Consider the following 45,578-nt stretch of genomic DNA (forward strand, 5'->3'; position numbering starts at 1 on the left):
GGGCGTTGTTTGCGAGAAGACAAATGCGGCCACATTGAAGACGCATATTTACCGCTTTTAGAGCGAGTCAACATCTGCCCTGAAAACTGGTTAAAACTCACCACGCACTTTACCCGCGTATTTCATGGCGCAGTCGGCAGACCCTCATCACACGCAAGTTACTGCGAAAATTTAAACAGAAAACGACGTAGCAACCTAAGTAACTGCGAAAAACTACTGGCATAGTTTTAACACTCCACTTCAACCTCAAATATTGCCTAAGGCAAGCTCCCCCATGCGTGTAATTCAGGATGGAGGAGCCCTCAAGTGAATAAAGTGGCTATTTTAAGATGCTTTGAAAACTTGCAGCACTCCCACAAAATGCGTTAATTGTTTTGTTTTAAAAAATACTAATGATGGGTGTCAATATATTTATATATTATGATGGGTGTCAATATATTTATTATGATGGGTGTCAATATATTTATATATTATGATGGGTGTCAATATATTTATTATGATGGGTGTCAATATATTTATATAGTTCATTGATAACTATTTTATCTGATTTGACTAAATCTCTATCTTGCAGGCCTTCCTAATACGCTTTTAAGTACCTAGACAAATTCTACATTTAAACCTTTTCGTCTTTTGTCTCGTCTAAATAATGGTTTAATTATTTATAAAGGAAAAAAATGAAACTCTTATCCATTATTTTACTAACAGGCGCCTTGCTAGCCACAAATGCAATAGCAGAGCCTAAAAAGAAGGTGCTGATCGTGGCATCTAATATGATAAATATGGGTGATCCTGAACAGCATGACGCAAGAAATAATTTATGGGAATTTGCACCTCCGTATCACATTTTTTTTAGTCACGGCTTTGAAGTTGATTTTGTATCACCTAATGGTGGAGAGGTTAAGTTTATGTTGGAGCCTTTAGGCATAAGTAGTTACACCATCAAATATGAAGGCTTCTTAGAAAAAGCAAACAGTTCATTCAAACCTGCTCAAATTGACCCAAATAACTATTGGGGTGTATTCATAGGTGGTGGCTATGGAGTCATGTTTGACGTTGCAGATAACAAAAAAATCCAATCCATTATCAGTAGTATATATGAGTCAGGTGGTATTGTAGGTGTTGGTGGTCATGGCTCAGCGGGCATTGCAAACGTGAAGTTATCTAATGGGGAGTTTTTGGTGAAAGGGAAAAAAATAGCCGGTTTTCCTAACTCTACTGAAACATCGAAGCCATGGGCAAAACAAGGAACACTTTTACCTTTTCTTATTGAAAATCAACTTAATAAGAATGGTGCTATCGCTCAAAATAAAAAAATATTAAAAGATAAACACGCTGTGATTGCAGATCAACGTATTATCTCAACAATGTTTTTGCCTTCAGCTGCACTTGTAGCAAAAGAAATGATAACTTTAAGACAGTAATAACGGCGCTTAATAAGCTAATTAAGGCGGGACTGCTAAAGTTTTGCTCGGTTTCTTTCGCTCCGCTACGCATTTTACTTTTTAGGGCGTTACCACCGTCCGCTAAATGCACTTTTGGTAGTTCGGCTTTGATCATAAAGGAAATATTCGAGGGTTTTCGCGCCTATTGCAGCATTGTTGAGATAACGGACGCTTCAAAACGTTAATAATTAATCATCAATTATACCAAAGGGTTAAATTTCATCCGCTCTGACCCCGCAGCTCAAGTTATGTAAAAACGGTTGATTAATAGACGAAAAATAGGCGGTTTCACTCCATCATGAATATAAAAGAGAAGTGAAAATGGAAAATATGAGGCATTATATATTTTGATCTATGAAAAATGACGTTTTATTTTACCTACACTCAACACATCACTAATGGCTTAACTACTATGAACTCAGCGTCAAAGAATACAATGCGAACATTTATACATTCGGTCTCAGCTATGTGCGCTGCGCTGTTACTGACAAGTTGTGTTAGTTGGATTGCACCAACTGTTAAATCTGAGTTGATAGCGCTTCAAGCGGGCGAATATCAGCTAGACAGTCAACATGCTGCATTAATATTTAAAATCCAACATTTAGGGTTATCAACCTATGTAGGGCGTTTTAATAAATTTGATGCACAACTCAACTTTGATCCTAATAATATGACTGCCGCGTCATTAAACGCAGTGGTGGATATTAGCTCTATTGATATTAACAATGCTGAGTTAGCAGAAACCTTACAAAATGACACTTGGTTTAACAGTGAGCGCTTTGCGCAAGCATCATTTACTAGCCACACAGTTACAGTTATATCTGATACCAGTTTTAATTTCTCAGGCGATTTAACGCTCAGAGGCGTTACCAAACCTGTGACGTTTAAAGCCACATTTCACGGTGGCGCAGACAACTGGATGACAGGAAAATACACTCTTGGTTTTAGCGCGGTAGGTCAAATCAAACGTTCTGACTTTGGCATGGACAGTTATATACCGATTGTTGGTGATCAAATTGACTTAGAAGTTTATGCGGAATTTCTGAATGTTGGTAAGCAATAAGAAGAAAGTAGCTAGCTACTAAATCGTCAATCAGTGAAATTTGCAGATAGAATATAGTCCCTGAATGACCGTTAGGGCACATATCAGCCTTTTAAATCTTAACCGGGTTGCGGTGATCATCTAAAACTATATGCAATGAAGCAAACAAAAATAATTCTCAATTTTATGCGATTATTAATTGCGAACCGTTTACGTTTAGATTAATATACAAGCTCGAATGTAATTGAGAGTGGTTTGTATTCATGTATATCTGTTTATGTCACGGTGTGACAGATAAAAAAATTGAACAAACAATCGACGACGGCGCGACAACAATGCGCGAGCTTACCAAAGAGCTTAAAGTCGGTAGTCAGTGCGGTAAATGCTGCGGCTGTACTAAAAAGATCCTCAATCGCAAACTTATTCAAATAGCAGATATTACCGATCAAGTTGCGTAAATATTTAGCTTCTCAAGTTTTTTAAATTCAGTATCGATAAAACTAAAAAAGCAGCCTAAGCTGCTTTTTTTGATCTAAATAAAGAATTACATTTGCGATTGTAGGTAGTTTTCAATACCTGTGCTTTTGATCAACAGTTGTTGGGTTTCCAGCCAATCGATTTGCTCTTCTTGCTCGTTTAAGATGTTATCCAGCGCTTCACGGCTAATATAATCTTTTTTGCTTTCAGCAAGTTTGATTGCATCTTTAAGGTCAACGAGTGAATCAAGCTCAAAGGCCATATTGCAGGCAATCATTTCTTCGCTGTTTTCGCCAATCCGTAAACGGCCAAGATCTTGAAGGTTAGGTAAACCTTCTAAAAATAAAATACGCTCAATTAATCGGTCAGCGTTTTTCATTTTTTGAATTGAGGTTTTGTAATCGGCTTTGTCTAATGCGCTAAAACCAAAATCTTTAAACATACGGGCATGTAAAAAATATTGGTTAATAGCGACTAATTCATTGGCCAATATTTTATTTAATGCAGCAAGAACGTCTTTATCGCCTTTCATAATTTAGCTCCTATTCGCCCATTTGTGATTGGTGATAGTTTTGACTACCAATTTTATCAATCAAACCGAGTTGTTGCTCTAACCAATAAACATGATCTTCTTCGGTGTCGAATAACAGTTTCTCTAAGATTTCGCGCGATTGATAATCTTTTTCTTGCTCACATACAGCAATAACTTCTTTAACACATTCAACAACTTCAAGCTCTAGTGTGAGGTCGTTTTGCATCATGCTTTTTACGTCATGACCAATAATTAGGTCACGGCGTTTGGTCATATTTGGTATGCCTTCGAGGAATAAAATACGCTTAATCAACCAATCAGCGTGATCTTTCTCTTCTTCCATTTCATGGTTAAGGCGAACATAAAGTTTATCTAAACCCCAATCGTCATACATGCGAGAGTGGATAAAATACTGGTCAATGGCAGCAAGTTCATTGGCTAACAACGTGTTAAAGCTGTCGATAACTTTTTGATTACCTTTCATAATGGTGGCCTCTTAGAATACTTAATGGTGCTAGTGTAGTATAAAAATCAGTTATTGCAAGTATTTTCCTTGTAAATCAGTTGGTTACTATTGAGTCTAATTCTCGTTTAAGTTTGCATTGTTGGTTGCTTAATGAACAGATTGCTATTTATATTTATGGTTAGAGGTACTAGGTTATAGGTTATAGGTTATAGGTTATAGGTACTCGGTTATAGGTTTAAGATTCAAAGTACTAGGTTCAAGAAAAAGTCTCGTTCATTGCGCTGCGCAATGAACGAGATGCGTGGTATTTAAAATTGATATTTAACGCCTACTGTGGCTGTAGTGCCAAGGCCTTTGATGTTATAGCCGCCGTATGTATAAGACTGAGCGCGGGCAGGGAAGTAGTCTTCGTTAAATAAGTTTTCAATGCCTACAAAGCCTTGCCAGTTATCGGCAAATTGGTATTGACCACTTAGGTTAAAAATATTGTAGCTATCGACAGGGCCTTGATCGCCTACATACTTGCCATCATCGTTTGCCGCAAAGCGCTTTCTATCGCCGACGTACAGGTAACTTAATGTCAGTGACATTGCATCACTTGGTTGCCAGTTTAAGTTTGCGGTTGCCTTTGGTGGGCTGATCTGTTTTGAGCCCAAGTACACATCCGCTTCAGTGTTTTTACCTTCAACATAGCTATACGTTGCCAGCAATTTTAGGTTAGCGGCAATTGTATAATCTATTAGCGTTTCGTAGCCCCAAATTTCCTGTGGCGCTCGCACTGGTTCGTACACGCCGGTCACTTCGTTAAATTTATTAGTTGTGCCAAGTTCAGAAGTACTGCGATAAGCAGCGACTTCAATTCGCAGATTGTCAAATTGAGAGTTAAAGCCAATTTCGTAGTTGTCGATAATTGAGGCTTGAGTTTGTATCAGACCAATATCGTTCACTGTCGCTGCGCGAAGTAGTATGCCTACATCGGATATATCCGAGCCTTGTGAGTAACTTATAAATGGGCTGAATCTTTCATTAAGATTATATTTAATGCCAAAATTATAGGTAGTGGCGTCGTAATCAATGGTGTCACCTTTTACGTTAATTGGCACAGAGCATTGAGTTGGTGTTTTACATAGTTTAAGTGTGCGGTAATCGTCTACGCTTAAATCAATTGATTCTTGGCGAACACCGGCTTTGACTATCAGATCATCAGCAATCACCCATTTAGTTTGTAAAAAGCCAGCAATACTTTTCATATCCATTTCAGGTACCCATACTCGCCCATCGACCAGCGGTTGCGCAGTCACATCATTTAAAGCATCGATACCATAAATGAATGTGGCTGCAATAGAGTTAAAGTCTACTTGAGTATTAAACGTTGCACGCGCACCTTTTTTATCGGAACTGATAACAGACTGGCCACCGTCATAGTTCTCGTCAGGGTTAGCAAGGCTTGGAGAGTAGAAGAACACGTTTTCAATATCTTGCATGTACAAGTCTAGGGTCATTTGGGTGTTTTCAAATAACGCATAATCGGTGTATTTTAAGGTGATATTTTCGTTGCCTTCTGGGCCTTGGGGTTTACCTTGTTTTTGTAATTCTGCTGGTACATGAATTGCGTAGGTTTTTTCACCTAAACTCATATCTCCAGTGATATCACCAAGATCGGTTTTTTGTTGTGAACTGTAGTAGTTATAGCTAAATTGTAATTGCTTTTCATCATCAAAATCATAGCCTAACTTAGTAAAGTAGTTTTGTGTGACTGCGTCAGATAAACCGTATTGTAACCCTAAAATATCACCCTGTGCGTCACGTTGTACGCCATTTTCTTCATAACTGGCTGTAACCAAATAACTGAATTTATCTGCTCGGCCATTAATCGCTGCCGATACTCTTGCGCCAGCACTTTCTTCAAGTTTTACTGCGCTAAAACGACTCGACAAGCTTATTTCGCCCGTTGTTTTATCATCGCTTTTAGCCTGTTTTGTGATGTAGTTAATAATACCGCCCGATGCACCGTTACCATAAATCGAGGTTGCTCCTTTGATCACTTCAATACGAGCAATGGCACTTGGATCGAGGGTTTTAATGCCTAACGAGCCATTACGCAGCGGTGTTGATTGCGGTACTCCGTCAATCATCACCAACGGGGCGCGACCGCGCAGTGTTTGTCCGGTATTACTTGAACTGCCGGTATCTGGTGCGAGGCCCGGCACCATTTGCGCAAGTAAGCTTTGTAGCTCAGGATTTACCTTTAAATGCTCTTCAATTTGCTTTTGATTGATAACGGTAATTGATGCAGGGACCTCATCAATGCTTTCAAAAACGCGGCTCCCAGAAACAATGATACGCTCCATTTGCTCGTCAGTGAGTTGTTTTTTATTGATAGCGTCATCAGCGAAAGTAGCTGTACTTATAGCGAGGGATAATAAGGTTAACGAAGTTTTAAACATAAAGATCCTTTACGACAATGTAATTATGAAAGAGCTGTTTTAATTGGCGCAATAATAAATGTAAAGAAGTGTAAAGGCAAGGGGAGTGATAGTTATTATCAATTGCATTTGGTTTGTTGCGATCGATACGTTTGAGATATCTTATAAACATTTACTTTGTATGGAGTATTCATTGTGCTGAAATATTTACCGCATTGTGTAAGTTCTACTTGGTGGTGATCCCAATTTTATATAATACAAAACTTGAAAACTTGTTGTCTGTTCCAGTCTCGAACTGTGACTATATTTATTTTAACTATTTTTAATCAATAGCTTAATTGTTTTTTATATTAATCTTATTTAGGAAACATGCAATCGCATTAGGTGTGAAGTGAACGGTACTTATTTTGCAGCAGACACTACATTGATTTTATAGGCGTAATCTTCTACTAAATATTCGCTTTAAATCCTCTTGGAGGTGCAACATGACAACCACGATAAGTAATGAAAATCATGCGACTAAGGTCGCCGCTGTTTTTGATAGTGAAGAGCAAGCAAATAACGCATTTGAAACTTTGAGCCAACATACTCAGTTTGCGCAAAGTAACATAAATTTCATTTCTCCTTATGACCAAAACTTTGATGAAAAAGTAGAGCCTGAAGATAAAAACATTGGAAAAACGTTACTAAAAACGCACTTATTATTTGCAGTGATAGGGCTTGTTGTAGGCATACTTATAAGCAGTGTTTTTCTTTTTGTTGACGTAGAATTCATGCAAAATTTTGTATTTGAAACGTACGCTGGGATTTGCACTATCAGTGTGTTTATTGCCTTGTTAGTCGCAGGCTTTATTTCAATCCGCCCCGATCATGATCCACTGATAAATGATGTAAGAAAAGCAACAAGTACTGGAAAGTGGGTGCTAATTGTTCATACAGATACAAGCAACAAAGCCGACCAAGCGCAGCAGTTGATGGAGCCATTTGCTACATCAACTACAGCTACGCTTTAACTATTATTGGCATTACCCGTTTTAGCAATAATATTAACGATAATGGCGTTTATACCAAAAGTAACCACCGCTTACTGTAAAAAGTACAGGGATGAGGGCGATAAATAACCAGATTATTTGCACCAATGATCCTGCAAAATCACCAATATGAAATTTATATTTAAAATTCCATGCTTGGGTGGTGAGGTTGGCGCGTGATGCATCGTAAGATTGCAACACTGTGCCAGTATATTGATTGGCCCATACCCAGCTGTAAGCGTGACTCTCGCCTGGATTTTTTACTCTCAATGCGAGCGGTTCGCTGGCTTTTTTAGGCATGTAGATACGAAACAGTTCTGCATTAGGATAAATAAGCAACGCCTTATGTAAAGCGATGGCCAAGTTATCATGGTTAATCGTATCGGGCACATTAAGGGTTGGGGCGTTAGGACGTGGCTCCACCGTGTTTTGTGTAACAAACTCCAGTACCGCTTGGGTTTGTGTTTTCCAATTAAATGCCATGCCTGTGAAAGCAATTAATATCAATGGGATAAATAAGTACATGCCAATTACAGTATGTAGTTGGTAAAGCAAAATACGTAGTTTGGCTTTTGGTTTGATCACCAAGCGTTTTAAGCGGTTTTTGGGTTTAAGCCAAATGTAGACGCCAACGAGCATATTAATAATAAAAATAAGTGCACAAACAGATACCCAATTACGCAAGGGCCGATTGCCGTCACCATCTTCATAAATTAACCAGCGATGCAGTGCCATGGTGAAACCATAAATTGTGCGGTAATAATCATACTGATGAATAATTGTACCAGTATAAGGGTTAACACTTACGTATTGTTTATTTGCCAGTTGCGCTTGCCAGGCATAATCTGGGTTTTGCTCTGGCATTAATAATGTAACAGGTTGCTGGGTGTGTAATGTAATAGTGCTTAATAAAACAGGGTAGGCAATAACATTGTTATTACTGGGGTTTTCTACCGTCCACAGTTGTGGCTGTACAAGGCGTTGAATATCTTTGGCATACACAAGTAGTGCACCAGTGATACTTAAACAGATCAAAAACAGTCCGCTCACTAAAGTTAGTATTAAATGAGTACGACGCAGCCACAATTTTAGCAACTCACACACCTTATGCCATATTATAAAGTGCGATGATAAATGAGAACGCGAGCTGTTTTCAATAAAATTCGATTAAGCGCAATGATTTTAGTCAAGCCTTTGCTATTCTCGGCGCTCAATAATACAGTGTTCAATAGCAAACTCATCATGCAAATAGTTTTTAACGTCAGCAAGTACCAGTTCAGCAGATGAGGTTAGCACTAGTTCACAGCAAATTTGGTTATCATCGAGTTGCCAAGCTTTAAGGCTGTGTATTTGCTTAATCGCAAACTGTTTACACAGCGCAGCGCTTACCTCGTTGCGGTCAAAGTCGTCTGGGGCGGCTTGCATTAAAATTTTACAGCTTTCAATGAGTAGCAACACACCGTGATAAATTACATAAGCCGAAATTAAAATTGTCGCTATTAAATCAACAATGTACCACTGATAAAGAATGATCAATGATCCCGCTACAATCACCACAATAGACGCCATTGCATCTGATATGTTATGAATGAATGCGGCGCGAATATTCATGCTGTTTTTAGCGCCAGCGTGAAAGGTGAGTATCGCCGTACCAATATCAATAACAAGTGCCAATGCGGCCACCCAAACAACAATCCAACCATCAATTGGGGTTGGGTTAAAGTAACTTTCGATCGCTTCGATAATTAAAAAGCCACCGATGATTATAAGCGTAGTGCTATTTAAAAGTGTGGCTAAAATTTCTGCACGTTTATAGCCAAAGTGATAACGTTCATCTGCGGGTTTACCGCCAATCTTACGAGCGATGAGGGCAATAAAAATAGCCGCTGCATCACTTAAATTATGCAGCGCATCGGCAATTAACGACAAGCTACCAGAGACCATACCGCCGACAACTTGGGCTATTGTTAGCAGCACGTTGATAAATACAGCTAAGCCTAACTGGCGGTTACTTTGGTTGTCAGTGTCATGACTGTGAGAATGTGGATGACCCATATTTAGTACTTCTGTGTATTTTTATTATGCTGATTTCACAATACTAAATGACGGTTGCTAAATTAGCCAGCGCTAGTAATTAACAAAAATTGCTAAATTCTTTGCAGGGCGATTAATATCTGTTAAGGTTATTGGCAATGTCGTTTTAATGGGTTTATTGCTTGAAGCAATCAGTGTTGTTAATTTTAGCCTTATTACTACTTCAGCCTGTGCTGGACGGTTTTGACGTGGCTGATCATAACACCGCTATTAATACCACTTCGCAATTATTACATCAGCAAAGCGAACTTGATGAACATTGCATGATTAACAATGATCATGATTCTCACCAATTACAGCATCAACAACTAAGCAAAGCACTTGCGGATAATGCTGATGATGCTCATTGCCACGTCTGTCATATTTCTATTTTATTTACCGAGCCATGGCAGCAGCACGCTAATCTACCAAGTTACGATATTATTAGTTTAAACGATCCTGCGTTTAACTCTCGCTTACTCATCCCTGATCTACGCCCTCCTATTGCTACCTTACTAAGTTAATTTTTTAGCTGGCCACTATTGGCCACCGATTTATTTAGTAAGAGTATACGTTATGAATTTAAACAAGCCGTTTCGGTTTGCTTGCCTGTGTATGGCTTTATTAGCTGCCACAAATACATTGGCTGCGCCAACGCCTAATACTGGCGATTTAAATTGGTTGTTGACGCAATTAAAACAACACCCAAATTTACAAGCAGATTATCAGCAGTTACAAAGTGCGGAGGCTTCTGTTCGAGCCGCTGGGCAATCGTTATACAACCCAAACTTTGAATCGAGCCTTGAAAAAGAGGGTGATGCGAATAACTTTAGCCTCGGCTTGAGTCAAACATTTGATATTAATGATCAACAAGGTGCGCAATTAACTGCGGCGCAGCTAATGCTAATGGCGCAGCAGCAGGAGTTGCAGCTTAGCTATCTACAACTTGTTGAACAAACCCTGATTGCGTTGATCAATTGGCGTAGCAGCAAAGCGGCTTTTCAACTCGCACAAGATCAAGAGCAACAGCTAGAGCGTTTAGTAAGCGTAATTAAACGCCGTAGAGCGGCTGGGGAAGTAGGGCTGCTTGATGAGCAACTGGCCTTGTACTCATTGTCTGAAATTTTGAATCAAACAGCACAACAAGCCAGTGCTTATGCCGATGCTAAATTAGCAGTACAAGTGTTGTTACCAACATGGCAAGAAGGCACTAGGCTCACTCCAGAGCGCTTACTTACTGGTATTAACGCCAATACCAACACTGACAATGTGTTGCAACATCCGCAGATATTATTGGTGAAGTCACAATGGCAATATCAACGCCAACAAGCACAAGTGATCAAAGCTGAACGCGCTGTTAAACCCACTGTGGGGATTGCGGCGGGGAAAAATGGCGATGATAGTATTGTCTCGTTAAACTTCTCTATGCCTCTGAATATCCTCAATGACTTTAGTGATGAATATCAAGCGTCTGAATTGCAGGCAATGTCGAAGGAAGCCGAATATCAAGCATTACAGCGCACCATGACATTTCAAGCACAAGCCAGCAAAGAGGTAATGCAAGCTTATGCTCAGCGGGTAAAACGTTGGCAGTCAATAAATCAAGCCAATGCAGACAGCAGCCTCAAATTGATTGAGCAACAATGGCAAAGCGGCGATATCAGCACTGCTGAATACCTTACCATGCGTCAACAACGTATATCAGGACTACTTGCCGGGGTTGAGATTGTTCAGCAAAGCCAATTGGCAAGCGTTAATTGGTTAACTAAAAGTGGCCAACTGAGCAATTATATTACTACCTTTACACGTCCCCTAATTGATGGAGCTGCCTTATGAAGCGCTTAAATATTACTTTTTCTGCCCTTGTATTAATGTTTGCCAACTTTACACCGGCAGCCACATCTACACCGCAAGATGCTGATCATGCTAAAGCAGGGCATGAACACAGCGAAGCACAAGTACAAGCTATGCACGTGCACGAAGCTGATGAAGCTCCTCACGAGAATGAACAAGCTGTTTCACAGCCGCAGCCAGAGCACGACGAGCAAGCTGGTGGAGTACGCTTAACTGACACCCAAATGCGCTTGGCAAATGTGCAGATCAGCAGGTTAGAAAAACGTGTTTATCAGTCACAGCTTTACGCACCAGGTGAGATTAAAGCAAATGGCTATAGCAGCTATGTGCTATCGCCACGGGTTGATTCAATCGTGGTAAAACGTCATGCCACATTAGGGCAGCATATTAAAGCGGGCGCGCCATTAGTTAGCTTATTTAGTGCTGAAGTTGCCAGTGCGCAAACCACTTATCGATTAGCGAAAGCTGAGTGGCAACGAGTACAAAAAATGGGTAAAGGCACCGTGAGTGAAAAACGTTTACTGACAGCTAAGGCTGAATACGAAGTAGCGCAGAGTCAGCTGGTAGCATTTGGGTTATCTAGCAAAGCGATTGAGCAAAGTGCAGATATTGCGGCTGAAAAACTCGGTGAATACACACTTTTCGCAGGCACTTCTGGTGCAGTGTTAAGTGATAATTTCGCTCAAGGTCAGCGAGTTGATGCAGGCGTTGAACTTATGTTAATTGCCGATGAGAGCTTACTATGGGTTGAGGCAAAATTATCGGCAAATCAAACAATCGAAATTGCCAAAGGGGCTACGGCGCAAGTGAAAGTAAACCAAGTATTGTATCCAGCTACGGTGATCCAAGAAGCGCACACGATAGATCAAGTGACCCGTTCTAGGGTGGTACGTTTAGCTGTTAAAAACAGTCAACATACTTTGCACCCGGGTATGTTCAGTGATGTGTATTTTGAATTTGCCACTGCGCAAAAAGTACTTGCAGTGCCTGAGCAAGCATTACTGAGAAACCCTGACGGTGATTGGGCGGTGTTTGTCCAAGATGAAGATGGTGAGCTTATCTCGACAGAAGTTGAACTAGGCCAACGCTTTGCTGGTTTTCGTGAAATAAAAGGATTGCCAGAGGGCACGAAAGTGGTAACTGAAGGCGCCTTTTTTGTTGCATCAGAGCAAGCGAAAGGCGGCTTTGATCCGCATAACCACTAGGAGCGACGAATATGTTTAATAAAATAGTTAATGCTGCTATTAGCAATCGATTACTGGTCTTTTTAGCGCTGTGTGTATTAGTTGCTATGAGCGCTGTGGTGATCCCTAAATTAAATTTAGATGCGTTTCCAGATGTGACTAATGTGCAAGTGGCCATTAATACCGAAGCACCGGGTTTAGCTGCCGTTGAAGTTGAGCAGCTGATCACCTATCCCATTGAAGCGGTCATGTATGCGTTGCCCGATGTCGATCAAGTTAGGTCTATTTCAAAAACCGGCTTATCTGGCGTAACTGTGGTGTTTAAAGAAGGCGTGGATATTTATTTTGCGCGCCAACTCGTGTTTGAACGTCTGCAAGCTGCTAAAGAGCTGATCCCAGAAGGAATTGGCTTGCCAGAAATGGGACCAAACACGTCAGGGCTTGGCCAAGTGTATCAATACTTATTGGCTGCATCACCGGAGTCCGGTTTGGATAGTATGGCGCTGCGTAGCTTAAACGATTGGATTGTTAAACTGCTTATTTTACCTGTTGACGGTGTTACAGAAGTTCTGTCGTTTGGTGGTGATGTGCGCCAATATCAAGTCAACCTGAACCCAAATAAGTTACTTGCTTATCAATTAGATCAGCAGCAAGTAGTGATCGCACTTGAAGAAAACAACACCAATGTAGGTGGCTGGTATATGAATCGCGGCCAAGAGCAATTAGTGATCCGTGGTACTGGCTGGTTTAATGCAGGTAAACAAGGGTTACAAGAAATAGCGCAAACGCCGCTAAAAACCATTAATGGAACGGTTGTTACTATTGCCGATGTAGCTGATGTGTCATTAGGCAGCGAAATCCGCCAAGGTGCGGCGACCATGAGTACAAAAGATGCCGAGGGTAATATTACATCGCTGGGTGAAGTGGTAACAGGCGTGGTGTTAAAACGCATTGGCGCGAATACCAAGCAAACCATTGATGGCATAACCTCTCGCATTGAGCTAATCAATCAAGCGTTACCTGATGGGGTTACGTTTGAGCCGCTGTATGACCAAGCAAATTTGATCACCAAAGCGGTTGATACTGTGGTTGATGCGCTGCTATTGGCGTTTGTGTTTATTGTGGTGGTGCTGGCGTTATTTTTAATGAATTTACGGGCCACGCTATTGGTTTTATTGTCGATCCCAATTTCAATTGGCTTAGCACTTTGTGTGATGGCGTGGTTTGGGCTCTCGGCTAATTTAATGTCGCTCGGTGGGATTGCCGTTGCGATTGGTATGTTAGTCGATGGCTCGGTGGTTATGGTAGAAAATATCTTCCGTCATTTAACCCAGCCAAGCACTCAATCACACAGTTATGTTGAGCGTATTAAGCTAGCTGCTCAAGAAGTTGCGCGCCCGGTGTTCTTCGCGGCGTTGATCATCTTAGTGGTATTTATGCCATTGTTTAGTTTTGAAGGCGTTGAAGCTAAGCTATTTCAGCCTATGGCAATCAGTATAATGTTGGCAATTGTTGCGGCTGTTATTGTGGCGTTGGTGATTGTGCCAGCGCTGGCGGTGTACTTATTTGCCAATGGTGTGACGCTAAGGCGCAGTGTGCTGTTAGAGCCATTAGATAAAGCCTATAAACTGTGCTTAGGCTGGGCGATGACTGCCCGTAAAACAGTGATTGCTATTGCAGGTGTACTCGTGGTGGTAGCGGGTGTGTTATTGCCGCAGCTAGGCACAGAGTTTGTGCCTGAACTTGAAGAGGGCACCATCAATTTACGGGTGACACTGGCACCTTCGGCCAGTTTAGACACAGCCTTGACGGTGGCGCCAAAACTTGAAGCAATATTGCTTGAGTTTCCTGAGGTCGAATATGCATTGAGCCGTGTTGGCCGCCCTGAAGTAGGCGGCGATCCAGAGCCAGTCAATAATATAGAGATTTACTTAGGGCTAACGCCAGTTAGCGAATGGCAATCTGCAGATAACCGAGCGCAACTGCAAGTGTTAATGGAGAAAAAACTAGAGCAGTTCCCGGGTTTATTGTTTAATTTTTCACAGCCGATAGCCACACGCGTAGATGAGTTACTGTCTGGGGTAAAAGCGCAACTGGCGATTAAACTGTTTGGTGCCGATTTAGATGTGTTAGTCGCTAAAGGCCAAGCTATTGAGCAAGCTGTAAAAGGAGTCGCTGGCGCAAAAGATGTGGCAATGGAGCAAATTGCTGGTGAAGCACAGTTAGTGATCAAACCGAACCGGTTAGCGCTTTCTCGCTATGGTTTATCGGTGGGTGATTTAATGACCATTGTACAACATGGTATTGGCGGCACTGCGGCAGGGCAAATTATTAATGCCAATGAACGTTATGATATTTATGTGCGCATTGGGGCAGAATTTCGTAACAGCCCTGAGGCCATTGCAGACTTACGTTTATCATCACCGACAGGTGCGTTGGTACGGGTTGGTGATGTAGCAACAGTTAATATTGAATCTGGCCCGCCCCAAGTGCGCCGTGACGATGTGCAGCGCCGTGTGGTGATCCAAGCCAATGTGCAAGGACGCGATATGGGCTCTGTGGTTGCTGATATTCGCGCCGCCATTAGTGAGCAAGTTAAGCTACCGTCAGGTTATGGCATGAGTATTGGCGGTCAGTTTGAAAACCAACAACGGGCACAGCAACGCTTATCCATCGTGGTGCCTATCTCGTTGGCGTTAATTGCACTGCTGCTCTATTTTGCGTTTGGCTCGATTGGCCAAGCATTGCTGATCTTAGTGAATGTGCCATTAGCAGTGATTGGTGGTGTGGTTGCGCTGTATGTTTCAGGGCAATATTTATCAGTGCCAAGCTCAGTAGGCTTTATTACCTTGTTTGGCGTGGCAGTGCTCAACGGTGTGGTGATGGTTGAGAGTATTAATAACCGTGTTAAAAATGGTGATAGCTTAGATAGCGCGGCATTTAATGGCGCATTATCGCGATTACGGCCAGTACTCATGACGGCGTTAACCTCGGCACTTGGTTTGATCCCGATGTTAATTTCTACCGGTATTGGGGCTGAAATCCAAAAGCCATTAGCAACCGTGATTGTTGGTGGTTTGTTTACTGCCACATTTTTGACTTTATTTGTATTGCCTGTGCTTTACGCAAAATTTAGTAAACAGTTTTATCAGATAAACAGACCCTAGAAAGAGTGCTGTAAAATAACCTAACACAAGGCGCATAAACTTGCGTCTTGTGCTATTTAGTGGATTAATATAAATGAGCGTTAAATATAGTAACGCCTTGGTTTAGCCTGCAACATGTAAGCAATTTGCGAATATTTGGTTTGCTGATCATATTAAGATCAGTGAGTTGCCAATTTATTATTACCTTGCTAAACCGATACAATGACAAACGCTTAAAGATAAACTCGAGCAGTATTCACCGTACGTAGTAACAAAGAGAATTTATGACAGACATTATTTTAAGAGACGCAGTCCCGGCAGATGCCGCCACTATTTTGCATTTTATTACCGAGCTTGCGGTGTATGAAAAAGAGCCCGACGCGGTTAAAACTGATGAACAGGCTATTTTAAACACCTTGTTTAGTGAAGGCGCCACAGCACACAGCGTGATTTGTTTAGAGGGTGATACGCCAATTGGCTTTGCCGTTTATTTTTATAATTACTCGACTTGGCTTGGTAAAAATGGCCTGTATTTAGAAGACCTTTATGTCAGCCCAGATAGCCGTGGTAAAGGCGCGGGCAAGTTAATAATGCAACATTTGGCGCGCCGAGCACTGGCAAAAGACTGTGGACGTTTTGAATGGGTGGTACTCGATTGGAATCAACCTGCAATCGACTTTTATAACAGCATGGGGGCTGAGCCACAAAACGAATGGATTATTTATCGATTAACAGGGCAAGCATTAATTGATTTTGCAGAGAAATAAAATGCAAAAGAAATATAAATAAAAATCATTTGCATTAGGTTGTTTCGATGTGTAAATTAAACACATCAATTAATATGTGCAGGTGATTTTTATGACACAGCTTCAGCGCCTTACTTTCGCAGAGCTTCCTTGTGTTGCTCAGGCTTTGAGTCCTTGGCAAGCTAATATTATGGCTGGTAATTATGCCTTTGAAAGGGGCGCCTTACTCGAGGCCAGAGATAAATACACGACCGCGCATACCTTGGCCGCACATTTATTAAGTCAGTTTAGCCAAGCAAAAATTTGCCAATCGGTGATCACTGCAATTGAACATTGCTGCCCAGCACTGGTTGTTGCGGCGCACAACTTAGCCGACACCTACCGAGCAATGAAGCAAACAGAGCAAGCCTGTCAGTGGTTGTGCGATGTTCACATTACCTTGAGCCACTTAATTCAGCATCCATGCAATACGGTACGCACTGTGGTGGTTCACCATCACCATAAAACCTACCTTGAGTTAGTGCAATTTGCCAAAGTGCATAATCATCAACCTTATTTGATTGACAAAATAAACCAGACTTTAAGTTATACACCCGATCAATATATTACCTTGCATTAAGCAATCAACCCTATGCCCTTAAGGAGCAATCATGGCATTTACATTACCCGCTTTACCTTATGATTATGCAGCATTAGAGCCTCATCTTGACGCTAAAACCATGGAAATACACCATACGTTGCATCATCAAACGTATATTAATAAAGCCAATGCGGCACTTGAGAGCAGCAACTATGCAAACACCGATGTTAATGAGTTGCTGAGCAATATTGACGCGCTGCCGAGTGAGCTGCAAAAAGTAGTGCAAGAACATGGTGGCGGACATGCAAACCATTCATTATTTTGGACAGTAATGAGCCCTGATGGCGGTGGTCAACCAACTGGCGAGTTATTAACAGCGATAACGGAGCAACTTGGCGGCTTTGACAGTTTTAAAGACGCATTTACCGCGGCTGCGGTGAGTCGCTTTGGCAGTGGCTGGGCGTGGTTAAGTGTTAATAAAGATCACCAGCTTGTGGTGGAAAGCAGTTTAAATCAAGACAGTCCATTAATGCACGGCAACACACCGATTTTAGGTTTAGATGTGTGGGAGCACGCCTATTACCTGAAATACCAAAACCGCCGTCCTGAATATATTGCCGCTTTTTATAATGTTATTAATTGGGCTGAAGTTGAGCGTCGTTATTTAGCTGCAATTAGCAAATAAAGGTTGAGTGCCGAAAATGGCTAGTAAACTGTGTTTTTTCACGTACTCTATTAGCAGATGTATAGTTAAGAGCACCTTATGGATACTAGCCATTGGCAACTTGCCAGACAAAGCCGCGACCATCGTTTTGATGGACTGTTTTTTATTGCTGTTAAAAGTACCGGTATTTATTGTCGACCAATTTGTCCTGCCCCTATCGCAAAAGAGCAAAACGTAGAATACTTTCAATATGCCCACAATGCTGCGCAGGCTGGCTTTCGCCCATGTATTCGTTGTCGTCCTGATAGTGCCCCTGGCAGTAGCGCATGGCAAGGCAGTAAAACCACAGCGCTGCGAGCCAAACAGTTGATAGATAGTGACTTAACTCAGCAGCAAAGCTGTGAACGGCTAGCTGAGCGATTAGGGGTCAGTAGCCGGTATTTAAGGCAACTGTTTCAACAACATTTTGGTATCTCAGTGACCCAGTACCGGTTATTTAATCAGTGTCATTTTGCGAAAAAATTATTGCAAGAGACCAATTTGCCGGTATCGCAAGTGGCGTTTGCGGCGGGCTTTAACAGTATTCGCCGTTTTAATGATGCCTTTTTACAGCAATTGCATATTTGCCCCTCAAAACTACGTGGTGAGCGCAGCACAACAAGTGCAGTGCTGACCCTTAAATTACCGTTTCGGCCCCCTTATAATTGGGCTGCGTTGCAGCAATTTTTAGCCAAAAGATTAATTTCACCGCTGGAATGGCTTGACGATACACACTATGGTCGCAGCTTTAAAAATCAGTATTGCCAAGGCCAGTTTACGGCTGAGTTTGTACAGCATAAACACCATTTTTTAGTCAGTATTGATATTGATCAGCCACGCTTTTTACAGCCTATTTTAAGTGAAATTCGCAGGGTGCTTGATTTAGATGCCGATACTGCGCAAATCGAACAACACCTAGCAACTCAGCTTCAAGGTGCAATTGTGTTGACTCAAGGGCTGCGATTACCGGGCATTTGGTCGGTATTTGAGGCTGGTATTCGCGCAGTGCTTGGCCAACAAGTCAGTGTTACCGCCGCGCATAACTTAGTTACTCAGCTGGTGGCTGAACTGGGCGAACGAGATGGCGAGCGAGTGTATTTTCCAACGCCAGAAGTGGTGGCAAACAGTGAACTGGCATTTTTTAAAATGCCACAAGCGCGAAAAAATGCGTTGCGTAATCTAGCGCAATTTTGCGCCGATAATCCTGATTGTCAGCAGTTAGACGAATGGCTGCCGCTCAAAGGGATTGGACCTTGGACAGTCAACTATGCAAAATTACGCGGCCAAAGTCAGCCCGATATTTTATTAGCGGGGGATTTAGGCGTAAAGAAAGCGCAGGCGGGGGCAAAACCATTTAACGATGAGATGTGTGCACCATTTCGCTCTTATTTAACTTTTCAACTATGGCAGCAGCTAACATGACTATTATCCAAACACGTATTCCCAGCCCCATTGATGACATTATTATTCAAGGTAACCATCACGGAGTAAGTTATGTGGGCTTTTACCCTGTAATAGAGTACCCAGAAACCCCGTTTGTAAAGGTGGAGCAGCCGCATATTTTAAATTGCGCAGCGCAGCTTAACGACTATTTTGCAGGCAAGCGAACAACCTTTGCTGTGACTTTAGCGACCCAAGGGACCGCTTTTCAACAGGCAGTTTGGCAGGCGCTTAGCACAGTGCCATTTGGACAAACGCAAAGTTATGCTGACATCGCTAATGCACTGAGTAACCCAAATGCCGTACGGGCGGTCGGGGCCGCCAATGGTAAAAACCCGATCAGCATTATTGTGCCGTGTCATCGGATTATTGGCGCCAATGGTAAGTTAACAGGCTATGCCGGTGGGCTAGAGCGAAAACAATGGTTACTTGAACACGAAGGGATTCTTTAAACTTTTTTGCAAAGCAGCTAAACAATTTATTTTTTCGGTCTACACTTTAGCTATTGATGTCTAAGGGTTACAGATAAAATGAATGGAAATAAGCGTGTTAGGGAAAACCGATGGGGTGTGGTGTTATTCTGTAGTTGCTGTGTTATGTGCTTAACCGCCTTGCAGGTACAGGCAACCGAGCTTATTTTTTGTTATGAAGATAAAACGGCCGCAACGTTATTTTTAAGTGAAGGCAGCGATGTGCCAATCGATGATCCTGACGCTTTGTTAGAGGTGATCCAGCGCCTTGATAATAAACTTGCTGAGGTATCTATTCGCTATGTGCGAAAACCGTGGCAAGCGTGTTTAAGTGATTTACGCAGTAATAAAGTCAATGCAGTGATAGCAGCGTATCGCCCAGAGCGCACTGCGTTTGGCCAATACCCACTGACTAAATCGCAGCAACCAGACTCTACACGTGCACTGAGTAAATTTAGCAGTTGTTTGATTGGCAGCAATAAGTTTCATAAGCAGTGGCAAAGCCGCGAAGTGTTTCAGACCAAAGCATTTACTTTAGCTATCCCTCGTGGCTATAAATTGAATAAAACCCTTGCCCAAGAACCCTTTTTTATCCAGCACACGGCCTCTGTTGCAAAAGCCCTTGAGTTAATTGAGCGCGGAGTGGCTGATGCCAGCATCGGGCTGTGTCAAATTGGTAGTCACAAAGTCGCCAGCCACTACGATAGCACAACGCTGAAAACGATTTATCCACCGGTTGCAGCAGAGCAAGGCTACTTGTTGTTTTCAAAAGAATTCTATCAACAACATCAATCACTTAGTCAACGCATTTGGCGAGTTTTAGCAGATCAAGATAATGCCAAATTGTATGTTGATCATCTAAATAAAGCTAACCAAGTGGCCAGTACTGATCGGTATTGAGCTGTTTTTCTGGGATTAACTAAGCATAACAAAGACACGACTCAAATAGGAATGCTAAAAAGGTGATGTTCAATCAAGATTAAGGTAGCATTAGCGCACTTTTTTCAGGGCAGGCACTTTCATGGCACAGCTGTACTTTTATTATTCTGCAATGAATGCAGGTAAATCTACCACGTTATTACAATCGGCATTTAATTATCGTGAACGCGGCATGGAGCCGGTTATTTTAACCGCCGCTTTGGATGACCGTGCAGGTGTTGGCAAAGTGTCATCGCGAATTGGCTTACAAGCTGATGCACATATTTTTGATGCAGAAAAAGACGTTTTTGCACTGATCAAACAGCTCAACAGTGAACAAAAGCGCCACTGTGTGCTGGTGGACGAATGCCAGTTTTTATCTCGCGAGCAAGTATTGCAATTAACCGATGTGGTTGATGAATTAGGGATCCCAGTATTGTGCTACGGATTACGTAATGATTTTAGGGGCGAGTTATTCAGTGGCTCGCAATACTTACTCGCGTGGGCAGACAAATTAGTAGAGCTAAAAACCGTTTGTCATTGCGGCCGTAAAGCCAATCACGTATTACGTACCGATGAAAATGGCGATGCGATCGCCGATGGCAACCAAGTAGAAATTGGCGGCAATGATCGCTATGTATCAGTATGCCGCAAACATTATAAAGCCGCGTTAAACATGCAGCGCAGCAGTTAATTCAGCTATAAATAGTTCAATATCAGCGCGAGTAACACCCAAATGGATCACTAGACGTAAGGTTTTATTCGGGCTGAATAAAATGCCCTTGGCTTTTAGCTGCTGTGCCAGTGAGTGAATATCGACATTATCGGCAACCTGGGCATACACCATGTTGGTGGTATCTTTTGATAAATCGACGTGAAACCCTGCAATCTCATTGAGCAGCTGCGCTAAATAGCGGGCATTGGCGTGATCATCTGCGAGGCGGCTAACATTGTGCTCAAGCGCATAATGCCCAGCGGCTGCAAGCATACCAGCTTGGCGCATACCGCCGCCAAGTACTTTACGCCATCGTCTTGCTTTATTGATAAGCTCAGCAGAGCCAAGTAATAATGAGCCTACCGGTGCGCCTAACCCTTTTGATAAACAAATCGACACTGAATCAAAATGACCGGTGATTTCAGTGATATCCACTTCTAGCGCAACCGCAGCGTTATAAACCCGCGCGCCATCTAAGTGCAGCGCTAATTGATGAACCTGAGTGAACTCGCGGGCTTTAGCTAAGTAGCTAATTGGCAGCACTTTACCAGCTATGGTGTTTTCTAAACTGAGCAGGCGGGTATTCGCAAAATGAAAGTCATCGGGTTTGATAGCAGCGCGCAGTTTGTCAAAACACAGGCTGCCATCGGCTTCATTTTCAATTGGCTGTGGTTGAATAGAGCCAAGTACTGCAGCACCACCGCCTTCAAACTTATAATTATGCGCGGCTTGCCCACACAGGTACTCGTCACCTCGTTCACAATGGGCCATTAATGCCAATAAATTAGCTTGGGTGCCAGAGCTGCAAAATAGGGCGCTGGCAAAACCATGGCGCTGTGCAGCAAACGCCTCAAGCGCATTAACACTGGGATCATCCCCATACACATCATCGCCTAACGGGGCGCTGGCCATAACGTCGCGCATAGTCGCGCAAGGTTTAGTGACAGTATCTGAACGAAAATCAATCATGGTGCCTCCTAGGCTGTAAATTGTTGGCAAATCTCTGCTCGAGTGGCTTGATCAAAATAGCTCCAGGCAATAAAGCGGCTCACTTTTTGCCCTTGTGCCATCTCTATTATTTTTACTTCGGCAACAGGCTGTTTTTGTAATTGTGCTTGTAGTGCGGGTAACGTGTCTTTTTTAGATACCAGCGAGGTAAACCACATACATTGCTGTGCGAATTGTTCACTTTCAATAATCATATTAATAATAAATTGCTGCTCGCCACCATCACACCATAACTCATTATGTTGGCCGCCAAAATTAAGTGCGTTATTTGGACTTTTACCTAAATTTTTCCATTTACGCTCACTGCCTTTGCTGGCTTGTTCTGCACTTGCGTGAAATGGTGGGTTACACAGTGTCAGGTGAAATAGATCTTTGCTATTTATAACACCGTTAAAAATCTGCTGCGGATTTTTTTGCTGTTTAATGGTGATTTTACGTTGATTAAATTGCGCGATTTGTTTGGCTATATTAATCGCCACAGGGTCAATGTCACTTCCTGTAAAATGCCAGTTGTATTCATGGCTGCCAGTAAGCGGGTAAACAAGGTTTGCACCGGTGCCAATATCCAATACCTTTACTTGTTTGCCAGTTGGAATTTGCGCGTTATTGTCAGCGGCTAATAAATCCGCAAGGTAGTGAATGTAATCAACGCGACCAGGAATGGGCGGGCACAGGTAACCTGCGGGAAGATCCCAAAATTCAACATTGTAATAGGCTTTTAACAGCGCTTGATTGAGTGCTTTAACTGCTTGCTCATCACTAAAATCAATACTTTCAGTGCCATTTGGGGTGAGCACTATATAGGATTTTAACGCGGCCACTTGGCAGGTTAGATAGGCTAAGTCATAACCTGCGTTATGGCGATTACGAGGGTGTAATTTTGATTTTAATGGCGTTGATTTCATAACAGATAATTAGCTTAGCAAACAAAAAAGTTATTTTAACAGAGAAACACAATAGCGTGTGATCTTGTTTAAAATACTGGTAGGATGAGTTGCGGTTCAAAACAATGACAATAAGGAACTGAAATGGCGATTGTACAAGAGTCGGTGTTTATTAAACTTACCGAGCAGCAAACATTACATTTGCGCAGAATTGCAGATAACACTAACGAGGCAGGCCCTGCGGTATTTTTTATGCATGGTGCTGTGGAAAATGGCAAAATATTTTATACCCATTCGAATAAAGGCTTAGCGCCTTTTTTGGCTGAGCAAGGCTATGTGTGCTACGTGGCTGATCTACGAGGTCGTGGTGACAGCAAACCGGCTATCTCCAAGCATGCTCACTACGGTCAAACCGAAGCCATAATTGAAGATATTCCCGCTTTTATTGCGAAAATTACCGAGCGAGAAGGTAAGCCGCCAGCTTACTGGGTTGCTCATTCGTGGGGCGGCGTGTTGATGAACAGTGTGTTTGCGCGTTATCCACAGTTTATTAATGATGTAAAAGCTTGTGCTTACTTTGGCACTAAACGTTCGTTGTATAATCATCATCCGCAAAAATACCTGCAAGGTAATCTGATCTGGTATTTTTTAGCGCCAATACTGGCTAAAAAACATGGTTATTTGCCGGCTAAAAAACTTAAATGGGGCAGTGATGATGAAACTAAAAAGTCGCATTATCAAAGTATGCAATGGGCTAAACGCAAAGCGTGGGTAGATTCTGACGATGGCTTTGATTATGCACAGGCTGTGGCTAACTTAACCTTACCTGCGACCTTACATATTGGCGGTGTGAAAGATAAGGCGCTTGCGCAACAAATTGATATTGAAAAGTTTATTGAAGAGTCGGGGCTCGGCGTGCAAAAACTGCAAATGTATGGCAAACAGCACGGCCATCAATACGATTATGATCATATTAATATGTTGACCCATCCTAGTGCCAAACTAGACCAATTTAAGGATGTGTTGGCGTGGTTTGAACATCATTCAACAACGCCTTAAGCGGCGTTTCAAAGCGTTTCCAGCGCTCTAGTGCATTGCTATTAAGTGGTTGGCGTACTGACGCTTTACTAAGCGTTGTTACCGCACTTTTTGATTTATAAAAATCTAAACATTGCGGTTCAAACTCAGCCCCTAAAAATGTAAATATGCGCGTTAAATGGCTGATAGGATCAGCAACGAGTTGCTCATAGTGAACATCTAACATGGCATCAGGGATTGCTTGTTGCCAATGCGTCATTAAACCTTGGTATAAATCAAAGTAACGTTTAAATTCAGGTAATGAGCAAAAATAAGGTTCATTTTCTGCAAAGTAATTACTATACACAGACCAAGCCGTGGCATTAAAGTCGCGTTGTAAGTTGATGAACTTAGCGTTTGGAAATAAACAATAAATAAGCCCTAACGATTGATAATTAGCAGGCAGTTTATTGATCATAAACGCGCGAATAGGTTTAGCTTGTTTTAACCGTGCGGTATAAATAGCACGGGCTTGCTCAATTAATTGCGACGTTAGTGCATCCATACATTCAGGGTAAGGACGTTTGGTGTGTTGTTCAATAAATGACACAACCTGTGAGCTAATACAACGGTCTTCGCCAAGGCTTGCAAATTCACTATGTGAAGCTAATATTTGCTCTAATAATGTTGAGCCGCTGCGCGGCATGCCAATAATAAACACGGGTGTAACAGTGCCGCTAAACCCAGCCTTGATAGTAGCAAATAAACTTTTTGGATTATAACGGATAATATCTTGATAAAATGGCGTTAATTGCTCAGTGCTGAAATGACTCAATTGCAGCTGTAGTTTATTCGCCAATTTATAATAATTAACGGCTTGCTCTATATCGTCGAGCTGATCATAACTTTTCGCTAGGGCGTAATAACACACCATTTTTAACCGCAAATTATTGGTTAGTGTGAGTAAATGATGCAAGTTACTGATGTAGTTATGCTGCTGGTCAAAGCGACCAAGTTGTACCAGTTCAAATAAAATATACGCGGTGACAGGGTACAAGCCGATGCTTAACGCTTGGGCAAAGGTGGTATGTGCTTTGTCTAATTCGCCATGAGTTAGATAGTGTTGTGCCAGATAATAGTGTGGCTCTGGGTTATGGCTGGCAATGCTTTTTGCATATTTCAGTACCGTTAATGCATCGTTTGGCGAATTTACCCCGTTAAATGCATCGGCTAAGGCATGTAATGGCTCCAACATATTAGGCAGGCGTTCACAGCTTTTTTGTAATAAATAAACCGCAGCATCAAAGCGCTCCAAGCGCAGGGCAATACGGCCCAAGCCGAACAGTGCCTCACCATTTTGGGGATCACTTTCAAGCAAGGTTTTATAGTGAAACTCCGCTTCTTGGAGTTTATTTTCGGCTAGTAGTTGGTTGGCTTTTTTTAGCAGCATGCGTCACTGTTGTTATTTTTTAGTTACTATATTTATTATCTTGGGGTATAGCACGAAAAAGGCGAAATGTCTTGAGCATTTCGCCTATCTTTTTATTGCTTAGCTACGCTTAAAAAGTATACGTTGCTTTGGCATAATAGAAACCACCATTAATACCGTATGGTGATGTTTCATAGTATTTACCACCCCAGTTATTGTTAGGAGCAACGGTAAAATCAAGTTTTTCTGCTTCTTGGTCGAGCAAGTTTTGTGCGCCGACTGAGAAACTAATCGAATCATTCAAAAAGTAAGTTATTTCAGCGTCAAGCGTAATTGCTGCATCTGCTGTTTTTGCTGTTTCGTCATAATCTACATGCACACCTTGGTATTCACCAAAATAATTTGCACGAGTAAACATTGAGAAATTTTCCCATTGTTGTGACCAGCTAAGCGTACCACGATGATTTGGTAAGTCGTTCTCTAAACGGCTTACTTTAAACGCCCCAGTAATATCAGTTGAACGGGTAACCTCCGTTTCATTCCAGTTGTACGCTAAACTAAATGTTGAGCTACCGCCGAGTAAATCTGTGGCATAGTTTGCGACAAAGTCTACACCTTGAGTGGTGGTATCAAAGTCATTAGTAAAGAAGCTTACTTGCGCTAAGCTTTGCACGTTTGGTACACCTGCGGCTTCAAGCGTATCTTTATCAGCTTGGCTCAGCTCGATTTTTTCAGATTGGCTAATACGATCATCAACTTGAATATTATAGTAATCAATGGTTAGGAATACTTCACCTATGGTGTATACCGCGCCAAAGGTATAGCTTTGCGACTCTTCAGGCTCAAGCTCTGTACCGCCTAACTGTACCGCAATTGGATTGGTTGGTGGTAACAAGGCTGAATCAACTAATACACCACTGCTTAGGTTTGTTTGTACGTTACTGACGTTGGCTTGGCCAACAGTAGGTGCGCGGAAACCGGAACTGATTGAACCACGAATGTTTAAATCATCGGTTAAATGGTATTGAGCCATCAATTTATAATTAACAGTAGAGCCAAAGGTATCGTAGTCTTCGTAGCGTAGTGCTAAGCCCATTAAAAATTCTTCAGTGAACGGAGCTTCAATATCCACATACGCAGCGTAGTTGCGACGCGTGTATTCACCAGCGTCCGAGGGTTTAAAGCCTGGGAAACCATTTGAACCAATACCAAAGCCTTGCTCAGTAAGCGGGCCTGCAATGAAGGATGCTTCATCACCAGAAGTAACTGTAAAGGTTTCTTCATGCCATTCAAGGCCACCGGCTATGTTTACATCGTATGCAAGTCCAAAATCAAAACCTTTTGATAAATCAAAGTTAAAGTTTTTCTCTAACTGTGAGTATTTACCAGGGCTAAAGTCACGCGGGCTATCTGGGCCTAGTGAGGCATTGATGGTGTCATAAATAAAGTAACGAGATTCATTGAAGCCTACGGTACCACTTAAATCGTAGTAGGCGCCTTCTAACATACCGCCAGTAAATTCACCTTTTGTACCCATAGTCAATGAAGTATCGGTAATGTTACCACCAAAGTTAGGGGTGAAGCCGCCTGGCAGAATTTCGTTGAAAGCAAAACAATCTGGGTTATTAGCAACTTGGCTAATGTAGTCAGGATTATCGAGTACGTTGTCATCAATCATGATGTTGGTAGGGCAGTTGCCGCTCATATCGCCGGTTAAATCACCAACTAATAATGTTTCACCGCCATCATTTGAGTATGCACCTGGGCGAGTATGTGGATTACGATAGTAAAAACCACCGCGTACATCACGCTCTGAATAGTTACCAAACATATAAAAATCGGAGTTGTTAGTCAGCTCAAGGCCGACATTAGCAAAAATAGAGATATCGTCATCAACTTCTGGTGCGCCCCATACTTGTGTAATCGGGGCAATGTCTGGGACACCGGCTGCGATAAGGGCCGTAGCATCGGCACGTTGCACAGAGCGGCTAGTGGCATCAGCAGTTTTGTATTGGAAACTTAAGTTAGCAAAGCCGCTGTCAGTAAAAGGCAGGCCAACATTACCGGAAATTTGTGTAGTATCACCGTCGCCTTCATAATATTGGCCGTGGCGTACTTCAAATGTCCCGCCTTCGGAGGCATCTTTTAATACAAAGTTCATTACACCTGCAATCGCATCTGAGCCGTATTGTGCGGCTGCGCCATCACGTAATACTTCAACTTGCTTTAGGGCAATGCTTGGGATCACAGAAATATCTGCACCCTGTGCGCCATCGTTTATGCCGCCACCTAAAAAGGCAATAACAGAGGCTCGATGACGACGTTTACCATTGAGTAATATCAATGTACTGTCAGAAGGTAAGCCACGTAAGTTAGCTGGACGAACCAAAGATGCCGCATCACTAATAGGCATTGAATGCACGTTTAATGATGGAATTGCGCCTTTTAATAACTCCAGCATATCAGTATTACCTGATTTACCAAGTTCTTCACCACCGATGATATCGATAGGTACCGGTGAATCACCAATAGAGCGTGGTGCAGAGCGTGTACCCACTACGGCAATTTTTTCTACATTTTTATTTACTTTAGTGACTTCAGCTTGCTCATCTGCAGCTAAGGCAGTTCCTGAAATAAATAAGCCTGCGGTGGTTGTCGTTAATGCAAGTTTAACTGCATGATTTAATAAGTTATTTTTAAATTTCATTCTAATTTCCCCAGTTAGAATTATTGTAATTTCGTAACTATATGATTTTTATCAAGCCACATAGTCTATTAAACTTATACAGTTTGTTAAATAATTGTGCAAGGTGTTAAATAGTTTGGTTTTTTTTGCATTTTCTATAGAGGAAACTCGGGGTTTGCTTACCTATATGAAAAATAATGATATTTTTAAGGGGAGGATTAGAAATAAAGTAATAAATGTAATTTTTATTACAAAAAAAATAATAATTTTGTAAATGTAAATTTTTAGACTGGATACTGTTCAGTAAAGTTCAATGGTAATTATAGATGATCGCTTTGTTCAGGGTTTTGTTGTCGCCACGCTTTCAACGCTTCTCGGTATTCATCCCAAACACATGGGCAACAACTGCCACCACCGCAGCACTGATCAGCAGCCGGTCTGGGTGGTTTTGTGTCGTAAGCTCGGTTTGGTCTATCGGCTGTGTTTTGCGGTATTTTATTCATTATTTACAGATTTAATAGCATGGGCTGTTTATTGGCCCGTGATTATACTTAATCATGGTTTTTTTACTAGCTGAAGAATAGTGCGGATCTGTTAATCGGTGATTGTATTAAATTATGCTTTGTGAAGTGTTAAGGCTATGTGAGAATAGCGTTATGCGACTATATAAAGTTATTCATCGTGCCCCAATTCGAGTGGCAAAAATTAGTACCAAACGCCAACAATTGCGTTTCAAGCGCGCTATGGTGGCACTTAAAATAGCATTGGCGCAAGAAAAGCAAGAAACCAAAGAAATGCTCACTATTTATCGTCGCTACAGCCAAGGTGAGGTTAGTAAAGAGGACCTGCAAAAAGCCAATGCGCAGTTTATTGATATCCTCAAAGGGCTAGGGTTAGGTGTATTTGCCGTTTTACCGTTTGCGCCGCTGACAATTCCCTTAGTCGTGAAGCTTGGTCAATGGGTGGGCGTGGATGTATTACCAAGTTCATTCAACATCAATAAACCACTTAAAGAAATTGATCAGTTAATTGATGAAGAGCAACAACAAAAACCCGCCCATGAAAAAGCCGCAAAGCAAAGTGTAAAACCAAGCGTAAAAAAATAGTGTCATATACTAAAAAGGATAGCCTCTGCGCTATACCTTTTACGCTGGGTTATTGATATGCTTGATCATCCTATTATTTTAAACGAGTCATTTAATGAGTGCATTAATTCGTCATAGTTCTGCTGGTATTCCGCTGTCTTTTGTTGTTAAAAATGACTTAGCTGTGTGGCAACAGCAGCAAACTACTTTTTTACAAAACTGGTTAAATAGCTGTGATTTTGCCACGCAAGGTATGGCACTGGTGGTTGATCCACAAACAGGTGTGCTAAGTCAGGTGTATTGTTTAGTTAATAGCCTTGACGATTTTTGGTTAGCTGGGGACTTAGCGAGCAAGTTGCCTGCTGGTCTGTACCAAGTGCAAGAGTGCGAACAACAATTAGAACAGATTGCACTAGGCTTTATGTTAGGCGGTTATGAGTTTAGTGAATATAAAGCCAAAGGCGCTGCTAAAGCGCAATTGGCGATAGCCGATGCGGCACTTTTTGCACGCCTTGATCAGCAAGCAAGCGCTATCAACCTTGTCCGAGATTTAGTTAATACTCCTGCGGCAGACATGATGCCACAGCATTTATCACAAGTGATGGCTGATCTTGCACATACCTACGATGGTCGTTTCAGTGAGTGGGTGGGTGATGAGCTACTTGAGCAAAACTACCCGACGATTCATATGGTGGGTCGTGCCAGTGAAAACAAACCACGTTTATTAGACTTACGCTGGGGCGCAGAGGATGCACCGCTTATTACCTTAGTGGGTAAAGGGGTGTGCTTTGACTCTGGTGGCTTAGATCTAAAACCAAGCTCTGGCATGCGCAACATGAAAAAAGACATGGGCGGCGCCGCCCATGTAATTGGTTTAGCACAGCTGATCATGGCTGCAAAGTTACCTATTCGTTTACGTGTGTTGGTACCTGCGGTTGAAAATGCGGTATCACGCAATGCATTTCGCCCAGGCGATGTGATTAAAACACGTAAAGGTATTATGGTTGAAATTGATAACACCGATGCTGAAGGGCGCCTAGTATTATGTGATGCACTGACTGAGGCGCAAAATGATGATCCGCAATTACTGATTGATTTTGCTACTTTAACCGGTGCCTGTCGTATTGCGTTAGGGACTGAATTACCAGGGTTTTTCTCAACTAATCGTGATGTTGCGAATGGCATTATTGACGCGGGTATGGCTGTAACCGATCCTGTCTGGCAGTTACCACTCTTTGAACAATACAAAAGCTTGTTAAAAAGTGATGTGGCAGATATGGCTAACTGTGCCAGCACCCCGTTTGGTGGTGCGATCACCGCGGCTTTATATTTAAAAGAGTTTGTAGAGCCAACCACACCATGGGTACACTTTGATGTAATGGCATGGAATTTACGTCCATTACCTGGTCGCCCTGTGGGCGGTGAAGCACTGGGTATTCGTGCGGTGTTTAATTACTTAGAAAACCGTTTTTAATGTTTGAATGCAACTATGACCGCTTGAGCTTTATGGGGCTATGCCTCATAAAGCTCAAGCGGTAAGCCATCAGGATCGGCAAAAAAGGTGAACACTTTACCTGTGTATTGATCAACTCGGATCGCTTCCACCGCCACACCTTGGCTTTGCAAATAAATTTTGCTTTGCTCAACACTCGCCACTTTAAATGCTAAATGCCGTAATCCCTGTGCTTCTGGGTAACTTGGTCGCGGTGGCGCATTCTCAAATGAAAACAACTCTATTTGGCTGCCATCAGGCAAGGCTAAATCTAACTTGTAAGAGTGACGATCTGCACGAAAGTGCTCGGCAATAATCGGTAACTTTAATATCTGATGATAAAAGTGTTTTGAGCGAGAGTAATCGCTGCAAATAATTGCAGCGTGATGAATTGCGAGTAATTGCATAGATCAGTACCGTTGAGCAGAGGCATATTTCGATACGCCGCTGCTTAATTAATAAAATTATGATTACAGATCGGTGCCTTTACAGGCAGCTATCGCTGGGGCTACTAATTCTAAACCAGTTTTATTACACGGTGGCAGCGTTGCATCACTGATATTGATTGGTGTGACACGCTCGCCCCATTTTATGTAACTGGCAGCCCAGGTTAATCCGGCACCAAAAGCTGCAGACATAATATTGGCATGCGGTTTAATTAATCCTTGCTCAACGGCCTCACATAATGCAATCGCAATGGTTGCTGCCGATGTATTACCGTATTCGCCAATGTTAACCATTACTTTTTCATCCGGCACTTTTAAGCGCTGTTGGATGGCTTGAATGATACGTAAATTTGCTTGGTGCGGCACAAGTACATCGATATCATCGAGGCTTAAATTGGCGTGTGTAAGCACATCATCACAGGCTTCGCTCATGCCTTTTACTGCGCGTTTAAAGATTTCGCGTCCTTCAAACAATAAATCAGATGGCCCAATAGGCACATATTTATCTAAGTCACTGCCAAAGTTGGTGATGTGTAAAATATCACGGTCTTCGCTATCACAGCCTGTTTTTGTAGCCAGTAAACCCGCTGGCGTGTCGGCTGCTTGAAGTACCACGGCACCGGCGCCATCACCAAATAATACTGCACTGTCGCGGCGATCCCAGTTTACATACCAGGTCATACGTTCAGCAGCAATTACCACGGCTTTTTTGATCATACCGGCTTGAATTTGTGCTGTCGCTGCTTGCAAAGCATATAAAAATCCAGAGCAGGCCGCATTGGTATCCATGGCGGCTGCACCGACCGCACCAATATTTTTTTGTACCAACGAAGCCGTGTTTGCCACCATAGTAGAGGGTGTACATGTTGCCAATAATACTAAATCTAGGTCTTTAGCATCAATGCCAGCACAGGCGATTGCATGTTTAGCTGCCACAGTTGCCAGCTCTGCAGTACCTACATGGCTTACTCTGCGGGCTTTGATGCCAGTGCGGGATGTGATCCATTCATCATTGGTATCAACTAATTGGCTGATTTCGTCATTGCTAATACGCGCAGGTGGGATACATTTACCCCAACCCGTAATGTGTGCGTAAGTCATAGTGTGCTCTCTTTAAGTGGTCAGACATGTGTCATCTATGTTTGATTTATACCAAAAATCCACTTCTAAGACTAGTTTATCGCTGAGTTTATGTCGTAAATAGTGGTAATCAAACGTAATTTAGGCTAATGGTAGTAGAAAAAAGAGGTAAACATGAAACAAAAATTAATCACTATCTTAGCTTGTCTTGGCGCTGTGGTTTGCTCCGCGTCGAGCTTTGCCACACAAACGCAGGTTATTTACGCCGGTTCAATGTTAGCTGGAGCTGAACAAACGCTGGAAGAACAACAAACTATAGTTATAGAAGATGCTATAATCACCCGTATTGAAAAAGGCTATATCAGCATCGGCGAACTTAAATTGCCTGATGCCACAATCATTGACTTAAAAGATCAGTTTGTTATGCCTGGCCTAATTGATATGCACGTGCATGTTACTTTTGAACGCGATGCAAACACTAACCCTCATCAATGGCTTACAGAATATGAAGCTGATTATGCACTGCGATCGATTAAATACCTGCAACGTACATTAGATGCCGGTTTCACTTCAGTGCGTGATTTAGGCAGCAGCTATAAAGTGATCTTCCCGCTGCAAAGGGCTGTTGAACGCGGTGACATTAACGGACCACGGATATTTGCTGCCGGGGATACCATTACGCCAACGGGCGGACACGCTGATCTGCACGGTTACCGTAAAGATATTAGTGATGTGATAAGTGGCGGGTTAGGGGTGTGTGATGGCGCCGATGATTGCCGCCGCGCGGTACGTGAAGTTATAAAATCAGGTGCGGATGTAATTAAAATCACCGCAACGGGTGGGGTGTTAAGTAATACTGCCGCAGGTGTTAGTCAGCAGTTTACAGATCAAGAGCTGGAGGCAATTGTTGCTACGGCACATAATTTGGGGCGCAGTGTCACAGCGCATGCACATGGCAGCGCAGGTGTTAAAGCAGCCTTGCGAGCAGGTGTTGACTCAATCGAGCATGGCTCTTACTTAGACCAACAGACCATCAAGCTGTTTAAAAAGCATAACGCATACTTAGTACCGACATTACTTGCTGGGCAAACGGTGAGCCAAGAAGTGTTAAGTAACCCGAATATGCCAACAGCAATTGCCGATAAGGTACGCACTGTTGTACCACAAGTAGCAGCGTCATTTAAGTTGGCATTAAAAAACAACATTAACATTGCTTTTGGCACTGACTCAGGCGTGTCGCGTCACGGCAATAACGCCGATGAATTTTTATGGTTAGTAAAATATGGCATGCCACAAAAGCAAGCTATTAGGTCGGCAACGATTGATGCCGCTCGGCTACTTGGTCAACAAGATAAGCTAGGGCAGTTGAGTGTTGGTAAACAAGCAGATATCATCAGTGTCAATGGCTCCCCGCTTGATGATATAAGTACATTGAAAAATGTACAGTTTGTGATGAAAGCAGGGCACGTATATAAACAATTGTAGGAACTACTATGGGCAGCAAAATCAAGGCGTCATTGTTTAATCATTTGATTGATGCTGAGCGGCAATTATTAGATCCAGAGATCCGTCAATCTGAGCAGGCACTTGATACCTTACTTGATGATGACTTTATTGAAATTGCAGCTAATGGCACTGTGTTTAATAAATACCAAGTATTAACGCGGCTGCCTACTGAAGTGGTGCCGCAGTTTTATAATCAGCACTTTAAAGGCCGCATGCTCAGTGATGATATCGCCCAATTAAGCTACCAAGCTGCGTATCGGCGCTCTGCGCGGGCAGAATTTAATTATTCATTACGCATGTCGCTTTGGCGCTTAAGCGACGGCCAGTGGAAAATGGTGTTTCATCAAGGAACGCCGTGCGCCGTATTTAGTATTTCCATGGATGATGATTAGTTTAACTTTCTTTAATTAGGCATTTATGTATGGCGTTTTTAATGCGCACAGATCCGGCCATCAGCCGTTTATTGATGTTACGCAGTGGCGCAATTGCTATTCAACTTATCGCGGTCATTGCCGTTTATTTTCTATTAGAGCATCAGATCCCATTATTGCCCTTATTGGTCGTGATCGCGCTCGAAGCGGTATTTCAAATTTTAAGCGTGATTGCTTATCGCAATGTCAGTAAAGCAAAAGAACTCGGTATGTTGATGCAACTTACTGCCGATGTGCTTTTTTTATCGGTGTTGTTATCGCTGAGTGGCGGGGCAACGAACGCTTTTGTATCATTATTGTTGTTACCTATTATGATCGCAGCAGTGAGCGTAAGCGCCAGAGGTTTGGCCTATATTGCCTTACTGGCGATAGCCGCATACAGCATTTTGTTATTTAAAATGCCACAGCACAGCATGCACCATATGCAAATGACCAGTCATTTTGTCGGCATGTGGGTGAATTTTGTGATCAGCGCCAGCGTTATTGCATTGGTTATTGGCACTATGAACCGTGCTCTGCATTCGCGAGAGCGCACCATTGCAACTGTGCGAGAAAAACAACTACGAGCAGAGCAGCTAGTCACGCTTGATGGTGCTGCGGCACAAATTACCCATCAATTAGCCAGTCCAATCGCCAATTTACAATTATTGTATGAAGAGTTTCTTGAAGAGCAGCCCGATAATGAGATTGTCAAGGACATGCAGCAGCCCTTGTTGCAATGCGCGCAGCAGTTAAAACAGTTTCGTACCCTGTCATCTGAACTACGTACACAAACGCTTGCAGCGACTATCTCGTTAAGTGCATTAGCTCAACAAATTAGCGATACCATGCTATTACAATACCCTGATCAACAGCTTAATTGGCTAAATGCAGCACCCGCGAGCTCAGTTACTAATGATGCTATGTTAGTGCCAGCGATCTTAAACTTATTACAAAATGCCGCGTTTGCCAATCAACAGGCCGAGCAACAAACACTGGAATTGAACTGGCAACAGACTCCCGATAACCCTAAAACAGTGAGTCTCGTTATACGTGATTTTGGTAAAGGATTTAGCGCAGTGCAATTGGCAGAGTTAGGGGGTCAGTTAATGCCCAGTGAAACGGGGATGGGGCTGGCGGTCATGCTTTCTAATGTAACGTTTGAACGTCTACAGGGCTCGTTAATATTATTTAATCACCCACAAGGTGGTGCGGTTGCTAAAGTGCAATTAACCATTGCTGAGCCACAAGTTGAGCCAGCATGAAACTATTAATTATTGAAGATGATATTAATCTTGCCAATACCTTAGCGCGGCGCTTAAGCAAACACGGTTTTGCATGTCAGCTGGCACATAATAAACTAGAGGCTATTAGTGTAGCTAAAAATTACGCACCAACACATATTCTGTTAGATATGAAATTAGCTGACGATAACGGTTTAGCACTGATCGCACCACTGAGAGCCTTACTAACCGACGCACATATTGTATTGTTAACAGGCTTTGCTAGTATTGCCACGGCTGTAGAAGCTATGCGCCTTGGTGCAAATGATTATTTAACAAAACCGGTCGATATGCTCACGTTATTACGATCATTAACAGGCACTGGTGAGCCAATTGATGAGTTAGTTACAGCTGATATTGCCACTATGTCGCCAGAACGCCTAGAGTGGGAACATATTCAGCAAGTGCTGCATACCAATCAAGGCAATATTTCAGCCACTGCTCGGCAACTTAATATGCATCGGCGGACTTTACAGCGCAAACTGCAAAAAAAACCAGTGCAGCAGTAAATCCTAGCGTAATAGGGAGAGTTATTACGGGGTTTGATAATCCCCAGCAAATGAATTATTGCTTTTTACTCAACAAAATTAGTCCGGCAAACTTACTAATACAGTTGTTTTTAGCTACTTTAAGCGACGTTCAGCTTACTTTAATGCGTTTATATTTGGGCACCAGCAGCGCATTCTAGGTAGTTTTGCTGTTTAGATAGTTGCTGCAATGGCGTTCATTAACTACAGTGAAATTATCGATGTATTTTTTGCATAAGTAGTCGTTATGGATTTATCACAACTAGATTTTGTAGCGGTATTTTTAGCTGCCATGTCTTCTTTTATGTTAGGAGGCATTTGGTATTCACCCTGGTTGTTTCAACGAGCCTGGTTAGAAGGCTGTGGCTTAACGGAGCTGGATTTAAAAGCAACAAATCCAAAGTGGGTATTTGGCGGCGGTTTTGTTTTATCGTTATTTATCGCTTTTGGTTTATCAATGTTTTTAGGACCACATCCACATTTAGGGGTTGCAGTCGGTGTTGGTTTTGCTATTGGCGTATGTTGGGTCAGTAGCGCCTTAGGAATGAGTTATATTTATGAACAACGGCCACTTAAGCTATTTTTGATCAATAGCGGTTACCATATCTTGCAGTTTACCTTAATGGGCTTAATTTTGGGTCTGTGGCCATAAGCTGTTAATCTATTCGCGTGTTTGTAGTAAAAGTAACAAAATAATGGCAAAACCGCATAAAAAAGGCCCCAGCAAAACCATCGATATTTTTTGTAGCCAATGTAAAGCCCCCTTATTTAAATACCGTAAAGGCGGCAAAGGTGCGCTGGTTAAATGTTTTATCGAACGCATCAGTCAAGATTTCACCACAACCCCTTGTATATGCCCGCAATGCGCACGCCCCTTCGCTCGAGAAGCAATCATCCGCGGCGCCCCCGCGTATAAAATGATCGGCGGCAAAGTGACGTTTAAGTAGTTATTTCATTCGATATTTCATTCATGTTTTATTCATTTAATCATCTTTTCGGCTGATTGTACCGATATATAGTTTACGTATAATTGTTACTAGGACGTAACAGTCATTAAATTAAAGGATTAAAATGAAGCCTGCCTCTGTCTTTCTAAGGTATCAAGATTATTCGTTTTATCATTTAAAAACCACTGCATTTAGTTAAAAACAAATTATAAATTAAACAATACTTAATTAAGGTTAAATTATGAATAAAATAAAATTTCTTACTTTACTTTTAGCTTTTTCAGGAACTGTAAATGCTAGTTGTAATAAATATGCTTGTGAAGGAGTTTCAAATGTTGTTTTTAGTTCTGTGGTTGCAACTACGGATGAAGTTAAAATCAAGTTTCATGAGGGTACTGATGCAACTTTGTCATGTAGTTTAGATAATGATAATGCCGCGCTTTTGAATAGCCAAAGTGCAAACTACCGTAATATGCAATCTATGTTATTAACAGCGATTGCTGCTAACTTACCGATTGCTCTTAAATTTGATAATACATCGCCTATTTGTGAAGTTGAGTCTATTGAAGTTAAAGTTGTTGAATAATAATAAAAAGTGAAACAGCATGTATAATAAAAAAGGATTATGGACCCTCTTTTTAGGTCTAGTTAGTTGGAGTGGGATCGCTAGTTCAGTTACGCCAACTAACAATATTTGGCAAGATAGCAATGGTGATCTTTATTATCAACAACCTGTCAAGCAAGTTACAACCATCGATGAAGCGCCTGTTAGCATTCGGCTTTTTGAATCAATGCCTTATGTACGAATTATAGAAACTGCTGAAGGCTATCAGCTTGTTCCTATGTCTAAATCAGAGTTTATGAAACTAAGTAATGAATTAGATGTGGTTGGTAAACGCTTAAGAAGTGACTTTGATGGCGATGGTATTCCAGATATTTTAATCCAGACTAATCTCGGTCATGAGCTGTTGGTTTCTAATAAAACAGTTAAGCCTTTTAAAATTGGTATCGACATTAGAAGTTTTGGCAATGAAATCGAAGTTCGGGATGTAAACTACGACTTTAGAGCTGATATAGTTAATAAAGATACTCAAGAAGTGTATTATGCTCAAGCCGCAGGCTTAACGCATGCGATTAATACGAATGATTATGTAGGCACAATTGCGGCTGAAAGTAACGTAACACCAAGTGGTGAATTTACTTATAACATTCCAATTACACTCGGAGAAGCAACAGGAGGTCTTAAGCCTAGTGTGTCTTTAAGTTACTCTTCGACCCCCAGAAATGGCCATGTAGGAGTTGGTTTTAATATCGGTGGCTTAAGTGCTATTAGCCGCTGCGAAAAAAATATGGAAACTGATGGGGTTGCTAGTTCGGTAAATTTAGATCAAAACGATATGTTTTGCTTTGATGGTCAGCGTCTTATTTTAAAAGCTGGACAAACATATGGTGCTAACAATACAGAATATCGTACGCGACAAAATAATGGCCAAAAAATAGTAGCGCATACAACCAATACTTCAACAGGCCCCTATGCATTTACTGTCTATGACACTCAGGGTAATAAATATACTTACGGGAAATATAGCTCGGCACAAGATGCATTAATAAAAGCAACGAATGGCAGAGGCTTTGCGTGGGCTTTAAAGCGCGTTGAAGATGCGTCTGGAAATTATTATAGCTATAACTACGGTAACGTAAGTGGAAGTTTAGAGTATTATCCAGTTTCAATTAAGTATTCAGGACATGGAAATACTACTCTCAATGAAATACGTTTTAATTGGCAAACTCGAGCAGATACAAGCAGTATAACTTATTTAAAAGGTAATAAAATTACGTTAACTAAACGTCTTCAAACCGTTGAATCGTATTATTCTGGTAATTTGATACGTCGATATAATTTGACCTATGGCGATATTGGCACAGGCGTTACTCAAAGTATATTGCAAAAAGTGCAAGCCTGTTCTAGCGATAATAAATGCCTTTCACCTACTATATTTAATTGGACAAATAGAGGTGGCGTGAAGCTTGGGCGTGATATTGGCACTGATTATTCTAGAAATAGTCGTTACAAAGCGCATCAATTTTTAGACTTTAATGGCGACGGACTCACAGACATTGCTTACGTGAGAAACGACCGTGGTAGCTCAACTGATTATCTTTATTTAATACCAAATACAGGGAGTGGTTTTGGTACGGAAAAACGCTTTAATAACTTAGCAAGCAAATCATTTAGAAAAACCTGGAAAGTCATTGATTACGACAAAGACGGTAAAGATGATATTCTGTATATGCCATCAGGCTCAAGTTATTGGCGAGTTTTAAAACATACCTCAGCGATGAATTTTTCGTTTACTGATTTAACCGCAATAAGTAAACCAAGTAATGATAATAATACCCGCTTTATGGATATTGATGCTGATGGATATCCTGAGTTACTTCACTTTGTAGGAAATAAATTATCTTACCAGAAAGGCACTAAAACGGGTTTAGCAAGTGGAGCGGCAAAGGCGATTAAATTTAATCTATCTGCTCCTGCTGATTCTAGTGCAACTATGTTGGCATATGATAAGGAAGATAATACATTTCAGGCAATGGATTTTAACGGTGATGGCCGCGCCGATTTTTTAGCAAAAGTACAGCTGTCAACTTATATTGAAGAACCCCCTTGCAGAAATAGATTTGATTGTGATGTAAATCCAAGATCTGCTCCTTTAGCATCAAATCAACAAATAAGTCAGTCTAGCTTAGCAACAGAGAACCAGATTGAAGAGCTTCATAACAATGGTGATTTGGATGCTAATTATGCCTTAATTCCAGTGAATAGTAGCCAATTAAATCCAGTTAATATGTTAGCCTCTGTGGATATTCCACAACAGGCTATGCTCAATGAAGTTCAAAAGACTGAAGGATTAGTTACAACTCAGGGAGTTTCAAGGACTACATATTGGAAAGTATTAATCTCAAAAGGAAACGATACATTTGATGAGTTTTTAACTGTTGGCAGTACCGCAGGAATAAAAGACATTCAAGTTGCTGAGTTGAATGGAGATGGGTTGGCGGATATTCTATATCGCGATAACAATAATAAATGGTACGCACGTATTAATAATGGCAATGGTTTTAATAGCGCTATTTATCTGTTTACTTATGATAAGCCAAGTTTAAAAACTGTTGATATTAACGGTGATGGCGTGCAAGAGATCTATCGTGAGAATTATGGAGACTATTTCCATTTTTATAATGGTAGTGGTTTCACATCAAGAAAATTAACAGATAACCGTTCAGATTATAACTTTTCTACCTACATGGATGTCACCGGAGATGGTACACCCGATAAGCTTGTTTTTTCTGGAAGGATGGGGCTTTATCAAAATTCAGATGCAGCAGCCACGTTAATAACCTCGGTTACGGATGGTTTTGGTGCCAAAACTCATGTCACTTATTCTACGTTAAATAACCGTAATGTGTATGTTCCACATAATGATGCAAGAAGTAAAAATTGGGGGAATGGTCGTGTTACCGATGTTAAATCGGGAGCGAGAGTGGTTAGTTTACTGCGCAAAGGGGGCGACCAAATTACTTACAAATATCACGGTGCAAAGGTGCAGGTTGGCCGTGGTATGTTGGGCTTTAGACAAATAGAAATCGAAAGTAATAATACAGGTACTAAAGTTATAACAACCTATCGCCAAGATGGTGATTATCGAGGTAGTGCCGAGCGAGTTCAGTCCTATGTACGTTATGGTGATGATACTAGCTCTGGCGGTGGTTCTGACGATGGCGGTGGAAATCCCCCTGGTGATCCATGCGAAATTATACCTGAGGTATGCAACTGCAAGTGGGGAGATAGAGCATGCGAAATTCCTAGAACAGTACCCATTGCAGATGCTGAACAATTTACAATGGCATCAGGTAGCAAGCAAATGTCGTCGGTAAATAACTTTTCAGCTTCGGATTTGGCAAAGGTTGCAACACTATCTACGGCCACTGTAAACAGTAATATTTGGCGATTAAAGTCAGAGATAAAAACTACGTATAATCGTAAGCAAGAAACTGCTTTTAAAACTGCAAATGCAACTGTCCCTTACTTAGTTTTTCCAAACCGCACAGAAACGCGTAGTTATAATACGGATGATAGTAACCAAACTGTTATCGCCACGAAAATTAAAACATTGGCTATTGATAATTTTGGTAACCCAATCACTGAAGCAAGTACCGTCGATAGCCGTAATGGTTATGCACATAGCAGCTCAACCAATACATACAGTTATAGTGTTTACGGTGGGCGATTAACTAGAAAAGCAGAAAGCAAACGTTATTTAAATCGTTTATCTGGCAGTAATAAAGGTAATTATACTAACGCCCATATAAGTACCTTTGTTTATGATGGCTTAGGCAGGTTGACGAAATCGATAGCAGACAATGGCGTGACCAAAACATACACCTTAAATAGTTATGGTTTGATCAGTAAAGAAACCGTCAGTAAAGCAGGTTTACCAACTAAAACTTTACATACTTATTATGATAGTACCTATCGACACGTTACTGGAGAAGAAAACACCTTAGGACATCGTAGCACGATTGGTTATGACGGCTATGGGCGCAAAAGCTATACACAAACAGCAAATGGTCAACGTACTTATTATACATATAACAAGCTTGGTCGTTTAACGGGAGAGATATCGACACCCGCAAACAATAGCAGTACATCAGGTAGTCAAGCACTGAGCAACAGTAAAACTAAATATTGGTGTAAAAGCACGTCACATTGCCCTTCAAATTCGGTTTATTATGAAGAAACTATCAGCGAAGGATCGCCTGCGAGTCGAAGTTACTTTGATGTACTAGGGCGCCCCTTGCGTGAGGGGAGTATCGTGCTTAATGGAAACTATGTGTATGTTGATTACAAATACGATAGTAAAGGGCGTAAAATTCAGGAGTCAATGCCATTCTTTGCAAATGCTACCCCGACTTGGAATACTTACCAGTATGATAAACAAAATCGCGTTGTATCAGTTACCAAATCCGATGGTTCTGTATGGGATACACAATACAATGGTGAAGAGGTTACCACCATTAATCCCTCAGGGCACAAAAATACACAGCTGAAAAATGCGATGGGATTACTGGTTAAAGTGATCGACGCTAATGGTAAATCAGCCACTTACCAATACGATGAAAATGGTAAATCGCGTATATTAGCGGGCCCTAAAGGTAACCAAATTAAAGTTACGTTTGATAAATATGGCAATAAAACGCAGGTAATTGATCCCGATAAAGGGACTGTTAACTACAGCTACAATGCGTATCACCAGCTTAGTCAAGAAAGCGATAGTAACGGAAATTTAATAACGTATAAATATGACACGTTAGGTCGTGTTATTGAAAGTGTGCGAAAGCGTAACAACAAACTTGAGCATCACACTGTCACTACGTACGACAGTGGTAGTTATGCTAAAGGCATGGTGTATACTACCAGTGACAAAGTAAGTGGGTTTACTGAACGCTTTTATTATGATGCATTTGGTCGCAACCGTGAAAAACACACTATTATTGATGGTGATACCTATAAAGAGCTTTGGGCTTTCAATAATAATGGTCAACTATTAACTGAAACAGACGCAACCGGAAAATCGGTTTCGTATATTTATAATAGTTACAAGCACCTAACCTCTGTAAAAGATAACCAAACCAATGCAACGGTTTGGCAAGCAAAAGCAGCGGATGCGTTTGGTAATATCACCAAAGAACAACTCGGAAGTAGGATTACCCGTAACAAAGTGTTTGATGCTCATACTGGTTTATTAACCAGCATGGTTTCAACGGGCAGCGGTACACTGCAAAACTTACGCTACGACTGGAGCAACCTAGGTAACTTAAATTATCGCCAAGACTTAGTAGTAAATAAAAAAGAGACCTTTGGTTACGACAGCCTAAACCGTGTAACAAGTAGCCGTATTTCAGGTGGCGCAAGTACCGATATTCGCTATAACGAGTTGGGTAATATCACCTATAAAACAGGGGTGGGTACTTATTATTATCAAAGTAGTCGCCCACATGCTGTGACACAAGTTACAGGGTCTCGCCCTAATAATTACCAGTATGATGCTGCTGGTAATATGGTTAAAGATAATGACCGTGAGCTGGTATATAACTCATTCCATAAACCGACTTACATCAAAAAAGACGATTATTGGGTTGAGTTTGCCTACTCGGGGGCAGGTAAACGTTACAAACGTTCAGAGTTTGGTGGCGAAAAAGGTAGTTTAATCCCTATCCTAAACGGTGATATCACAGTATTTATCCCGTTAGCTCAAGAAACTCGCTACGTAGGTAATGTTGAGTTTATTCGCTACGGAGGGCAAAGTGCGTGGGTGAGTAAACGCTATATTGCTGGCAAAGTATTAGTGACGACGGTGAATAGTCAAGCCACAACACGTTACATGTTAGATGATCACTTAGGTTCAACACATGTAATTGCTGATGCCAATGGTAAGCTTGAACAAACCATGAGCTTTGATGTGTTTGGTGCACGGCGTGATGCGAAAACATGGGCGAGAGATTTCAGCGACCAAGCTAAATTTACCAGTAAAATAACGTTACGTGGTTTTACTGGGCATGAACAAATGGATGAGGTAGGCCTAGTTCATATGGGTGGGCGAATTTACGACCCTATACTCGGGCGCTTCTTACAAGCAGATCCCATGGTGCAAGCACCAGAGAACATTCAAAACTTAAACCGTTACTCGTATGTAGTGAATAACCCGCTGAACAAAACCGATCCAAGTGGGTATATTTTCGCGACTATAGCCATATGGGCGTTAAACGCTATGGTTTCCCAACAAGTTGTAGTAGGAGTTGCAGCCACTGTATTGAAGGGGATGTTAGCAGCATATTCTTATTATGGATACGCCAAGTTAGCAGTCGGAATAGCTAAAGCAATAGACGGTGGTGGGACAGCAATGGCTAATTTTGCAGGTGGCTTTGCTAAGGGCTTCGCGCAAGGGCAAGCGGTTACTTGTATGTTGAATATGGCTGCGGGCGGCGGTTGTGTTGATGGGCTGGAAGCTAAAAAGCAACAAGCTAAAACGCAGGGAAATACTAAAACGGATGGGGGAAATGAAACACCTTCAGTTAGCGTTAAAATTGAATTTGGTTTCGATGGGGGCTTAAAAAGTAATGATGTCGATCTTCAGAACTTTGAGACTAAGTCTCAAACAATTAACGTTGATGGCGAAGGCTTCAATTATAATACACTTGGCCCAAAAGGGTTCGATACCCAAGTAAAAAGAAGTCTAACTTCAATAGCTAAAACAGACGCTGGTAAGAAAATGCTTAAAAGCATTACAAAAGGAGGACAGTCTTTACTCATACAGTTTGGGCCAAATAATGGTGCAGGGATTGCTGATGGCTATGATGCTGGGATTGTTTTCAATCCAAAAAAACGAAACAGTATTCATACTAATAAAGGTACTGTGAATGATTCTCCAAACTTTGCATTAGCTCATGAGGTATTCCATGTTTGGGGACCTATGACCCGAGGCTACTTTGGAGGAAATGATCGAATCAAGATAGGTGACCCTGTCAGAGGTCTTGGTGCTATGGAAACCTACGCTGTCAGATATACTAACAGAATAAGGTTGCAATCAGGTGCGAATTACCAACGCACACATTACCTAGAAAAAGGAACGTTATATGCGATACCTTAAATTGTTATTTATAATTAGTATTTCACTGATAACTGCTTGCTCCAAGTTTGACAATAATTCGTATGAATATAAAGAACTATGTACTTTTGACGAGAAAATATTCGACAGCTTAGAAGGAGAGGTTAGGGAGAGTATTAGTAAACCTTCGGAATTAAATAATTTTTTGTTGGTCCGACAGATGCATCCGGATACTAATAGTTATAGTGTTACACTCTTTGAAAATGAGATGTCAAAAGGAACGGTTTATTATATAGACAATGAGAAAAATAAAGTGTTTAGCTTACTATCACCTAACTATGTTAATAATATTTTTCTAGCCTCGAAATCATTAGAAGAGTTTAATGTTTCACGTTATTTTACAACTGAAAATATATTTGGTTTTTCTTGTTACTCTATCGAAGTTAATAAAAACTCTAATTACAAGAGTTATGACTTCGTAGGTATGACTAGGAATTCTGCTTTATATGAGTTTGTTAATAAAATAGAAAGAGCTGCGGCTCTCGCTTATTACTGATAGGAATACTGATGTGTAGTAAACAGTAAACGGGGTCACGGCACTATCGGGGTCCACTATCGGGGTCAGGTCTTGTTTTTTGCCACTAATTACATAAAGACAAAAAGAAAGACCTGACCCTATTCACTTTTACATATTCACACCAATCGACGTCATTACTGGATGCATAGTCATATTTAAAGTGAGTTTAAAAAGTAACAACACTTGGTTTTTTGAATAAAAAGATCAAGAAAACACAACTGCCTGCTTGACCAGAACTTTCTAATGGGTGACCCCGTTTACTGTTTACTACACATCAGTATTCCTA

The 45,578-nt window shown here is 41.6% G+C and carries 39 protein-coding genes and 1 pseudogene; 28 read left to right on the forward strand and 12 right to left on the reverse strand.

From position 1 onward, the window contains the following. From ENH88_RS08500 to ENH88_RS08515, 4 genes and pseudogenes are all read left to right on the forward strand, one after another. A pseudogene (locus ENH88_RS08500) lies at positions 1-225 on the forward strand (hypothetical protein); the annotation flags it as partial. A 449-nt stretch (positions 226-674) separates the two neighbouring features. Then, the gene (locus tag ENH88_RS08505) at positions 675-1,421 is read left to right on the forward strand and encodes a type 1 glutamine amidotransferase domain-containing protein (protein WP_304181624.1); all 747 of its coding nucleotides are present in this window, start codon (positions 675-677) and stop codon (positions 1,419-1,421) included. A gap of 457 nt (positions 1,422-1,878) precedes the next feature. Continuing rightward, a complete protein-coding gene (locus ENH88_RS08510; protein WP_304181627.1) occupies positions 1,879-2,505 on the forward strand; it encodes a YceI family protein in 627 nt (208 codons plus the stop codon). Positions 2,506-2,747: 242 nt separating this feature from the next. Continuing rightward, a complete protein-coding gene (locus ENH88_RS08515; RefSeq protein ID WP_011329912.1) occupies positions 2,748-2,942 on the forward strand; it encodes a (2Fe-2S)-binding protein in 195 nt (64 codons plus the stop codon). A gap of 86 nt (positions 2,943-3,028) precedes the next feature. On the opposite strand, the gene bfr (ENH88_RS08520) is transcribed toward ENH88_RS08515, so the two are convergent. From bfr (ENH88_RS08520) to ENH88_RS08530, 3 genes are all read right to left on the reverse strand, one after another. After that, on the reverse strand, positions 3,029-3,493 hold the full coding sequence (bfr, locus tag ENH88_RS08520; RefSeq protein WP_304181633.1) for a bacterioferritin: 465 nt from the start codon (positions 3,491-3,493) through the stop codon (positions 3,029-3,031). A 10-nt stretch (positions 3,494-3,503) separates the two neighbouring features. Next, positions 3,504-3,977: a bacterioferritin gene (bfr, locus tag ENH88_RS08525; RefSeq protein ID WP_304181636.1), complete on the reverse strand. Its 474-nt coding sequence runs from the start codon at positions 3,975-3,977 to the stop codon at positions 3,504-3,506. A gap of 290 nt (positions 3,978-4,267) precedes the next feature. Next, positions 4,268-6,406: a TonB-dependent receptor gene (locus ENH88_RS08530; protein ID WP_304181638.1), complete on the reverse strand. Its 2,139-nt coding sequence runs from the start codon at positions 6,404-6,406 to the stop codon at positions 4,268-4,270. A gap of 464 nt (positions 6,407-6,870) precedes the next feature. Between ENH88_RS08530 and ENH88_RS08535 the strand changes: the two genes are divergently transcribed. Continuing rightward, entirely contained in the window at positions 6,871-7,398 is a 528-nt protein-coding gene (locus tag ENH88_RS08535) for a hypothetical protein (protein WP_304181640.1), read from the forward strand. A 33-nt stretch (positions 7,399-7,431) separates the two neighbouring features. On the opposite strand, the gene ENH88_RS08540 is transcribed toward ENH88_RS08535, so the two are convergent. Both ENH88_RS08540 and ENH88_RS08545 read right to left on the reverse strand, forming a co-directional pair. Then, positions 7,432-8,511, reverse strand: a complete 1,080-nt coding sequence (locus tag ENH88_RS08540) for a PepSY-associated TM helix domain-containing protein (RefSeq protein WP_304181642.1) — start codon at positions 8,509-8,511, stop codon at positions 7,432-7,434. 102 nt (positions 8,512-8,613) lie between these two features. Continuing rightward, the gene (locus ENH88_RS08545; protein ID WP_304181643.1) at positions 8,614-9,471 is read right to left on the reverse strand and encodes a cation diffusion facilitator family transporter; all 858 of its coding nucleotides are present in this window, start codon (positions 9,469-9,471) and stop codon (positions 8,614-8,616) included. A 161-nt stretch (positions 9,472-9,632) separates the two neighbouring features. Here ENH88_RS08545 and ENH88_RS08550 point away from each other — a divergent pair, with 161 nt between their 5' ends. The 11 genes from ENH88_RS08550 to ENH88_RS08600 all read left to right on the forward strand — a co-directional run bounded on the left by ENH88_RS08550 (position 9,633) and on the right by ENH88_RS08600 (position 21,224). Beyond that, positions 9,633-10,013: a hypothetical protein gene (locus ENH88_RS08550; protein WP_304181645.1), complete on the forward strand. Its 381-nt coding sequence runs from the start codon at positions 9,633-9,635 to the stop codon at positions 10,011-10,013. Between the two features lie 52 nt (positions 10,014-10,065). Then, positions 10,066-11,325, forward strand: coding sequence for a TolC family protein (locus tag ENH88_RS08555; RefSeq protein WP_304181647.1), 1,260 nt, complete (start codon positions 10,066-10,068; stop codon positions 11,323-11,325). Continuing rightward, positions 11,322-12,548, forward strand: a complete 1,227-nt coding sequence (locus tag ENH88_RS08560) for an efflux RND transporter periplasmic adaptor subunit (protein WP_304181649.1) — start codon at positions 11,322-11,324, stop codon at positions 12,546-12,548. Before ENH88_RS08555 ends, ENH88_RS08560 begins: the two co-directional genes overlap by 4 nt. A gap of 11 nt (positions 12,549-12,559) precedes the next feature. Next, the gene (locus tag ENH88_RS08565) at positions 12,560-15,694 is read left to right on the forward strand and encodes an efflux RND transporter permease subunit (protein WP_304181650.1); all 3,135 of its coding nucleotides are present in this window, start codon (positions 12,560-12,562) and stop codon (positions 15,692-15,694) included. Between the two features lie 263 nt (positions 15,695-15,957). Beyond that, entirely contained in the window at positions 15,958-16,440 is a 483-nt protein-coding gene (locus ENH88_RS08570; RefSeq protein ID WP_304181651.1) for a GNAT family N-acetyltransferase, read from the forward strand. 91 nt (positions 16,441-16,531) lie between these two features. Then, positions 16,532-17,038: a hypothetical protein gene (locus ENH88_RS08575; protein ID WP_304181653.1), complete on the forward strand. Its 507-nt coding sequence runs from the start codon at positions 16,532-16,534 to the stop codon at positions 17,036-17,038. A 31-nt stretch (positions 17,039-17,069) separates the two neighbouring features. Continuing rightward, positions 17,070-17,684, forward strand: coding sequence for a superoxide dismutase (locus ENH88_RS08580; RefSeq protein ID WP_304181655.1), 615 nt, complete (start codon positions 17,070-17,072; stop codon positions 17,682-17,684). Positions 17,685-17,762: 78 nt separating this feature from the next. Beyond that, positions 17,763-19,124: a DNA-3-methyladenine glycosylase 2 family protein gene (locus tag ENH88_RS08585; RefSeq protein ID WP_304181656.1), complete on the forward strand. Its 1,362-nt coding sequence runs from the start codon at positions 17,763-17,765 to the stop codon at positions 19,122-19,124. Next, positions 19,121-19,594, forward strand: a complete 474-nt coding sequence (locus ENH88_RS08590; protein WP_304181658.1) for a methylated-DNA--[protein]-cysteine S-methyltransferase — start codon at positions 19,121-19,123, stop codon at positions 19,592-19,594. Before ENH88_RS08585 ends, ENH88_RS08590 begins: the two co-directional genes overlap by 4 nt. A gap of 78 nt (positions 19,595-19,672) precedes the next feature. Continuing rightward, complete coding sequence (locus ENH88_RS08595) at positions 19,673-20,512, forward strand: amino acid ABC transporter substrate-binding protein (protein ID WP_304181659.1); 840 nt, start codon at positions 19,673-19,675, stop codon at positions 20,510-20,512. A gap of 121 nt (positions 20,513-20,633) precedes the next feature. Then, the gene (locus tag ENH88_RS08600) at positions 20,634-21,224 is read left to right on the forward strand and encodes a thymidine kinase (protein ID WP_304181660.1); all 591 of its coding nucleotides are present in this window, start codon (positions 20,634-20,636) and stop codon (positions 21,222-21,224) included. On the opposite strand, the gene ltaE is transcribed toward ENH88_RS08600, so the two are convergent. Then, positions 21,201-22,214, reverse strand: a complete 1,014-nt coding sequence (gene ltaE, locus ENH88_RS08605; protein ID WP_304181661.1) for a low-specificity L-threonine aldolase — start codon at positions 22,212-22,214, stop codon at positions 21,201-21,203. The genes ENH88_RS08600 and ltaE overlap by 24 nt on opposite strands. Before the next feature lie 8 nt (positions 22,215-22,222). After that, positions 22,223-23,158, reverse strand: coding sequence for a 23S rRNA (adenine(1618)-N(6))-methyltransferase RlmF (gene rlmF, locus ENH88_RS08610; protein WP_304181662.1), 936 nt, complete (start codon positions 23,156-23,158; stop codon positions 22,223-22,225). A gap of 123 nt (positions 23,159-23,281) precedes the next feature. Here rlmF and ENH88_RS08615 point away from each other — a divergent pair, with 123 nt between their 5' ends. After that, complete coding sequence (locus ENH88_RS08615) at positions 23,282-24,196, forward strand: alpha/beta fold hydrolase (protein ID WP_304181663.1); 915 nt, start codon at positions 23,282-23,284, stop codon at positions 24,194-24,196. Here the strand turns inward: ENH88_RS08615 and ENH88_RS08620 are convergent. From ENH88_RS08620 to ENH88_RS08630, 3 genes are all read right to left on the reverse strand, one after another. Continuing rightward, positions 24,150-25,604 carry a tetratricopeptide repeat-containing sulfotransferase family protein gene (locus ENH88_RS08620; RefSeq protein WP_304181665.1) on the reverse strand — a complete coding sequence of 485 codons (1,455 nt, stop codon included), beginning with the start codon at positions 25,602-25,604 and terminating at the stop codon, positions 24,150-24,152. The two genes, ENH88_RS08615 and ENH88_RS08620, sit on opposite strands and share 47 nt — an antisense overlap. A 109-nt stretch (positions 25,605-25,713) precedes the next feature. Further along, on the reverse strand, positions 25,714-28,290 hold the full coding sequence (locus ENH88_RS08625; protein WP_304181667.1) for a TonB-dependent receptor plug domain-containing protein: 2,577 nt from the start codon (positions 28,288-28,290) through the stop codon (positions 25,714-25,716). A gap of 299 nt (positions 28,291-28,589) precedes the next feature. Next, positions 28,590-28,772: an oxidoreductase-like domain-containing protein gene (locus ENH88_RS08630; protein WP_304181669.1), complete on the reverse strand. Its 183-nt coding sequence runs from the start codon at positions 28,770-28,772 to the stop codon at positions 28,590-28,592. A 153-nt stretch (positions 28,773-28,925) separates the two neighbouring features. Between ENH88_RS08630 and ENH88_RS08635 the strand changes: the two genes are divergently transcribed. Continuing rightward, positions 28,926-29,375, forward strand: coding sequence for a hypothetical protein (locus tag ENH88_RS08635; protein WP_304181671.1), 450 nt, complete (start codon positions 28,926-28,928; stop codon positions 29,373-29,375). A 94-nt stretch (positions 29,376-29,469) separates the two neighbouring features. Further along, positions 29,470-30,828 carry a leucyl aminopeptidase family protein gene (locus tag ENH88_RS08640; protein ID WP_304181672.1) on the forward strand — a complete coding sequence of 453 codons (1,359 nt, stop codon included), beginning with the start codon at positions 29,470-29,472 and terminating at the stop codon, positions 30,826-30,828. A 38-nt stretch (positions 30,829-30,866) separates the two neighbouring features. Here ENH88_RS08640 and ENH88_RS08645 read toward each other — a convergent pair whose 3' ends face one another. Both ENH88_RS08645 and ENH88_RS08650 read right to left on the reverse strand, forming a co-directional pair. Continuing rightward, positions 30,867-31,253 carry a VOC family protein gene (locus tag ENH88_RS08645; protein WP_304181673.1) on the reverse strand — a complete coding sequence of 129 codons (387 nt, stop codon included), beginning with the start codon at positions 31,251-31,253 and terminating at the stop codon, positions 30,867-30,869. Positions 31,254-31,316: 63 nt separating this feature from the next. Beyond that, complete coding sequence (locus tag ENH88_RS08650) at positions 31,317-32,393, reverse strand: ketoacyl-ACP synthase III (protein ID WP_304181675.1); 1,077 nt, start codon at positions 32,391-32,393, stop codon at positions 31,317-31,319. A 153-nt stretch (positions 32,394-32,546) separates the two neighbouring features. Between ENH88_RS08650 and ENH88_RS08655 the strand changes: the two genes are divergently transcribed. The 9 genes from ENH88_RS08655 (at position 32,547) to ENH88_RS08695 (ending at position 45,271) form a co-directional block, all read left to right on the forward strand. Beyond that, a complete protein-coding gene (locus ENH88_RS08655; protein ID WP_304181677.1) occupies positions 32,547-33,857 on the forward strand; it encodes a metal-dependent hydrolase family protein in 1,311 nt (436 codons plus the stop codon). Positions 33,858-33,865: 8 nt separating this feature from the next. Further along, complete coding sequence (locus tag ENH88_RS08660) at positions 33,866-34,270, forward strand: DUF4440 domain-containing protein (RefSeq protein WP_304181679.1); 405 nt, start codon at positions 33,866-33,868, stop codon at positions 34,268-34,270. A gap of 41 nt (positions 34,271-34,311) precedes the next feature. Next, on the forward strand, positions 34,312-35,553 hold the full coding sequence (locus tag ENH88_RS08665; protein ID WP_304181693.1) for an ATP-binding protein: 1,242 nt from the start codon (positions 34,312-34,314) through the stop codon (positions 35,551-35,553). Then, the gene (locus ENH88_RS08670; protein ID WP_304181681.1) at positions 35,550-36,080 is read left to right on the forward strand and encodes a response regulator transcription factor; all 531 of its coding nucleotides are present in this window, start codon (positions 35,550-35,552) and stop codon (positions 36,078-36,080) included. Before ENH88_RS08665 ends, ENH88_RS08670 begins: the two co-directional genes overlap by 4 nt. Positions 36,081-36,345: 265 nt before the next feature. Then, positions 36,346-36,750: a DUF1761 domain-containing protein gene (locus ENH88_RS08675; RefSeq protein WP_304181683.1), complete on the forward strand. Its 405-nt coding sequence runs from the start codon at positions 36,346-36,348 to the stop codon at positions 36,748-36,750. Positions 36,751-36,793: 43 nt separating this feature from the next. Further along, entirely contained in the window at positions 36,794-37,045 is a 252-nt protein-coding gene (locus ENH88_RS08680) for a hypothetical protein (protein WP_304181685.1), read from the forward strand. Positions 37,046-37,286: 241 nt separating this feature from the next. Next, positions 37,287-37,631: a hypothetical protein gene (locus tag ENH88_RS08685; RefSeq protein WP_304181687.1), complete on the forward strand. Its 345-nt coding sequence runs from the start codon at positions 37,287-37,289 to the stop codon at positions 37,629-37,631. A 19-nt stretch (positions 37,632-37,650) separates the two neighbouring features. After that, on the forward strand, positions 37,651-44,757 hold the full coding sequence (locus ENH88_RS08690; RefSeq protein ID WP_304181689.1) for an FG-GAP-like repeat-containing protein: 7,107 nt from the start codon (positions 37,651-37,653) through the stop codon (positions 44,755-44,757). Next, entirely contained in the window at positions 44,744-45,271 is a 528-nt protein-coding gene (locus ENH88_RS08695) for a hypothetical protein (RefSeq protein ID WP_304181691.1), read from the forward strand. The genes ENH88_RS08690 and ENH88_RS08695 overlap by 14 nt, the downstream gene beginning before the upstream one ends. Positions 45,272-45,578 lie beyond the last annotated feature (307 nt).

Source organism: Pseudoalteromonas prydzensis (assembly GCF_011050055.1).
In the GTDB taxonomy this organism is placed as follows: Bacteria; Pseudomonadota; Gammaproteobacteria; order Enterobacterales; family Alteromonadaceae; genus Pseudoalteromonas; species Pseudoalteromonas prydzensis_A.

What these genes read in the sequence shown, in the direction of transcription:
- ENH88_RS08630 (WP_304181669.1), bottom strand. Translation starts at nt 28,772, where the DNA reads ATGAATAAAATACCGCAAAACACAGCCGATAGACCAAACCGAGCTTAC.
- ENH88_RS08685 (WP_304181687.1), top strand. Translation starts at nt 37,287, where the DNA reads ATGAATAAAATAAAATTTCTTACTTTACTTTTAGCTTTTTCAGGAACT.
- ENH88_RS08660 (WP_304181679.1), top strand. Translation starts at nt 33,866, where the DNA reads ATGGGCAGCAAAATCAAGGCGTCATTGTTTAATCATTTGATTGATGCT.
- ENH88_RS08515 (WP_011329912.1), top strand. Translation starts at nt 2,748, where the DNA reads ATGTATATCTGTTTATGTCACGGTGTGACAGATAAAAAAATTGAACAA.
- ENH88_RS08545 (WP_304181643.1), bottom strand. Translation starts at nt 9,471, where the DNA reads ATGGGTCATCCACATTCTCACAGTCATGACACTGACAACCAAAGTAAC.
- ENH88_RS08655 (WP_304181677.1), top strand. Translation starts at nt 32,547, where the DNA reads ATGAAACAAAAATTAATCACTATCTTAGCTTGTCTTGGCGCTGTGGTT.
- rlmF (WP_304181662.1), bottom strand. Translation starts at nt 23,158, where the DNA reads ATGAAATCAACGCCATTAAAATCAAAATTACACCCTCGTAATCGCCAT.
- ENH88_RS08625 (WP_304181667.1), bottom strand. Translation starts at nt 28,290, where the DNA reads ATGAAATTTAAAAATAACTTATTAAATCATGCAGTTAAACTTGCATTA.
- ENH88_RS08555 (WP_304181647.1), top strand. Translation starts at nt 10,066, where the DNA reads ATGAATTTAAACAAGCCGTTTCGGTTTGCTTGCCTGTGTATGGCTTTA.
- ENH88_RS08535 (WP_304181640.1), top strand. Translation starts at nt 6,871, where the DNA reads ATGACAACCACGATAAGTAATGAAAATCATGCGACTAAGGTCGCCGCT.
- ENH88_RS08690 (WP_304181689.1), top strand. Translation starts at nt 37,651, where the DNA reads ATGTATAATAAAAAAGGATTATGGACCCTCTTTTTAGGTCTAGTTAGT.
- ENH88_RS08620 (WP_304181665.1), bottom strand. Translation starts at nt 25,604, where the DNA reads ATGCTGCTAAAAAAAGCCAACCAACTACTAGCCGAAAATAAACTCCAA.
- ENH88_RS08675 (WP_304181683.1), top strand. Translation starts at nt 36,346, where the DNA reads ATGGATTTATCACAACTAGATTTTGTAGCGGTATTTTTAGCTGCCATG.
- ENH88_RS08505 (WP_304181624.1), top strand. Translation starts at nt 675, where the DNA reads ATGAAACTCTTATCCATTATTTTACTAACAGGCGCCTTGCTAGCCACA.
- ENH88_RS08670 (WP_304181681.1), top strand. Translation starts at nt 35,550, where the DNA reads ATGAAACTATTAATTATTGAAGATGATATTAATCTTGCCAATACCTTA.
- ENH88_RS08595 (WP_304181659.1), top strand. Translation starts at nt 19,673, where the DNA reads ATGAATGGAAATAAGCGTGTTAGGGAAAACCGATGGGGTGTGGTGTTA.
- ltaE (WP_304181661.1), bottom strand. Translation starts at nt 22,214, where the DNA reads ATGATTGATTTTCGTTCAGATACTGTCACTAAACCTTGCGCGACTATG.
- ENH88_RS08615 (WP_304181663.1), top strand. Translation starts at nt 23,282, where the DNA reads ATGGCGATTGTACAAGAGTCGGTGTTTATTAAACTTACCGAGCAGCAA.
- ENH88_RS08575 (WP_304181653.1), top strand. Translation starts at nt 16,532, where the DNA reads ATGACACAGCTTCAGCGCCTTACTTTCGCAGAGCTTCCTTGTGTTGCT.
- ENH88_RS08650 (WP_304181675.1), bottom strand. Translation starts at nt 32,393, where the DNA reads ATGACTTACGCACACATTACGGGTTGGGGTAAATGTATCCCACCTGCG.
- ENH88_RS08590 (WP_304181658.1), top strand. Translation starts at nt 19,121, where the DNA reads ATGACTATTATCCAAACACGTATTCCCAGCCCCATTGATGACATTATT.
- ENH88_RS08640 (WP_304181672.1), top strand. Translation starts at nt 29,470, where the DNA reads ATGAGTGCATTAATTCGTCATAGTTCTGCTGGTATTCCGCTGTCTTTT.
- bfr (WP_304181636.1), bottom strand. Translation starts at nt 3,977, where the DNA reads ATGAAAGGTAATCAAAAAGTTATCGACAGCTTTAACACGTTGTTAGCC.
- ENH88_RS08565 (WP_304181650.1), top strand. Translation starts at nt 12,560, where the DNA reads ATGTTTAATAAAATAGTTAATGCTGCTATTAGCAATCGATTACTGGTC.
- ENH88_RS08560 (WP_304181649.1), top strand. Translation starts at nt 11,322, where the DNA reads ATGAAGCGCTTAAATATTACTTTTTCTGCCCTTGTATTAATGTTTGCC.
- ENH88_RS08645 (WP_304181673.1), bottom strand. Translation starts at nt 31,253, where the DNA reads ATGCAATTACTCGCAATTCATCACGCTGCAATTATTTGCAGCGATTAC.
- ENH88_RS08580 (WP_304181655.1), top strand. Translation starts at nt 17,070, where the DNA reads ATGGCATTTACATTACCCGCTTTACCTTATGATTATGCAGCATTAGAG.
- ENH88_RS08665 (WP_304181693.1), top strand. Translation starts at nt 34,312, where the DNA reads ATGCGCACAGATCCGGCCATCAGCCGTTTATTGATGTTACGCAGTGGC.
- ENH88_RS08510 (WP_304181627.1), top strand. Translation starts at nt 1,879, where the DNA reads ATGCGAACATTTATACATTCGGTCTCAGCTATGTGCGCTGCGCTGTTA.
- ENH88_RS08695 (WP_304181691.1), top strand. Translation starts at nt 44,744, where the DNA reads ATGCGATACCTTAAATTGTTATTTATAATTAGTATTTCACTGATAACT.
- ENH88_RS08600 (WP_304181660.1), top strand. Translation starts at nt 20,634, where the DNA reads ATGGCACAGCTGTACTTTTATTATTCTGCAATGAATGCAGGTAAATCT.
- ENH88_RS08570 (WP_304181651.1), top strand. Translation starts at nt 15,958, where the DNA reads ATGACAGACATTATTTTAAGAGACGCAGTCCCGGCAGATGCCGCCACT.
- bfr (WP_304181633.1), bottom strand. Translation starts at nt 3,493, where the DNA reads ATGAAAGGCGATAAAGACGTTCTTGCTGCATTAAATAAAATATTGGCC.
- ENH88_RS08635 (WP_304181671.1), top strand. Translation starts at nt 28,926, where the DNA reads ATGCGACTATATAAAGTTATTCATCGTGCCCCAATTCGAGTGGCAAAA.
- ENH88_RS08585 (WP_304181656.1), top strand. Translation starts at nt 17,763, where the DNA reads ATGGATACTAGCCATTGGCAACTTGCCAGACAAAGCCGCGACCATCGT.
- ENH88_RS08680 (WP_304181685.1), top strand. Translation starts at nt 36,794, where the DNA reads ATGGCAAAACCGCATAAAAAAGGCCCCAGCAAAACCATCGATATTTTT.
- ENH88_RS08530 (WP_304181638.1), bottom strand. Translation starts at nt 6,406, where the DNA reads ATGTTTAAAACTTCGTTAACCTTATTATCCCTCGCTATAAGTACAGCT.